Below are 57,671 nucleotides of genomic sequence, written 5' to 3'. Positions count from 1 at the left end.
TGTTTTCCATGGCTGGCTCGTCGTCGCCGGCGCGTTCGCAGTCACACTGATCGGATTCGGCTGTGCCTCACGTTCCGCGTTCCTCACGCCGCTACAGCTTGAGTTCGGCGCCTCGCGCGGCTCGGTCTCGCGAGTATTATCGCTGCCACCGGCAAGAGCTGACACGGCAAGTGGATCGTCGCAGGCAAATCCTGCACGCCTCCCGCCATGCGCATCGATTGCATTTTTGTATTGCGGTTTATGTCGCGTTAACCGCGCTTCCTAACGTCGCCTCCACATCGCTCCCGTAAACCGACGGATGTGATGGGGGTCGTGAATTGACCCTGACGTGTGCACGGCAACGATCGACATGATGACGAGATACGGCAGTCGCCTCCTTGACCAGGCCTTCGTCCGCAGCGGACCGATCCGCTGGCTGGTGGTGGGCGGCACGCTGTTGATCGCTGCGATCGCCGTCGGTGCGGTGCTGATGGCGCAGAATTTCCGCGAGCGCGCACTGCGCAACTCCGGCCGTGAGCTGGAAAACACCGTGCTGCTGCTCGCCCATCATTTCGATCAGCAATTGCAGGATTTCGCGGTCATCCAGAAGGATTTCGTCGGCCATGTGCGCGCGACCGGAATCACGACCGCTGAGGACTATCGCCGGCGCCTCGCCGGCCAGGACGTGCACCAAATGCTGCGTTCGAAGATCGAGGCGCTGCCTTACATGGGCGGCGTCAACGTCATCGACGCCGACGGGAATGTGATCAATTCCTCGACGGCATGGCCGGCCCCGAAGGTCAACGTTGCCGACCGCTCTTATTATCGGACCTTCCGATACGATCCGCAGGCGCCCGACGTGCTGATCGAACCGGTGCATAGCCGCATCTCCGGCGCCTGGACCATCCTGATCGTGCGCAAGATCATGGGATCGCACGGCGAGTTCATGGGCATCATCGGACGGGGCATAGAGCCGGCCAATTTCGAAAAATTCTTCGAGACCGTCATGCTCGGCGACGGCGCCACCATCTCGATGCTGCATCGGGACGGCACCTTGCTTGCCCGCTTCCCGCATTCCAGCGAGATGATGGGACACAATTTCAGGAACGGCTCGTTCGAGCAGCAAAGGATCTTCGCGCTCGATCACTTCGCCGGACGCTTCGTGAGCCCGGTCGACGGCGAGGACCGGCTGGTCTCGGCGCGTGCCCTGCCGCACTTCCCGATCCTGATGATGGCGACGACCACGCGCGCGGCAGCGCTTGCCGACTGGCGCGAGCAGATCGGCATCCTGATTTCGGTCGCTGGCGCGTCTGCGCTTGCGATCGCCGGCGTGCTGATCGCGATCGTGCGCAAGCTCCTGGAACAGCATCGCATGTCCCGGGAAAGGCTGACGCTGGAGAAGCAGCGCCTCGACCGCGCCGTCAACAACATGACCCAGGGCCTGCTGCTGTTCGACGCTTCGCAAAAGCTCGTGGTCTGCAACCAGCGCTACATCGAGATGTACGGCCTGTCGGCCGAGATCGTGAAGCCCGGCTACAGCTTCCTCGACATCATCGCGCACCGCAAGGCTACCGGCTCGTTCCCGGGCGACGTCGACCAGTATGCCGCGCGCGTGCTGCGCGACATCCACGTCCGCAACTCCATGGTCGTCGACACCGGCGACGGCCGCTCGATCCAGATCGTCAACGAGCCGCTCGGCGATGGCGGCTGGGTCGCGACCCATGAGGACATTACCGAACGGCGACGCATCGAGGAGCGCATCACCCATCTCGCGCATTACGACGCACTGACCGATTTGCCGAACCGCGCCATGTTCCACGAACATCTGCGCGGGGAGCTCCTCGCCATCGTCAACGGCGTAGAGCTGGCGGTGCACTACATCGACATCGATGAATTCAAGGGCGTCAACGACGCGCTCGGCCATCTTGTCGGCGACGAGTTGTTGAAGTCGGTGGCGGAGAGCCTCCGCGGCTGCGCCGGCCCCACCGACTTCGTGGCGCGCCTAGGCGGCGACGAATTTGCGATCGTGCAGAGCGCGGTGACATCGCAGGACCAGGTCAACGAGCTTGTCGCGCGGATCTTCGCGGCGATCCGCGCACCGTTCGACTGCATGGGCCATCATCTCACCACCGACGCCAGCATCGGCATCGCGCTGGCGCCGGCACACGGCACCGCGCTGGACCAGATCCTGAAGAACGCGGACATGGCGATGTACGCGGCCAAATCTGCCGGACGCCACACCTACCGCTTCTTCGAGCCGGAGATGGACGCCAAGGTACGCGAGCGGCGCCAGTTGGAGATCGATCTGCGCCACGCCATCGCTCATGGCGACCTCGAGGTCTATTACCAGCCCTGCCTCAGCCTCAAGGACGATCGCATCACCGGCTGCGAGGCGCTGGTGCGCTGGCGCCACCCCGAGCGCGGCATGGTTTCGCCGGCCGAGTTCATCCCGATCGCCGAGGACACCGGGCTGATCAACGAGATCGGCGAATGGGTGCTGGCGACTGCCTGCCGCGACGCGGCCAGCTGGCCCGACGACATCCGCCTCGCCGTCAACGTCTCGCCGGTGCAGTTCAAGAGCGGCACGCTGGCGCTGAAGATCATGGCGGCGCTGGCCGCCTCCAATCTGCCGGCAAGCAGGCTTGAGCTCGAGATCACCGAGGCCGTGCTGATCCGCGACGACGAAACCGCGCTGGCGATCCTGCACCAGCTCCGCGCCATCGGTGTCCGCATCGCGCTCGACGATTTCGGCACCGGCTACTCGTCACTGAGCTATCTGCACCGCTTCCCGTTCGACAAGATCAAGATCGACCGCTGCTTCGTCAACGACATCGCAGGTCCCGACGGCTCCGCGAGCATCGTGCAGGCCGTGGTCAATCTTGCCAGCGCCCGCCGCATGGCGACCACGGCCGAAGGCGTCGAGACCGAAGAACAGCAACGGCTGCTGCGCACGCTCGGCTGCACCGAAATGCAGGGCTATCTGTTCAGCCCCGCAAAGCCGGCCGACAAGGTCATGGAGCTGTTCGCGCTCCATCGCAGCCGCCTCGCCCAGCGCGAGGGCAATGAAGCGCGCCGCCGCGAGGCAGGCTAGGCTGGGACGTGCGACTGGAAAGGTCCCGCTTTTTGCGGCGAAGCGGAATCGCGCAGCTCGGCCATTACGGACGGCGTTTGACCCGAAGCGCCCCTTTGTGAGCGACGTCCGAACTAGAGCGATGACGATTCATCCCAGTCTCATCGCGCTTTGGTGGCGCGAGCCCGACGCGAAAACACAATCCTCGCGGCAACTGGAATCGTCGCCGCACGAATTCGCCCGGGAGTGGCTATCCACTCCCGGGCGATGTCTAAAGGTCGCAAGGACCTTGAGAGCCTAGTTCGGCACCGTCGTCTTCGGCGCCGGCTTTGCGGCCGCCGCGTTCACGGTGACGCCGTGCAGGAAGTCGTAGGCTGCGTGCAGCGCCTTGTCGTCCTTCTCTTCCGGCGGGACATAGGATTGCGATCCGGTCTGCTCGGTGCCGTCGGCAGCGTGCAGATGGCCGCGCATCTGCGACTCCGCAATGGTGTCGACGCGGCCCTTGAGCTCGGCCGGCACGTCCTGGAGGATCTCGATGTCGGGCGCGATGCCCTGGGCCTGGATCGAGCGGCCCGACGGCGTGTAGTAGCGCGCCGTGGTCAGCGCCAGCGCGCCGTTGCCGGCACCGAGCGGAATGATGGTTTGCACCGAGCCCTTGCCGAACGAACGCGTGCCGATGATCGTGGCACGCTTGTGGTCATGGAGCGCGCCGGCCACGATCTCGGAGGCCGAGGCCGAGCCGCCGTTGACCAGCACGATCAGCGGCTTGCCCTTGATGAGGTCGCCGCCATGCGCGGTGAAGCGCTGGGTCTCTTCCGGATTGCGGCCACGGGTCGAGACGACCTCGCCGCGCTGCAGGAATGCGCTGGACACCGACACGGCCTGGTCGAGCAAACCGCCCGGATTGTTGCGCAGATCCATCACGTAACCGACGAGCTTCTCTTGCGGAACGTCCTTGGAGATCGAGGCGATCGCCTTCTTCAGGCCGTCGGTGGTCTGCTCGTTGAACGAGGTGACGCGGATATAGCCGATGTCGCCGTTCTCGACGTGGAAGCGTACCGGGCGAACGTGGATGATCTCACGCTTGATCGCGACATCGAGCGGGGCATCGGCGCCCTTGCGTACGATGGTGAGCTTGGTCTGGGTGTCGACGGGGCCCTTCATCTTGTTGACGGCCTGCTCAAGCGTCATGCCCTGCACGTTCTCGCCGTCGATCTTGCTGATGAGGTCGCCGGACATGATGCCGGCCTTGGACGCCGGCGTTTCATCGATCGGCGAGACGACCTTGACCAGGCCCTCCTCCATCGTGACCTCGATGCCGAGGCCGCCGAACTCGCCGGAGGTGGTCTCCTGCATCTCGGTCCAGGCCTTGTCGTTCATGTAGCGCGAATGCGGATCGAGCGAGGTCACCATGCCCGTGATCGCGCCTTCGATCAGCTTGGAATTGTCGGGCTTCTCGACGTAGCTCGCCTTCACCCGCTCGAAGACTTCCCCGAACAAATTGAGCTGGGAATAGGCATCATCCGCGCTGGCCGCCGCCCGTGCCGCCCATAGTCCGCCCTGCGGACCGGATACGAGGAGGGTCAGGCATGCTCCGGTGAGCGCGCCCAGGGGGAACAGCAGGGTTTTCCGCATGGAATGGGTGGCCTTTTCGCTGAGCGGTTCTTTTGAAGCTTGGCAGCCGCCATGCAAATGGCGATCCAAGCCGGTTCTCACAATATCATTCTGGTTTCTTCAAGGCCGGCCTGCCACGCCGACGGGTACGCGGCAAAAATCCCTTCGCCCTGACCTAAACATTTGGCAACGTTCGGAAGACCGCTCGCTCAGAGCGGGAATCGGTCCGCCGGACGACGCCTTACAGCTATGCGATTTTAGGATGGTTTTGGAGGACCGGACGAGATACCCGATGACATAAGACTTCAAATTCTCGGGAGGATAACAATGAACCAAGCACTCCGGCCGGAACGGAACGTCGAACTCGGCGCCAGCAGCGAGCCGTTCCAGAACCTGCACGAATTCATCCGGAAAGCGCGTTCCAACCTCAACCAGAACGCCTGGGACTACATCGTCGGCGCGGCCGAGACCGAAACCACGATGCGCCGCAACCGCATGGCGCTGGACGAGATCGCTTTCCGCCCGCGTGTGCTGCGCGACGTGCGCAAGGTCGATGGCTCCGTCGAGCAGTTCGGCCGCAAGATGCGCCTGCCCGTGGTGCTCGCCCCCGTCGGCGCACTGGAAATCTTTGACCCCCACGGCGCCGCTAGCGTGGCGCGGGCCTGCGGCTCCTTCGGGGCGGCGCACATGCAGAGCTCGGTCTCCGAGCCCGGGCTGGAAAAGACCGCCGAGGCCGCCCCCGATGCGCTGCGGATGTACCAGCTCTATGTCCGCGGGGATGACGCATTTGTCGCCGACGTCGTCAGCCGCGCCGAGAAGGCCAATTATGCCGCCTTCTGCCTGACCGTCGACACCGCCCATTACAGCCGTCGCGAGCGTGACATTGCCAAGCGCTACGTTCGCGAGAGCCGCCTGCGCGCCACTGGCGGCGACTACCAGAAGGGGCTGGAGTGGCGGACCGTGAAGATGGTCAAGGACAAGTTCAGGATACCCCTGATCCTCAAGGGCATCGCCACCGCCGAGGACGCGCAGATCGCGGTCGATCACGGCGTCGAGTGGATCTACGTTTCCAACCATGGCGGCCGCCAGCTCGATCACGGCCGCGGCGCCATGCATGTGCTGCCCGAGATTGTCGACGCCGTGAAGGGTCGCGCCAAGATCATGGTCGATGGCGGGGTCTGCCGCGGCACCGATATCGTCAAGGCGATCGCGGCGGGCGCCGACCTCGTCGGCATCGGTCGGCTGCAGTGCTGGGCCCTGGCTGCGGCCGGCGAGGCCGGCGTGGCGCGGATGCTGGAGCTGCTGGAGGACGAGGTGCTGCGCTGTCTCGGTCTCCTGGGGGCGACTTCATTCGGCGAGGTCAACAAGTCCTGCCTGCATCAGGCCACCGCAACCAATGCACCGAGCGTGTTCAGCGCGTTCCCGCTGTTCGACCACGAGCCTTATCGGTACTGACGAGAAAAGCACGCAATGACTTCGCTCTCTCCCGGCAGCGCGGATGCGCTTCTGTTCGATCTCGGGCGCGTGGTGCTCGACATCGATTTCTCCAAGGCGATCGCCTGCTGGGCGGGACATGCCGGCTGCACACCTGAGGCCATCGTCGCGCGCTACGTGCGTGACAGCGAAGCCTATCGGCTGCACGAGATGGGCAAGATCAGCAACGAGGATTATTTCGAATCGCTCCGGCGCTCGCTCGGGATCACGATTTCCGACGCAGAATTCCTCGAAGGCTGGAACGCGATCTTCGCCGGCGAGATGCCCGACATTGCGGATCTGCTGCCGCGCGCGGCCAGACACATGCCGCTTTATGCCTTTTCCAACACAAACCGCCCGCATGTGGACCATTTCTCGAAGGAATATGCCGATCTGCTGGGCCATTTCCGCGAGCTGTATCTGTCCTCAAGCATGGGCTTGCGTAAACCGGATGCGGAAGCCTTCGACCATGTCGTTGCCGCGATGGGCGTGCCGGCAGACCGGATCGTGTTCTTCGATGACCTCGCCGAGAATATCGAAGGCGCGAGGGCCCGGGGCCTCACCGCGATCCATGTGACCTCGCCCCACGACGTCGGCAAAGCGCTGAAGGCGCTGGGAATTTAATCCGGCGGTTGCGCAGTCCAACCACCTGCTTCCGGAACCATTTCATCGGGGAACGGGGAACCAAACCGTTCTGTGCAATTTTATACAAAGTTCCGGGAACGAATGGCCCGCTTCCGGACTCATCAGTCCGTTGGGAATTCTACATCGGAAGTATCGACGTGTTGGGCAAAACCTACCTCACCAAGCAGGCCTCCCTGCTGATGAAATTCGCCAGAACCACCTCGGATTCTGAGCTCTCCGCAAAATTGATCAGCAAGGCCGCCGACCTGAAGGCCCTGGCGGATCCGATGCCCGACAGGGATCAGGGGCCTATGGCGCCCGATGTCAGTCCGGACTAGAAGCCAGGAAACAGATCGACGCTCGCCGTGGCTCTCGTATTCCGTCCTGGCCATAACCCGATCCTCGTGCCGGCCTCTTTCGCCTTCCGGATCATGCCGCGGCGTGAGATTGATTGCCCGAATGGCGGAGCGCCACTTCAATCTCGGCATCAAAGCAAATTGCGGATAATCGGCCATTCGAGCCCGGAAGCGCACGCTCCGCGCCAGTATAGCCCTTTTGCGTCCGCCCTCCCGCTCGGCTAGAAACTTGCCGACCGAGTCTTTCGACTTGTAGCGGGAGTTCGCCGTGGCCTTGATGCCCGTTTCCGATGCGCTTGCAGCAGTGCTTGCGGGTGCAGCGCCCATGGCCGAGGAAATGGTCGCGCTTGACGCGGCTTTCCATCGTGTGCTCGCGCGCGACGTCGCGGCGCGGCGGACGCAGCCGCCGCAGGCCATGTCGGCGATGGACGGCTATGCCGTCCGCGCAGCGGATGCGGCCGAGGTCGACGCGCAGCTCATCGTCATTGGCGAAGTCGCGGCCGGCCGGCCGTTTGCAGGAACTGTCGGTGCCGGCGAAGCCGTGCGGATCTTCACCGGTGGCGTCGTGCCCGAGGGCGCGGACGCAGTCGTGATCCAGGAGGACACCCTCGCAGACGGCAACCGCATCACGATCAAGGAGGCAGGCGTCACCGGGCGGCACATCCGCCCCGCCGGCATCGACTTCTCCGAGGGTGACGTGCTCCTGCGCAAGGGCGTCCGGCTCACCGAGCGCGATCTCGCGCTGGCCGCCGGCATGAACCATCCGAGCCTTGCCGTTCGGCGCCGCCCGAAGGTCGCGATCCTCGCCACCGGCGACGAGCTGGTCATGCCGGGCAGCACGCCGGGCCATGGCCAGATCGTCTATTCCAACGGCTACGCCCTCCATGCGCTTGCCCGCAGCGAGGGTGCCGACACCGTCGACCTCGGGGTTGCCGCCGACACGCTTGCGGCGACCACCGCCGGCATTCGCCGCGCCCGCGAAACCGGCGCCGACGTCCTGATCACGACGGGTGGCGCGTCGGTCGGCGACCACGATCTGGTGCAGCAGGCACTAAGAGCCGAAGGCATCTCGATGGCGTTCTGGAAGATCGCCATGCGGCCGGGCAAGCCGATGATGAATGGGCAGCTCGGGGCGATGCGGGTGATCGGCCTGCCCGGCAATCCCGTGTCATCCTACGTTTGTGGGTTCCTGTTCCTGGTGCCGCTGATTCGCGCGCTGTCGGGCCGTTCGGTCGTTCACCATCGCCGCGAACACGCGGTGCTCGGCCGCGACGTCGGCGCCAACGACCAGCGCGAGGACTATCTTCGCGCGCGCCTCGATGTGCGTGATGACGGCACGCTGGTAGCGCATCCCGTCAATCACCAGGACTCCTCGCTGCTTGCGAATCTCGCTGCGGCACAGGCACTTCTCGTGCGCGCGCCGTTCGCGCCGAAAGCCGAAGCCGGCACGCCTTGCGAGGTGCTGCGACTGCCCGTCTGACCGCTGTGTTCGCGTGCGCTCCGCGAACTTAAGCGCGTTCACGGTAAATTAAGCAGTTGCGGAACATGTATCGAACATATAGTGTCCGTTCATGATTTGTTTCGAGCATGTAGCGGCTTATTGCTGAATTCAGCGTCTCGGAATCGGACGACATCAACCGGGGGATTTTGGTCGAGATGTTAACGCGCAAACAATACGAGCTCCTGCGGTTCATCAGCGAGCGGCTGAAGGAAAGCGGCGTGCCGCCCTCCTTCGACGAGATGAAAGATGCGCTCGATCTGCGCTCGAAGTCAGGCATCCATCGTCTGATCACTGCGCTCGAGGAGCGCGGCTTCATCCGCCGCCTGCCCAACCGCGCTCGCGCCATTGAAGTGATCAAGCTGCCTGAGCTCCAGGCCGCCGCCGGCAGCCGCCGCGGCTTCACGCCGAGCGTGATCGAGGGCAATCTCGGCAAGGTGCGAACGACCTCCAGCCTGCCCGCCGACGAAGGCGAGCGTCCCGTCGCGGTGCCCGTGATGGGCCGGATCGCGGCCGGTACACCGATCGAGGCCTTGCAGACCCGGAGCCACACCATCAGCGTCCCGCCGGACATGCTGGGCTCGGGCGAGCACTACGCGCTCGAGGTGCGCGGCGATTCGATGGTGGACGCCGGCATTCTTGACGGCGACATGGCGCTGATCCAGCGCAACGAGAGCTGCGACACCGGCGATATCGTGGTCGCCCTGATCGACGACGAGGAGGCAACCTTGAAGCGCTTCCGCCGCCGAGGCGCCTCTATCGCGCTCGAGCCGGCGAATTCAGCTTACGAGGTCCGCATCCTTCCACCCAACCGGGTGAAGATCCAGGGTAAGCTCATCGGGCTTTATCGCAAATACTGAGGCGGTTGCGCCCTGCCGGCGGCAGGCCGCGCGTCAACAATTCGAGCGGACGATTGTCCGCTCCGGCTGGATAGTCTTTCTGGTTTCGCACAGATTATCCGGCCACCTCTCCGGCGCGACATCCTCGGCACGCCGCAACGAAGCACCGATCGCTTCGCAGGGCTTTGCGAGACCGAGGAGACAACCATGCGCAAGATCATTTTGGGCGCCGTCACAATGGCGCTGATCGCAGCATCAGCGTCACAAGCTTTCGCGTCGCAGCCAAAGCATCACGCCCGCAGGGCGTCGCGGGCCACGTGCGAACAATTCCGCGGTGCCCGCAATGCCGCCGAACAGCAGACGCAGCCGACCTGGCAATATTCAGGCTGGTCGGCACCGGCCGACTGCTGACGGAGAGCCTCGAAGAATGCGCAAGCGCAGGCTTTGTTCCTCCTGCATTTGAAAAAGAAAATGTGATGGCAAGCTGCGGACCCGAGCCGCAGATTTGCCCACAACCAAGCAGACGCTTGCAGGCTTCCACTCTGATAGAGGCCTGCGCCTCCGAGACAGAGGCGCGGGTTGCTATCCTGATTGAGGAGCACCCGATGTGTGACTACAGCCTGCATGCCGTCGCGACGCGTCCCGCAGAAGTCGGCGAGACGATCGTCGCGACAACGTTCCGCGGCACCTCGACGCGCGGCTTCGCTTCCGAAGCCGACATGTCGGTCGCGGTCTGCCTGCTGCCGGGAACGGAGCTCGCCTTCGCCGACAACGTCCGCTACGACAATCGCTGGATCTGGACGCGCACCATCAGCTCCCGCGTCGGCAAGTTCGGCAAGGTCGATCCGCACATTCCGGATCGCCATCACGACGCGATCGAATTCCCCGACGGCAAATACGTGCTGGTGACACAGCTGGTCGAAGGCCAGCGCGCGACCGTGCTGCAGCTGCCCGTGACCCAGCCGCTCGGCGAGCGCGGGCACAAGCCGCAGATCACCGCTGACAGTCGCCCGACGCCGCCGCGTCTGCCAATCGCTTGAAGCGTGGATCTCAATCCTCGGCCTGAAGGTCGGCCTCCGATGGCGTTGCGTCTTTGGAGCGCGGAGCCGCCGATCGTGGCATGAGGGCCAGTCCGGACTCTCCATCGCCGGCAGCTGCCGGCGACCAGGGTCGGCTTGTGCCCTTCGCTCTCACCGCCGCGATCGCAAAGCCGCCGCCACGCCGTGTCAGCGCGAGCGCGCCCTGGCTCACCAGACGCGGCCGATCCACCACCATCGCGGCGCAATCCGGCGGCGCCGGCCGGGCCGTCACGACCAGTGCAGCACGGCTGCAATCATCTGCCAGCGCGTCGATACGCAGTGCCAGCGCAATCATGCGGCCGTCGGGGAGCGGCGTCACGCAGCCGGACTCGTCGCACGACACGCCTTCGCTCAGCGAGGCGCTGCCCGCATCGCGCGGGTCGGCGTCCGCCGCGAGCCACTCCTTGAGCAGGAAATTGTCCTTGCTCGTCCTGATCAGATGCAGCTGCCCGTCCCTGCCCCGCACCGCGACGGCGTGGCCGTCGCCGGCAATGAGAATGTCGGGCTGCCGGACCGACAGACCCCAGATCGTTGCCGCCACCAGCACGCATGCGCCGGCCCAGCGTAGCGGCGTGCGCAACAGGCCCATCAGGATGAGCCCCAGGCTTGCCGCGACCAGCGGCGCAGTGCCGAAGGCGCCGACGTGGCCGATAGCACCCGGCAACGCCGCCACCCAGCGGGTGACCACGATCATCCAGTCGATGCCGATCCCCATCAACCACCAAAACACGCCGTCGAGCCCGAACGGCGCCGCGAGCAATCCCAACAGCCCGGCCGGCATCACCAGCGCCGAGACCACCGGCATCGCCCCGAGATTGGCGAGCACGCCGTAGGGCGTGACGCGATGAAAATGGAAAGCGGCATAGGGCGTCGTTGCAAGCCCCGCGATCATCGAGGCCATGAACAACATCGCGATCTCGCGGCCGCCCCATAGCGCGATCCGCGCAGTCGTCGAATGATCGGGTGATGCGAACAAGTTCGGCATGCCGATCTGCACCAGCGCGACGAGCCCAAGCGTCGCCGCGAACGACATCTGGAAGCTCGGGTGCACCAGCGCTTCCGGCGCGACCGCGAGCACGATCAGCGCTGCCACCGCCAGGGTGCGGAACGTGATGGCGCGGCGATCGACCATCACCGCGATCAGCACCACCGCGGTCATGAAAAACGACCTTTGCGTCGCAACCTCCGCGCCCGAGAGCAGCAAATAGAATGCGGACGCGAGCAGCGCCGCGGCGGCGGACCATTTCTTGATGGGAAAGCCAACCGCCAGTCCCGGGATCAGCGCCAGCAGCGCGCGGACCGCAAAGAAGACAACGCCCGCGACGACGGCCATGTGATAGCCGGAGATCGACAGAACGTGGCCGAGGCCGGAGATGAACATCGCGTCATTGACGGGCGTGGTGATCGCATCCCGACGGCCAGTCAGCAGCGCGGTCGCGATCGCGCGGTTGTCGCCGTCGAGCGTGGCGCGAATGCGCGCGTCGATCGCATCGCGCAAGCCCTGCATGACCGCGGCATAGCGCAACTGCACGCCGCCGGCGTCAGGCGGTGCGATAGAAGTGATGGCCCCCATCGCGAAGCCGGAGGCGCCGATGCCCTGGAAAAACATATCGCGCGAGAAATCGTAGCTGCCCGGCCGCAATGGCGCGAGCGGCGGCATCAGCCGCGCCTTCAGCTGCACGAAGCTGCCGACGTCGGGCGCCGTCCCCTTGCGCACGGAGAGGCGGACGCGCTCCAGCTTCACATCGCTGCGCTGCGCGTCCATGGCGGTGACGCGCAGCACGAAACGGTCGGTGCGTTCGCGGATGTCGCGAGTCTCGACGAAGCCCGACAGCGTCACGGAATAAAGCGGCTTTGCGAGCACCGTGTGCGCGATACGCGCCGTCTTCCAGGTTGCGATGGCAAAACCGGCCGCGACCGCCGCGATCATGATCGCCGGCGCAAACCACCGGCTTCGCCGCAACAGCATGGCGCCGAACGCAAGCACGACCGCCGTCGCGGCAGCGACCCAAAGCACCGGCTCATGGTCAGCTGCGAAGTAGAGCGCGATGCCACAGCCGAAGGCGATGGGTACCCAAGGGAATAGTCGCCCCGCGCCGGCTTCGGCCTTTGCCCATTCGCGGAGCGTTCCAACGATGGCGGGCCAAACGCCAAAGCCTGTCGGCACGAAGCCGCCGGCCGACGCGGTCCGGCCTGTCGTCGGCCAGGTCCCTGCGATCGGCGCGCCGACGACACCCTGCGAGGCACGCGGTGGCCGGCCCTGCTCCGCCATTCCCAACACCCTGCGATACGCGACGAGCGCAGAGGCTACTGGAACGTGCAGGCCGCCGAATAGCGGTACGGATCAGGAACGAACGGGCCGCAGCCTACTTTTCCTCTTCCATCGTCACCGCAACATCCGCCTTGGCCGACAGCCGGACCTTGTTGCCCTCGACACCGGCAACCAGCCCCTTGTCGATGAAATGGTGATGGCCCTTGTGGCTGCCCTCGCCGCTGTCCTTCTTGGTCAGCTTGATGCGGTTGCCCTCGACCTTGTCGACCGTGCCGACATGGACGCCGTCGGCGCCGATGACTTCCATGTGCTCTGCGATGTTCTGCATGGTGGAATCCTCAATTGGGGACCCACACAACGCGCGGGGAGCGCGTTCGTTGCTTCGCCGGGATGACGATGCCGTGTGCCCCGTCAGATCAACGGCGCGCGTGACGAGGCATGGTGGTTGACGATCTTCCAGTCGCCGTCCTCGCGCAAGATGACCCAGCTCATCTTGACGGAGAACTCCGGCCGCTCACCGGCAAGGTCGAACGACACGATCGCGGCCATGTTGATCAGACCCGGACCGGCCTGCGCTGCGTTCACCTCGGAAAACACCGCGCTCGGCTTACGCCAGCGCGGCAGGCCGTTGAAATAGTCGGCAACGCCATCCCTGCCTCGATAAAGCTGCGGGTTGGAGCCGAAGAAGAACGCGTTCCTCGAATAAAAGGAGGACAGTGTGGCCGCATCGAGCGTCGCGAAGCCGGCACACCATTTTGCGATGATGGCGGAAACGATGGTGTCGGCCTCGTTGCTCATATGCCCTGTCAGCCCTTGGCGACTTCCTTCGCGAAGGTATCGCGCAGGCCGATGGTGCGTGAGAACACCGGCTTGCCCGGCCTCGAGTCCTTGTCGCGCACGAAATAGCCCTGGCGCTCGAACTGCATCGGCTCGGTCGAATTGCTCTCCGCAACCGATGCCTCGATCCGCGCGTCGGCCAAAATCTCCAGCGACTGCGGATTGAGATCGGCGGCGAAATTCGAGGCGTCCGGGCTCGGATTGGCGAACAGCTGGTTGTAGATGCGGATTTCCGCCGGCACCGAATTCGCCGCCGGCAGCCAGTGCATCGTCGCCTTGACCTTGCGGCCGTCGGGCGCATTGCCGCCCTTGGTCGCGGGATCGTAGGTGCAGCGCAGCTCCACCACGTCGCCGGCGTCGTTCTTGATCACGCCGGTGCACTTGACGAAATAGGCGTAGCGCAGCCGCACCTCGTTGCCGGGCGACAGACGGAAGAACTTCTTGGGCGGGTTCTCCATGAAGTCGTCCTGCTCGATATAGAGTTCACGGCCGAACGTGACCTTGCGCGTGCCCGCCGACGGATCGTCGGGATGGTTGATCGCCTCGAGCTCTTCGGTCTGCCCTTCCGGATAGTTCTCGATCACGATCTTCAGCGGTCGCAGCACGCCCATGCGCCGCTGCGACGTGCGGTTCAGCTCCTCGCGGATACAGAACTCGAGCATGCCGACATCGACCACGCTGTTGGCCTTGGCCACGCCAATGCGCTTGATGAATTCGCGCAAGGCCGCCGGCGGCACACCGCGGCGACGCATGCCCGCCATGGTGGGCATGCGTGGATCGTCCCAGCCCGCGACATGGCCGTCGCGCACGAGCTGGGTCAGCACGCGCTTGGACAGCAGCGTGTAGGTCAGGTTGAGCCGCGCCATTTCGTACTGGTGCGGCTTGGACGGCACCGGCAGTTTTTCGATGAACCAGTCGTAGAGCGGCCGGTGGTCCTCGAATTCCAGCGTACAGATCGAATGGGTGATGCCTTCAATGGCGTCCGACTGACCGTGGGCGTAGTCGTAGCTCGGATAGATACTCCACTTGGTGCCGGTACGCGGATGGTGCGCGTGCAGGATACGATACAGCACGGGATCGCGCAGGTTGATGTTGCCCGAGGACATGTCGATCTTGGCCCGCAGCACGCGCGCGCCGTTCGGGAATTCGCCGGCCTTCATGCGGCGGAACAGGTCGAGATTCTCGTCCGCGGAGCGGTCGCGGAACGGCGAATTCTTGCCCGGCTCGGTCAGCGTGCCACGGGAGAGGCGGATCTGCTCCTGGGACTGGTCGTCGACATAAGCGAGCCCGTCGCGGATCAGCTTCTCCGCCCATTCATAGAGGCGGTCGAAATAATCCGAGGCGAAGAACAGGTTCTTGCCCCAATCGAAGCCGAGCCAGTGCACGTCGGCTTGGATGGAATCAATATATTCCTGCTCTTCCTTGACCGGGTTGGTGTCGTCGAAACGCAGATGGCAGCGACCCGGAAATTCCTGGGCAATGCCGAAATTCAGTGCAACCGACTTGGCGTGGCCGATATGCAGGTAGCCGTTCGGCTCCGGCGGGAACCGGGTCACGATCTCCTTGTACTTGGCCTGATCGAGGTCGGCCTGGATGATGTCACGAATGAAATCGCGCCCAACCTCAGTCGCCACCGGTTCTGTGCTCATCCGAAAATCCTGTAGGGAAATCAGCGGTCCTTCTGCCAAATTCGCTTGGCTGAGCCAAGGCCTTAAGCGGTCCGCTGCCGGGCTTTAGTTATGCTCCGGTCCTGTTATATACCACCGCTTCCAATGCATAGGCCTTGCCAAGAATGACCGATTCCGTCGTCACCCGCTTTGCTCCCTCGCCGACCGGATTCCTCCATATCGGAGGCGCCCGCACGGCGCTGTTCAACTGGCTCTATGCGAAGAAGCACGGCGGCAAGATGCTGCTCCGAATCGAGGACACCGACCGGGAGCGCTCCACCGAGGCCGCGATCGGCGCGATTTTGGACGGGCTGAAATGGCTCGAACTCGGTTGGGATGGCGACGTCATCTACCAGTTCAGCCGCGCCGCCCGGCACCGCGAGGTCGCCGAGCAGTTGCTGGCCGACGGCAAGGCCTATCGCTGCTACGCCACCGCCGAGGAGCTCACCGCCATGCGCGAGAAGGCGCGCGCGGAGGGCCGCACCCGCCTCTATGACGGCCTGTGGCGCGACCGCGATCCGGCGACCGCGCCGTCCGGCGTCAAGCCGACCATCCGCCTGCGCGCACCGCAGACCGGCGAGACCGTGATCGAGGACCAGGTTCAGGGCCGCGTGGTCTGGCAGAACGAGAACCTCGACGACCTTGTCCTGCTGCGCGGCGACGGCAACCCGACCTACATGCTCGCGGTGGTCGTGGACGACCACGACATGGGCGTCACCCACGTCATTCGCGGCGATGACCATCTGATCAACGCCGCGCGCCAGAAGCAGATCTACGATGCGATGGGCTGGACGCTGCCTAGCATGTCCCATATTCCCCTCATCCACGGCCCGGACGGCTCAAAGCTGTCCAAGCGCCACGGCGCGCTCGGCGTCGATGCCTACCGCGCCATGGGGTACCTCCCGGCCGCGGTCCGCAACTACCTCGTCCGGCTCGGTTGGAGTTATGGCGATCAGGAGATCTTCTCGACCGACGAGATGATCGCCGCCTTCGACCTCGCCAATGTCGGCCGCGCCGCCGCCCGTTTCGACTTCGCCAAGCTGGAAAACCTCAACGGCCATTACATCCGCCACGCCGACGATCAATCGCTCGTGAAGATGTTCGAGGACGTGCTCGACCACGTGGTGCCCAGCCGCGACGAGATTAAAGCCAAGTTAAGCGACACCACGCGCGCCCAGCTTCTCAAGGCCATGCCGGCCCTGAAAGAGCGGGCCAAGACGCTGATCGAGCTGATCGACAGCGCCTATTTTATCTTCGCCGATCGGCCACTGCAGCTTGATCCCAAGGCGGCAGCCCTGCTGACGCCTGAGAACCGCAAGCTGATCGGCCAGCTGCATTCCGCGCTGGAGAATGTCGAGACCTGGAGCGGCGCCACCACGGAGGCCGCGCTGCGCGCATTTGCCGAGGAAAATAGTCTCAAGCTCGGCGCAGTCGCCCAGCCGCTGCGGGCGGCGCTGACCGGCCGCACCACGTCGCCCGGCATATTTGAGGTTTTGGACGTGCTGGGACGCCAGGAGAGCCTGGGCCGGCTGAAGGATCAGTCCAAGGACTTAGCCTAAGACGTAAGTAGGCCATGCCTGCCATGATCTTGCAGCGCACACAGCAATAATATACCCATCTCCCCGTACATTCTGGAACATCCGGCCTGCCCCATCTTCTCCCTTGAGGCACTCCGGCTCCGGCCCGTTTCACCACACATCGGGGACCTCTGATGGACGCAAAATCAAGCGACAAGACCGCCACGCTGACGGTCGGAAACAAGAACTACGATCTCCCGATCCACAGCGGCAGCGTCGGGCCTGACGTCATCGATATCGGCAAGCTCTACGGCCAGTCCGGCCTGTTCACCTACGATCCCGGCTTCACCTCGACCGCGAGCTGCCAGTCCAAGATCACCTATATCGACGGTGACGCAGGCGTTCTGGAATACCGCGGCTACCCGATCGAGCAGCTCGCCGAGAACGGCGACTTCCTCGAGACTTGCTATCTCTTGCTGTTCGGGGAGCTGCCGACCGCCGCGCAGAAAAAGGATTTCGACGACCGCGTGATCCATCACACGATGGTGCACGAGCAGATGGCCCGCTTCTTCCAGGGCTTCCGCCGCGACGCCCATCCGATGGCGGTGATGGTGGCCTCCGTCGGCGCGCTCGCCGCGTTCTATCACGACAGCACCGACATCAACGATCCGAAGCAGCGCATGATCGCTTCCATGCGCATGATCGCGAAGATCCCGACGCTCGCCGCGATGGCCTACAAGTACACGGTCGGCCAGCCCTTCGTGTATCCGAAGAACTCGCTGTCGTTCTCCGAGAACTTCCTCAACATGTGCTTCGCCGTGCCGTGCGAGGAATACAAGATCAACCCGGTGCTCGCTGACGCGCTGGACAAGATCTTCATCCTGCACGCCGACCACGAGCAGAACGCCTCGACCTCGACGGTGCGTATTGCCGGCTCCTCCGGCGCCAACCCGTTCGCCTGCATCGCCGCCGGCATCGCCTGCCTCTGGGGCCCGGCGCATGGCGGGGCCAACGAAGCGGCGCTTGCGATGCTTGCCGAGATCGGCTCCGTGGACAAGATCCCCGAGTTCATCGCCAAGGTGAAGGACAAGAACTCCGAAGTCCGCCTGATGGGCTTCGGTCACCGCGTCTACAAGAACTACGATCCGCGCGCCAAGATCATGCAGAAGATGTGTCACGCCGTTCTCAAGGAGACCGGCCATGGCGACGATCCGATGCTGAAGGTGGCGCTCGAGCTCGAGAAGATCGCGCTCAGTGACCAATACTTCATCGACCGCAAGCTCTATCCGAACGTCGACTTCTATTCGGGTATCACGCTGAAGGCGATGGGCTTCCCGGTCTCGATGTTCACCGTGCTGTTCGCAGTCGCCCGCACCGTCGGCTGGATCAGCCAGTGGAGCGAGATGATCGAGGACCCGCAGCAGAAGATCGGCCGTCCGCGCCAGCTCTACACCGGCGTCACCAAGCGCGACTACGTGGCGATCAAGGATCGCAAGTAAGCCTTAGCGACGATGGCTTTCGAAACGGCGCCCTCTCCGGATGGCGCCGTTTTTGTTTGTGCTACATTCGTAGGGTGGGCAAAGCGCAGCGTGCCCACCACCTCTCCAATACGGCGTCAGAAATGGTGGGCACGCTGCGCTTTGCCCACCTTGCGGCACCCCCATCTTTTGCTGCCGCGCACAACAACAAGTCGGCGCATCGTGCCTGCGAGAGCTTGACAGTTGGAAGGCTCCGCGCGCAAATTCTTACACTAAGTAAGAATGACGACAGGGATGGAAATGCCGGAGCAGCCGAGAAGTCGGCGGCAGACGCGCGCTGCCATTTTGACCCATTTGCTCCAGTCGGGCGGCTCGTTCCGGCCGCCGCTGGCGCGTGCCGTGCGCCTGTCCGAAGCAAGCCTGTCGCGCATCCTGTTTGACCTGAAGGCCGAAGGCCTGATCGAGGAAGTGCGGCGCCCTGCCCCTTACGTCGGCGGCCCGACCGGTCTGGTATCGCTCGACCGCAAGGTCGCGCTTGCGGCCCTCGAGCTGACCGGCGAATGGCTCAGCGTCGGCGTTGGCGGCCTGTCCGGCGAGCTGCATTACACCGAGCGTGTGCCGCTGCCGAAGAAGCCGACCGTGGAATCCGTCGGCCGGGTGTTTCGCGAGGCACTGGAATTGCTGCGCGACTGGACGCGCCGGCGCCGCATCGCCCTCGCTCAGGTCGGCGTTACCGTTCCGGGCCTCGGCCGCCTGAGCGTATCACGCAACCCGATCATTCCGTGCGACGTCGGACGTATTGGCGACATGTTCGGCGAACTGTTCGCGGGCGTGCCGGTCGCGTTCACCAATTCAGTGGTGGCACACGCAACCTTTCATCGTCGCCACACGGAGCATTATCCGTTCAGCGACCCGCATCTGTTCGTCTTTGTGGGCCAGGGCGTCGCGGGAGCCTGGGTGGATGATCCGATCGAGGACGAGGCGCTCCAGCCAGTCGAGCTCGGGCACATGGTGTTCGGAACCGACGGCCCTCGCTGCCGCTGCGGTCATCGCGGCTGCGTCGAAGCCTATACGTCGCAGCCCGCACTGGCTGAGATTCTGCGAATGACCGAAGCAGAATTGCTCCAGCTCGGCAGCGAATGGGTGACCACGATCCCCCTCACATCGCGGGTCCGCCAGGAATTGCGCCAGCGCCTCTTCAGGCTTGGCCTTGCCATCGGTAACACATTGAACGTCAAGCCCCGCCGCGGCGTTGTCGTCAGCGGCTGGCCATCGCTGCTCGCCGAGGAGGATCGAAAGGCCGTCATCGACGGAATCGACGCCTGCCTGCTGGGAGGCCGGAAACTGGCGCAGGTGTCGCTCGCCTTTGTCCCGCCCTCGGTGGGCAACGATCCGCAGGCCGCGCTCGCCTTTGCCGCGTTCTGCCTGGCCAGATGTGGCGGCATGCCGGCCGTATCAACGGAGGCCGCCTGAATTAGCCTGACGTCGCGCGGCTCTCGCGCAAAACAGTTCACACCCGGGAGGAACTTGCCATGCCGATCACAACAACAAGGCGCCGTCTGCTCGCTGGATCTGCTGCCGCGCTCGCATTGCCCGCCTTTGCCCGCGCGCAAGGTGCAGTCAAGCCGCGCCTGACCGCAATTTCGCAATGGTCCGCAGGCAGCGATGGAGCTGCGATCACAGCCCTCGGCAAGAAGTTCGAGGAGAAGGGCGGCATCTGGCAGCACTCGCCCGTCCCCGGCTTCACCACCGAGATGATGAACAAGCTGCGCGCCCAGATCATCGCCGGCGATCCGCCGGCGTGTTCGCAACTCAAAGGCCCCGAGATTGCGGCGTGGTCGAAGATTGCGCCGACCGTCGATCTCGACGCCGTGGTCGCTGCTGCCGGCTACGAAAAAGTCGTCGCTCCCGACCTTGCAAAATTGCACAAGCCGGGAGGCAAGTGGATTGCGCTACCGTTGCAGATCTACAGCACCAACATGCAGTTTCTCTCCAAGCGCGGGATGGACAAGGCCAAGGCCGACAAAATCCCTGTCACCTGGGCTGACTTCAACGCGCTTGCCGAGAAGATGAAGTCGGCCGGAATGACTTATCCCCTCGCCAACGGCGGCACCCGCCCCGACGACGGGCAAAAGTTCGAGGCCTCCCTCGCCGGCATTAGTCCGACGGCATACCGCGCCGCCATGATGAATCTCGACAAGAAGGCGCTGGAGGGCCCCGAGATCAAGGCAGCCTTCGCTCAAACGCGGAAAATCGCCGACTGGTGTGATCCCAATGTCGGTGCCCAACCCTATGCCACCAATCTGAAGCGCTTTGTCGACGGCGACATGGGCATGTTGATCATGGGCGGCTGGGCGCAGGGCGTGTTGAAGAATGCCGGCTTCAAGTTCGACGACTACACCATCACGCCCGGCCCCAGCGACAATAGCAAGCCGGTGTTCCTGTTGAACGCCGATGCCTTCATTTTCTGGCAGCGGAAAGAGGCCGACCTGCAGGCCGGCCAGACATTGATGGCGCAGCTCGTCATGGATCCCGCGATCCAGACCATGTATTCGCAAATCACAGGATCGATCCCCGTGCGCACCGACGTCGATCTGTCCGGTGAAGGCTGGTCGGACGGTCAACGGCGAACCGCTGCAGCCCTGAAAGATGCCGTCGCCAGCAATCAGGCCGTCCTCAGTCTCGCGCACAACATGGCGCAGGAAAACGGCCTGACCGCCGCGATGATCGACGTCATCACCGAGTATGTGAAGAACAAGACGATCAAGCCGGAGGAGGCCGTCACGCGCCTCGCCGAGGCCGTCGAGGGCGCGCGTTGACCGACGCCGTCGCGACAGCAACACGACCGGGCCGGCCGGCGACCTCCGACTTGGTACGCCGGCTGCCCGAATATCTGATGATCTGGGTGCCGCTGCTGCTCTCCGCAGCGCACCTCATTTCGTTTTCGCTGTGGACGATCTGGATTTCGTTCACGCCGTCTACGCTTATTCCGGTCTCGGGCTGGGTGGGTTTGCGCAACTACTCATCAGTCCTGGCGTCGCGGAACTGGCAGATTGCCTTTGACAATCTCCTGCTCTTCGGCATCGCTTTTGTGCTGCTCAGTTTGATGGCCGGCCTCCTGCTTGCGATCCTGCTGGATCAGCGCATTCGCGGCGAGAACGTACTGCGGACCATCTTCCTCTATCCCCTGGCGGTGTCGTTCGTCGTCACCGGCACGGTCTGGAGCTGGCTGCTCAATCCCGGTATCGGGATCGAGAAGCTCGTCCATGATCTCGGCTGGACCGCCTTCCACTTCGACTGGCTGGTCAACCGCGACATGGCGATCTGGACGATTGTCATTGCTGCGATTTGGCAATCCTCGGGCTTCGCCATGGCCCTCTTCCTGGCCGGGCTGCGCTCCGTCGACGCGGACATTATCAAGGCCGCGCAGATCGACGGCGCCGGGCCGATCCGAACCTATTGGCGCGTCATCTTGCCGACGCTGTGGCCGATCACCATCACCGTCGTCGTCATCCAGCTGCAATTTGCGATTTCGGCCTTCGACCTCGTCCGTGCACTCACCAACGGTGGCCCCGGTATAGCGACCCAGCTGCCGGCTCTTGTCGTGTACGACCTCATGTTCCAGCGCAGCCAGCTCGGCCGCGGTGCGGCGGCGGCGGTGCTGATGTTGCTCATCCTTCTCGCCGTGTTGCTGCCCTATGCAGCGTGGCGCTACGTCCAGCGACGGCAGGCCACCCATGCGTGACCGAAGCTTCGCGCCGAGCCGAATTCTGATCTATCTCGTCGTGATATTGTTCGCGGCAGCCTATCTCGCGCCGCTAGTTGTCGTCGTGCTGAACTCGCTCCGGACCAACGAGGAGATCGCGCAGGGGTCGATGATCGGCTGGCCGCAACATCTGGCCTGGAGCAACTACGCCCTCGCCTGGAGCGGCTTCTGCGTCGCCGAGACCTGTTCCGGCATCCGGCCCTACATGCTGAACTCCGCACTCATCACGATCCCCGCGACGATCTTCTCGACCTTGCTCGGTGCTGTCGCCGGCTACGCCGTCTCGCTCTGGCGTTTTCGCGGCGACAACTGGATCTACGGGATCGTCACCCTTGGCCTCTTCCTGCCCCAGCAGATGCGCCTGCTGCCCTGGACCTTCGTGTTGAGGGACATCGGGCTCATCAACACCCTGTCGGGTCTCGTGCTGATTCACACGATTCAGGGGCTTTCCTTCACCGTGCTGTTCTGCCGCAACTACTATATCGCCATTCCACATGAATTGATCAGGGCTGCGCGCATCGATGGCGCCGGATTCTTTCGCATCTTCTGGCGCATCATCCTGCCGCTCTCGTCTCCCATCCTGATCGTCACCGTGATCTGGCAGTTCACGCACATCTGGAACGAGTTCCTCTATGGCGTGACATTCACGACGGGCCAGCAGCAGCCCGTGACGGCCGCGCTCATCGCTCTGTCTGCCGCGGTCGCCGATATCCCGCAGCATGGCGTGCAGAGCGCTGCGGTGATCATCGCGGCGCTACCCACTTTGCTGATCTATCTCTTCGGCGGCAGGTATTTCGTACGCGGCCTCACTGCCGGGGCCGTGAAATGATGGATATGTCATGGCAGCACTAAGCATTCGCGCCCTGTCGAAGCGCTACGCCAATCTGGAGGTGCTGAAGGGCATCGACCTCGACATCGAGAGCGGCGAATTCACCGTGCTGGTCGGACCGTCCGGCTGCGGTAAGTCCACACTGCTCAACATCGTCGCGGGGCTCGATCGCGCGAGCGACGGCACGATCGAGATCGGCGGGCGCGTCGTCAACGACGTCCCGCCGAAGGACCGCGACATCGCCATGGTGTTCCAGTCCTATGCGCTCTACCCGTCGATGACGGTGCGCCAGAACATCACTTTCGGCATGGAATGCCGACACGTCGCCAAGGCGGAGCAGGAAAAGGCGCTGGCGAACGTGGCCAAGCTGCTCCAGATCGAGCCTCTGCTCGGCCGCAAGCCGTCGCAACTGTCCGGCGGCCAGCGCCAGCGCGTGGCGATGGGACGCGCGTTGGTGCGCGATCCCCTGCTCTTCCTGTTCGACGAGCCGCTCTCCAATCTCGACGCCAAACTGCGCGTCGAGATGCGGATGGAGATCAAGCGGCTGCACCAGCGCATCGGTGCCACCATCATCTACGTCACCCACGACCAGATCGAGGCGATGACGATGGCAACCCGGATTGCCGTGATGCACCGAGGCGTGGTGCAGCAGTTCGCCGACCCGGACACGGTCTATCGCTATCCGGCCAATCTGTTCGTCGCGCGCTTCATGGGCTCGCCACCGATGAACACAATGCCGGCACGGCTCGAGGCCGACGCCGGCGGACCTGTGGTGGTGATCGGCGCAGGCCGGCCGGACGAGGTCCGTCTCCGCCTGCAGGGGTATGAGGCGGCCCTGTCCTATGTCGGCCGCGAGGTGGTGCTCGGAATCAGGCCGGAGTGCATCGCCGAGGGAGACCGCGCGTTCTCCGGTGCGACGGGCGCCCCGGTCATCGTCACGGCGCCAGTCGAGCTGGTCGAGCCCACTGGCGCGGAGACCATCGTTCTGCTGCGGCTTGGCGGCGAGTCCGCGCAGGCGCGTATCTCGCCGGACATCCGCCCAACGCCGGGCGAGAGCGCCTCCTTCGCCCTCGACACCCGCCGCATTTGCCTGTTCGACGCTGAGACGGAGCGACTGATCGCATGACCAAGACGAGCTATGCCGACCTCGCGGATCGCGTGGTGCTGATCACCGGGGGCGCCAGCGGCATCGGCGCCGCGTTCGTGCGCGCTTTCGCCGCCCAGGGGTCCCGCGTCGCCTTCCTCGATATCGATGCGCAGGCGGGCGAAGCGCTGGCGCACGAGGTGGCGAAGACATCCGGCACCGCGCCGCTCTTCGTGCCCTGCGACCTCCTCGACATCGACGCCCTGCGCGCGGCGCTGGCGAAGGTGCAGGGATCGCTGGGCGATGCCGCAGTCCTCGTCAACAACGCCGCCAATGACCAGCGCCAGGTGCTGGCAGACGTGACGCCGGCCGAATTCGACTGGACGATCGGCGTCAATCTCAAGCACGTCTTCTTTGCCGCACAAGCCGTGGTGCCGCAGATGCAGGCGCGTGGCGGCGGCTCGATCATCAACATGTCGTCGGTGGCCTGGATGCGCGGCGCACCGGCGCTGCCGGTCTATGCCGCGGCGAAGGCTGCGATCGTCGGCTTCACCAATTCGCTCGGCCGCCGGTTCGGCGCGGAGCGCATCCGCGTCAACGCGATTGCGCCGGGAATGGTGATCACCGAGCGGCAACGTCGGCTGTGGTTTCCGAACGAGCAGGCCATCACCGAGCTGCGTACGCGCCAGGCCATTCCCGATGCAGTGACGCCCGACGATATCGCCGACATGGCGCTATACCTCGCCTCCGACGCGAGCCGGCGCATCACATGCCAGTGTTTCCGGGTGGATGGCGGCTTGGCCTAGTCTAGAACGGTGCCGTAGGGTGGGCAAACAAAGCGAATACGTGGGCACGCTTCGCTTTGTTTGCCCACCCACAAAACCTTCAGCGCCGCACCTTCCGCATCGTCGCGAGCACGATGTCGGCGGCGAGCACGCTCGGTGATTTATTGCCTGTCGACATGATGGTGTCGAGTTGGGCAAAGGCTTCGACCTGTTGCTTGCGCATCGGCGAGTCCGTCAGCACCTCGGACAGGGCGGCCGCGAGCTTCTCCGGCGTGCAGTCCTCCTGCAAATACTCGGGGATCACGTCCTTGCCGATCACGAGATTGGCGAGGATCACCGAAGAGACCTGGATCGCGCGGCGCAGGATGAAGGCCTCCATTGCGCCGACGCGATAAGCGGTCACCATCGGAATGCCCGATAGCGCGAGCTCCAGCGTCACCGTGCCGGATTTCGCCAGCGCCGCGCGCGCGATCCGGAATGCGGCGCGCCTCTCGGTTTCACCGACCACGATCTGCGGCTTGACCGGCCAGGTCGCCACGCCCGCGCGGACTGTGGCTTCGAGATGCGGCATCGTCGGCAGCATCAATTCGAACGCGCGGCCCTCGGCCTGCAATCGCCCCAGCGCAGCACCGAACAGGCCGAGATGATGTCGGATCTCGCTGCGGCGGCTGCCCGGCAGCACCAGCAGCACCGGCGGCTCGCTGTCGCGGCGCTTTTGCTCGTCAGGGTTCGGTCGCAGCGACGGCAATTGCTCGATCAGGGGATGGCCGACATAGCTGCAGGGCGGCCCTTTCAGCTTGCGGTACTCCTCCGGCTCGAACGGCAGCAAACCCAGCACGTGATCGACATAACCGAGCATCGCGCGCGCGCGGCCCGGCCGCCAGGCCCAGACCGAGGGCGAGACGTAGTCGACGACGGGAATCGTCGGTGTCTTCGCGCGCACGCGGCGGGCAACGCGATGGGTGAAATCGGGACTGTCGATGATGACCAGCGCGTCGGGCGCGGACTCGGTCACGGCATCCGCGGTCTCGCGGATCAGTCGCAGGATCTTCGGCAGTTGCTGCAACACCGCGGCAAAGCCGACGATCGACAGCTCCTCGATCGGAAACAGCGTATCGAGCCCTTCGCGCGCCATGGTGAGACCGCCGACGCCTTCAAACTGTACGCCGTCGCCGAGGCGCTGGCGCAGCACCTTCATCAGCGCCGAGCCAAGCCGGTCGCCGGATTCCTCCGTCGCGATCAGGAAAATCTTGCGCTTGGGATCGCGTGTCTGCATCACGCGGACAGGCCAATGATGAAAAGGTACTTTGCGTCGGCAAGCCCGATCATCGCCTGCGGCTCGGCGGCGATGGTGTTGCCGGCGATGACGGCCACACCGGCAAGGCCGGCCTTGGCGACGCCCTCGATCGTGCGCGCGCCGATGGTCGGCAGGTCGAAGCGCAGATCCTGGCCGCTCTTCGGCGCCTTCACCAGCACGCCACGTCCCGTGGCCGCGCGGATGCGGCCCTCCTCGCGCAGCCGCGCCACGCGCGCCAGCAGCGCGTCGGTGCCCTCGATGTCCTCGACAGCCACCACATGCCCATCAATCACCACGGCGGCCTGACCGATATCGAACGGCCCGAGCGCGGTGAGCACCGCGCGCCCGCGCTCGATGTCACCCTTGGCATTGTCGGCCGGCCACGCGCGGGTGATGCAGCCCTCGGGCATCAGCAAGTCAGGCGCGACGTCCTTGATGCCGACCATGCGAAAGCCGCCTCGCTCGATGATGCGTCCAACGCCGGACAAGAGATGATCGTCGCCACCGCGGAAAGCGCGGATGACGTTGCCGAGCAGCCGCAACGTCGTGAAGTCGAAGCGGATCTCCGTGAGCGAGGGCCGCACCAGCGTGCCGATGAAGATCAGATCGCGGCAGCCTTCCTCGCGGAACAGCCGCATGGCGCGGCCGAGCTGACCGACCGAGATCCAGCGGTGGCGGAATTTCTCCACCTGCACCGGATCGCAGGCGCCTCGCAGCGGAAACAGCACTGGCGTGATACCGCGCGCGGCGAGCGACTCCGCAACCGCGAACGGCATCGCGCCGCCGCCCGCGACCACGCCGACCGGTGAGGAAATCTCCGAAGCCGCCGATGTCATGTCCGCGGCCATCCCAACGTCACTTCCCGATGCTGGGAAGACAGAGCGGACGCTTGCCCTTGCCGATGAAGCCGAGAATTTCGGCGATCGCAGGATCTTCGCTCGCAAGCGGCCGCACCGCCTCCAGCCGCTCGGCGAACGTGCCGGGACCATGGAAGAGTTTTTGGTAGAACGCACGCACGTTGGCAAGCCGCTGCCTGGTAAACTTGCGCCGCTTCATGCCAATGAGATTGAGGCTCTCCAGCACCGCATATTGGCCGTTGGCGAGCCCGTACGGAATGATGTCGTCGCGCACGCCCGAGAGGCCGCCGACCATCACATACGAGCCGATGCGCGTGAACTGGTGCACCGCTGACAGCCCGCCGATATAGACGGCGTCGCCGATCTCGCAATGGCCGCCAAGCGTCGCCGAGGTCGCGAAGATCGCGTTGTTGCCGACCATGCAGTCATGGCCGACATGGCTGTTGTTCATGAAATAGCCGTCGTTGCCGACGCGCGTCTTCCCGCCACCCTTGACGGTGCCGACATTCATCGTCGCGCCTTCGCGGATGATGCAGCCGGAACCGATATCGAGCGTGGTCGGCTCGCCCTTGTAGCTGAGATCCTGCGGCGCGCCGCCGAGCACCGCGAACGGCGAGATCACGCAATTGTCTCCGACCGAGGTATGGCCAATGACGGTGACCTGTCCGATCAGCTTGCAATTGGCCCCGATCCGGGCGTTGCGACCAATGATGCAAAATGGCCCGATCTCGGTGCCTTCGCCGATCACGGCGCCGTCTTCCACCCGTGCGGTGGGATCGATCTTACTCATCAAGAAGGTCTGACTATGTGTTGAACTTGCTCGGCTTTCCGGTGGTTAGCGCGACTGCGCCCGCTCTGTCCAGTGACGTATGATCTCGGCGTGTTTCGGTTTGGAAGCGAATGGCGAATAGGGAATGAAGGAAACGCAGTCCTGTTCGCCACCCACCATTCGCCATTCGCCGCTACAGATCAGTCCGTCAGCATGGCCCCGACATCGGCCTCGGCGACAATTTTGCCGTTGACCTTGGCGTCACCGTGAAACCACCACATGCTCTTGCGGCGGCCGACCGAGCGCATGTGATACTCGATGGTGTCGCCGGGAAGCACGGGCTTGCGGAACTTGCACTTGTCGATGGTGAGGAAATAAACCGCCCGCGGCTTCTCGGTGCCCTCGACCGATTTGATACCGATCACGCCGGCGGTCTGCGCCATCGCCTCGATCATCATGACACCCGGATAGACCGGACGCTCGGGGAAATGGCCCTGGAAGGCCGGCTCGTTGAAGGTCACGTTCTTGATGCCGATGCCGCTGTAATCGGCCCGGATGTTGATCACCCGGTCGATCAGGAGCATTGGAAAGCGGTGTGGCAGAGTCTGGAGGATCGCATTGATATCCACCAGCTCGAATTTAACAGGTGATTCCGCCGTCATTCCCGTCCCTCGTCCTTCGGATCGGCCTTGTTGTCGCGTACCAGGCGCTCCACCGCGATAATTTCCTTGAACCACTGTTTGGTTGGCTTGGCAAAAAAGCCGCCCCAGCGTCCGTTCGGCGGGATGTCATCCTTGACGCCGCTCATCGCGGTAACCTGAGCTCCGTCACCGATCTTGAGGTGATTGTTGATGCCGACCTTGGCCCCCAGCGCCACGTTGTCGCCGATCGTCAGGCTGCCCGCGAGCCCGATCTGGGCTGCTAGCAGGCAATTCCGGCCGATCGTCACATTGTGGCCGATCTGGACCTGATTGTCGATTTTGGTGCCCTCCCCGATCACGGTGTCGCGCAAGGAGCCGCGATCGATGGTGGTGCCGGCGCCGACTTCCACATTGTTCTGGATCAGCACACGGCCGGTCTGGGGCACCTTCAGATGGCCTTCGGGGCCGAAGAAAATGAAGCCGTAGCCGTCCTGGCCGATCGAGCAACCGGGGTGGATCAGCACGTTGTTGCCGATCAGTGCGCACTGGATAGCGGTGCGGGCGCCGACATTGCAATCCCGGCCGATCTTGACGCCCGGCCCAAGGACCACACCAGCGCCGATCACGGTGCCGCTGCCGATCTCGACATCCGGACCGATGACTGTCAGCGGCTCGACGATGACGTCGTCCTCCAGCCGCGCCGACGGGTCGATGATGGCCGACGGCGCAATACCGTCATTGCCGAACCACGACTGTGGACGCAACGCATCGCCGTGCCATTCCCGGGCGATCCCGACAAACGCGCGGAACGGCTGCGCGACCCGCAGTACGGCCACATGCGCGGGCAACTGGGCCTCGAAGCGCGGACTCACCAGACAGGCGCCCGCCTTCGTCGCCTTGAGCTCATCAGCGTATTTGAGGTTGTCGAAGAATGTCAGATGCATCGGGCCGGCTTCGTCGAGCGAAGCGAGGCCAGTGATGACATGGCCGCCCCGGGAAGGGTCGACCAGTTGCGCCTTGGTCAGCGCGGCGATGTCAGCCAGCGTTGAAGCCGGCGGCTTTTTGAAGAAGGTCGGCTGCGCCATTCCACCCCGTCGCGGTCCGGCTTCGGCATGAAGCGAACAGGCCGCATCATGCCTTATCTCTTGGATTGAGCACGATCTTTTTGGAGACCGGCCTCGGGGAACTCCCAAAGGAATTCCCAGGCGGCCAGATCATGCCCTGTTGATCGAATTAGAACGAGGTGCCGCCGCCGAACCGGAATTCCTGCGTGCGATCATTCTTGCCCTTGGTGAGCGGCACTGCGTAGTCGAAGCGCAACGGACCGAACGGCGAGGCCCAGATCAGGCCGACACCGACCGACGACCGGACCACATTGCCGTTGTCATACACCAGGCCCGTACAAGTTCCAGCCGAGACCGGGTTGGTGGTCGATGGCGTACAGCCCGAGTTCCTGGTCGTGGTCATTTCGTTGGTCAGCGACCACGTCGTCGGGCCCTGATAGTCGAAGAGACCGCCGGCGTCGGCGTAAACCGCGCCCTTCAGACCCACTTCCTTCGGAAGGAACCAGAACGGCATCTGCAATTCCAGCGAAGCGCCCCAATATTTGGTACCGCCAAGCGCGTCCTGCGTACCAAAGGGGTTCAAATCGCGCGGGCCGATACCGTTCGGCGCGAAGCCGCGGACGAGGTTCGGACCCATCTGGAAGTGATCCAGCATGCGCAGATCGTTGCTGCCGATCTTGTTCAGGATACCGCCCTGCAGATGGACGAGGCCGACGAGGTCAGACACCAGCGACTGATAGTACTTCGCGTCGGCCACGGTCTTCAGGTAGGAGACATCGCCGCCGACGCCGGCGAAGTCCTGCTTGAAGTCGATGATCAGGCCGTCGGTCGGGTTCTTGTTGTTGTCGAGCGTGTTGTAGGTCAGCGAGTAGCCAAGCGCCGAGGTCAGCGTCTTGCCGCCAGCCAGCTCCTTGCGGACCGGCAGAGACGCTTCGCCATCGTTGTAACAGCCGAGGCCATTGGTTGCCGGGTCCAAGGCGATGCCAGACGCATTGGCAAAGGCCGGGCTCGGGTTGAATGCGGGATTCGGTGTCACACCGTCAGCAAGGAACTGATTGTTGTTACAGTTCGCCAGATAGGACGGCAGCGTGATTTCCTGCTGATAGATCGAATAGCGCAGTTGGAGCGCCAGATCTTCACGCAGGGAGAAGCCGAGTCGCGGCGAGAAGCCGAGCGTCTTGGTGCCGTAGGAGATGTAGCTGTTGGACAGCTGGGTGCGCTGATAGACGTCCAGGCCCAACGCGACGCGGTAATCGAGCAGATAGGGCTCGACGAACGACAGCGAATAGCCGCGGGCGTACTGGCCGTAGGTGACGGAAGCCTTGGCGAACAGGCCGCGGCCGAGCAAGTTACGCTCGGAGACTGAGACTTCGGCCAGCGCACCGTCGGTCGTGGAGTAGCCGCCCGAGACCGAGAAGTCGCCGGTCGACTTCTCTTCGAGATCGACGATCAAAACCACGCGATCGCTGGAAGAGCCCGGCTCCGTCGTGATCTTCACGGTCTTGAAGTAGTCGAGGTTCTTCAGGCGGCGCTCGGCGCGGTCGACCAGCGCACGATTGTAGGCATCGCCCTCGGAGATGTCGAACTCGCGGCGGATCACGTAGTCACGGGTACGGGTGTTGCCCCGGATGTTGATGCGCTCGATATAAGTGCGCGGCCCCTCGTCGACGTTGAAGACGACGGAGACGGTGTGCGCATCGAAATTGCGATCGCCGCCTGGACGCACCACCGCAAAGGCGTAGCCGCGGCGTGAGGCTTCGATCTGCATCTCCTCGACCGACTTCTCGACCGCTTCGACGTTGTAGAGCGAGCCGACATTGACGCGCGAAAAGGCGCGCAGCGAGCTCGGGTCGAAATTCGGGATGCTGCTGCGGAAATCGAGACTTCCGACGCGGTACTGCTGGCCTTCCTCGATCTTGAAGGTGACGTTGAAGCCCTTCTTTTCCGGATCGTATTCCGTGAGTGCAGCCACGACCTGAACGTCGGCGAAGCCGTTCTTCAGGTAGAAGCGGCGAATCAGGTCGCGGTCGGCCTCGACGCGGTCCGGATCGTAAATGTCACCGCTCGAGAGGAAACTCAGCAGATTCGATTCATGCGTCTTGATGATGTCCCGGAGGCGGTAGGACGAGAACGCAGTGTTACCGACGAACTCGATCGACTTCACCGAGGTCTTGGCGCCTTCGTTGACCGTGAAGATGAGATCGACGCGGTTGTTCGGCTGCTCGATGATCTCGGGCGTGACGGCCACGTCATAACGACCGGAGCGGCGATAGATTTCGGCGATTCGCAGCGTGTCGGACTGCACCATGGCGCGGGAGAACGTACCGCGGGCCTTGGACTGCACTTCGGCGGTGAGCTGCTCGTCCTTGATCTTCTTGTTGCCCTCGAACGCGATGCGCCCGATCACCGGGTTTTCCACCACGGAGACGATGATCTGGCCACCGGCACCGCGGTTGATCTTCACGTCCTGGAACAGGCCGGTCTCGATCAGCGCCTTGAGGCCGTCATCGATCGCGCCCTGATCCAGGCGACCACCGGGGCCGGGCTTGAAATAGGAGCGGATCGTCTCCACCTCGACGCGGCGATTCCCTTCAACGGAAATCGACTGCACGGTCTGAGCGAGCGCAGACGAAGACACAAAGACAGCCCCAATCGGGGCAACCACCGGCGCGCCGAACATGATCAGGGTTGCGAGCAAGCCCCCCCGGAGTCGCAGTCCAAACTTCATGCGCAACGCGCCCTTATCAACGTACCAGACCCAACCCCAAAGCCGGTCTGGGAGATTCCCCAAGTCGAAGCCGCTTGTAGCCAATTTCCCCAGTGTCGCAAACGGCAGCTGACACCGTGATTTCAATTTCATTCCAAGACGTTGCCGAAGAGCAACGCCACAAAAAAGCCCCTATCAGGAAGCGGCCATCCGAAGGATGTCGTTGTAGGTCGCGAACACCATCAGCATCAGCACCAGACCGAGCCCGATTCGGAACCCCACTTCCTGAGTTCGCTCGGACAGCGGACGGCCCCGCACCACTTCGGCCGTGTAGAACAGAAGGTGGCCGCCATCGAGCAGCGGAATCGGGAACAGATTGAGGAGGCCGATCGACACCGACAGCACGGCGCACAGATTGATCACGAACTGGAACCCGGCGCTGGCCGCCTGCCCCGACATCTTGGCGATGCCGAGAACGCCGCTGACCTCGTTCGGATTGCCCTGGCCGATGAACAGCGAGCCAAGGAACTTGAAGGTGCTGGTGATGATGAACCAGACCTGCTCGACCCCAATTTTGAGCGCCTCGCTGACACCGACCGGCGAAGTCGAGGCCTCACCGGCCTGGGACTTGTGCTCGACGCCGAGCACGCCGACGCGGTGGCTGTTGCCGAACGGATCCTTGCGCTCGAGTAGCGCCGGCGTCGCCGTCAGCGACACCACCGAACCATCCCGCTTCACCTGGAAAGCCAGCGCCGAACCGGCGCTCGTCGCAACGATCCGCTGCATGTCGGCGAAGCTCTCGATCGGCTTGCCGTCGATCTGCACGACGACGTCGCCGATCTTGAAGCCGGCGGCAGCCGCCGCACCGTCGGCGACAACGCCGTCCACGCGCGCGATCGTGCTCGGCTTGCCGTAGTAAAGAGCCATCCCTGCGAAAATCAGGGCGCCGAGGATGAAATTGGCGATCGGACCGGCCGCGACAATGGCGGCACGCGGGCCGACCTTCTTGTGGTGGAAGCTACCAGCGCGCTCCTCAGCCGTCATGGCCGCGAGGGCCTCAGCCGACGGGGTCGAAGCCTCGCTCTCGTCGCCGAAGAACTTGACGTAGCCGCCGAGCGGGATCGCCGAGATCTTCCAGCGGGTGCCGTGGCGGTCGTTGAAACCGACCAGCTCAGGTCCGAAACCGAGCGAGAAGGTCAACACCCGAACGCCGGCCCAGCGCGCGACCAGGAAATGGCCGAGTTCATGGAAGAACACGACGATGGTCAGGACGAACAGGAAGGGGACCGCGTAACCGAGGAGCCCATGGCTCAACGCATTGAAACTATGGACAAAAAAGTCGATCATCGAATTCCCTCATCCAGCGCCGCAAGGCCCTGGCACCGAACTAGCTAGGATGCCTTTAAGGCAATTTGAGGCAATAGGGCGGCAGCTTTATTTCGCGAAACATGGTCAACGGATATGGCATCGTCCGCTGAGGTCATGGGGCCCTGGTTCCCGCCCCGGATCCAGTCCTCCAGCGTCGCCTCGACCAGCCGGGCAATGGCGCCGAACCGGATCTCGCCGGCGATAAAGGCCGCGACCGCGACCTCGTTGGCGGCGTTGTAGACAGTGGTCGCCCCCTTCCCGTGCCGGAGCGCATCGAAGGCCAGGCGAAGCCCGGGGAACCGTTCGAAATCCGGTGCCTCGAAGGTCAGCTGGCCGATCTTGGCCAGATCGAGCTTCGCCGCCGGCCCCTTGATCCGGTCGGGCCAGCCGAGGCAATGGGCAATCGGGGTGCGCATGTCCGGCGAGCCGAGCTGAGCCATCACCGAGCGGTCGGAGAACTCGACCATGCCGTGGATGATCGACTGCGGATGCACCAGGACGTCGATCTCGTCAGGCGTCAGCGCGAAAAGATAGGACGCCTCGATCACCTCGAGCCCCTTGTTCATCATCGAGGCGGAATCGATCGTGATCTTCTGGCCCATGCTCCAGTTCGGATGCTTCAGGGCCTGTTCGAGGGTCGCCTGCTCGATGTCAGCCGGCTTCCAGGTGCGAAACGGGCCGCCCGAGGCGGTGATGATGACGCGAACCAGCTCGTCGCGATTGCCCGATGCCAGCGCCTGGAATAGGGCGTTGTGCTCGGAATCGGCCGGCAAAATACAGGCGCCCGCTTTGGCCGCGCGCTGCATGAAGAAATCGCCGGCGCAAACCAGGCATTCCTTGTTGGCGAGCGCGACATGCGCGCCGCGATCGACCGCAGCCAGAGCCGGCTTCAGTCCGGCCGCGCCACTGACGGCGGCCATCACCCAATCCGCCGGACGCGCGCCGGCCTCGATCACCGCGCTTTCGCCGGCACCGCATTCCGTGCTGGTGCCCGCGAGTGCGGACTTGAGCTCGGCGAGCTTGGAGGTGTCTGCGATCGCCACGAAGCGCGCGGAGAATTCCTTCGCGAGCTTGGCCAGCGCATCGACATTGCTGTTCGCAGTCAGGGCTTCGACGCGATAGCGCTCGGGCGAAGCGCGCAGCAAATCCATCGTGCTGTCGCCGATCGAGCCGGTGGCACCGAGCACCGTGACGCTGCGGATGTCGGCCGCAGCAGACTTGTTGTTACGCAAAGGGACTGCGCTCATATCCTCACCAAACCATAAGACCGCTTCCGGCGCTATGCACACCGTGGCGGAGAAAGCCGATAATCCATGCCACCAGGATGGCGGCGACAAAGCCGTCCAGGCGGTCCAGAAGTCCGCCATGGCCGGGAATTAAGTGACTGGAATCCTTGACGCCAAAACGTCTTTTCACCGCGGATTCGAACAGATCGCCTGCCTGCGAAACCACCGTGAGGACCGCACTGAGGACCAAGAGTGGAACCGCTTCGCCGAAGCCGGAGGCGGCAAAACCGCCCGCGACCGCCAAGCTTGCCACGACACTGCCGAGCGCACCGGCCCAGGTTTTCTTCGGGCTGACGCGCGGCCACAGCTTCGGTCCGCCAATGCTACGGCCGGCAAAATAACCTCCGATATCGGTCGCCCACACCACGAGCAGCACGAACATCAGCGCAGCGAAGCCGTGCGCGAGATCCTGCCGCACCAGGATCGAGGCCAGCAGCGCTGCGGAGGCATAGGCGAATCCGGTCGCAGCCCAAATGAACTTGCCGCGCGCGATCAGCGCGATGATCGCGCCGCCGACGCAGCCGGTGATCACGGCAGTCTTGAGCGCGCCAAAAGCGACGCCGGCCCCCATCATGGCGATGACGATCGTCCCCGCCCCGGTCAGCACGGCAGACCCCGCCCCTACCACCATCAGCCATTCCGCGAACAGTCCGATCGACACCAGGGTGACGAGAAGCGCCCACAGCCAGCCGCCGGCATAGGCGAGCGCGATCGCGAATGGAGCCAGCACCAGCGCTGCGAGAACTCGCATCACGAGATTGCTCGAGGCGGGCGTCGCGCCCGCCGGTGTGGCGTCGGGTTCGCTCACGAGGCGGTTTTCGCGACCAGGCCGCCGAAACGGCGCTCGCGTCTGGCGAATTCGGCGATCGCGCTTTCGAGCGCCGCCTTGTCGAAATCGGGCCAGTGGACCGGCACGAACACAAGCTCGCTATAGGCGGCCTGCCACATCAGGAAATTGGACAGGCGCTGCTCGCCGCTGGTGCGGATGATGAGATCGGGATCGGGAATGTCGGGCGCGTCGAGATGGGCGCCGAGAGCATCGGCGTCGATCGAGGCAGGATCGCGCGTGCCGTCTGCGACTTCGCGCGCGAGCTTTTGCGCCGCTTTCGCGATCTCCTGCCGCGAGCCGTAGTTGAAGGCGACGACGAGCGTGAGGCGCGTGTTGTCGCGCGTCAATTCTTCGGCCTCGTTCAGCAGCGCGCAGATGTCACCCTCGAGCCCGTCGCGCTCGCCGATGATGCGAACTTTGACGCCGTCGCGATGCAGGCTCGCGAGATCGTTGCGGATGAAGCGCTTGAGCAGACCGAAGAGATCGCCGATCTCGCTCGCCGGGCGCGACCAATTCTCCGAAGAAAACGAGAAGATGGTGAGATAGCGGATGCCGAGCTCGTGCGAGGCGCGCACGACGCGGCGCAGCGCCTCGACGCCGCGGCGATGCCCCTCTGCCCGCGGCAGACCGCGCGCGGCCGCCCAACGCCCGTTGCCATCCATGATGATGGCGACATGCGCAGGCGCGTCGGACCGATCGGGTCCTTCCGTTGCAGGCGCGGCGGCGTTGGACATGGAAGCGGCCTTAAAGCATGATCCGGAAGAGTGCGAAGCGGTTTTCCGACAAGATCATGCGCGAACAATACTCTAAAGCGCGATGACGATTCTCATCGCGCTTTAGACGGTGAGGATTTCTTTTTCCTTGGTGGCCAGCAGCTGATCGATCTCGGTGATCGTGCCATCGGTCGCCTTCTGCACCTCGTCGGAGTGACGCTTCTGATCATCCTCCGACATTTCGTGATTCTTTTCGAGCTTCTTCAGAACGTCGAGGCCGTCGCGGCGGACGTGGCGCGCGGCGACCTTGGCGGCTTCGGCGTATTTGTGCGCGACCTTGACGAGCTCCTTGCGGCGCTCCTCGTTGAGCTCGGGAATGCGCAACCGCAGCACCTGGCCTTCGGTCGCCGGCGACAAGCCGAGATTGGAATCGACGATCGCCTTCTCGACCGGCTTCACCATCGATTTGTCCCAGACCTGCACCGAGATCATGCGCGGCTCGGGCACGCTGACGGTCGCGAGCTGGTTCAGGGGCATGTGGCTGCCATAAGCCTCGACCTGCACCGGATCGAGCATCGAGGCCGACGCGCGGCCGGTCCGCAGGCCGCCGAGCTCGTGCTTGAGGGACGCGACGGCGCCCTGCATGCGGCGCTTCACTTCGTTAATGTCGAAATTACCCGTGGCCATCCCGTTTCTCCTTCAATATCCCGGCGACCTCACCGCGCCCTTCCCTCGGGGCACTGCCGATGAGCCGTCAGCCGGCGACAATCGTCCCGTGGCCGGCGCCACGCAGAATCGCGCCGATCGAACCGGGCTCCGCGATCGAAAATACGATGATAGGCAGCAACGTCTCGCGGGCAAGTGCGAAGGCGGTCGCATCCATCACCTTGTAGCCGCCCTCGATGGCCTGCGAATGCGTCAGCCGATCGAAGCGCGTGGCGGACGGGTCCTTCTTCGGGTCGGCCGAGTAGACGCCGTCGACATTCGTCGCTTTCAGCACTGCCTGGGCGCCGATCTCGGCGGCACGCAGCACCGCCGTCGTGTCCGTGGTGAAGAACGGATTGCCGGTTCCACCGCCAAGCAGCAAGATCCGGCCTTCGGCGAGGTATTTGTGCGCCGCGGTGCGAGTGAACAGCTCGGAAACCTCGGGCATCACGAAGGCGGACAGCGCCCTCGCCGGCGTGCCCTTGCGCTCGATCGTAGCTTCAAGCGCGAGGCAGTTCATCATGGTGGCAAGCATGCCCATTGTGTCGCCGGTCGGGCGCGACACCCCGCGGGAGGACACCTCGACGCCGCGAAAGATGTTGCCGCCGCCGATCACGACTGCAACCTCGCATCCGAGCTGACGGGCGGCGATCAGATCGTCCGCAACCCGGTCCATGGTCGATTGATCGATGCCGAAGCCCTGCTGTCCCGCGAGATATTCGCCGGACAGCTTGATCACAACGCGACGATAGACCGGATCAGTCATGAGCAGTTTCCTTGTCCGGGCGCCGCTTCCGGCGGCCGCCGGAAGGAACGTTCCGGCGCTTACTTCTTGCCGCTGGCCGCCGCGACCTCGGCCGCGAAGTCCGATTCCTGCTTCTCGATGCCCTCACCGAGAGCATAGCGCACGAAGCCGGCAATCTTGATGGCGCCGCCGACCTTGCCCTCGGCTTCCTTCACCGCCTGTGCCACCGACTTGCCGGTGTCGTGAATGAAGGCCTGCTCGAGCAGGCAGACTTCCTTGTAATAGGTCTTCAGGCCGGACTCGACGATCTTCTCGATCACGTTCTCCGGTTTTCCCTGCTGACGATATTTGTCGGCGAGCACGTCCTTCTCGCGCTTGACGACTGCCGGGTCGAGACCGGACGGCTCGAGCGCGAGCGGGTTGGTGGCCGCGACATGCATCGCGATCTGGCGGCCGAGTGCAGCGAGCTCGTCGGCCTTGCCAGGCGATTCCAGCGCCACGATCACGCCCATCTTGCCGGCGCCCTCAACGACCGCGCCGTGAACGTAGCTTGACACCACGCCCTGGCTCACTTCGAGCGAGGCGGCACGGCGCAGCGTCATGTTCTCGCCGATGGTGGCGATCGCGTCATTGATCGCGGCTTCCACCGTGACGTCACCGACCTTGGCGGCCTTGATCTTCTCGACATCGGCGCCAACGTCGAAGGCAACCTGGGCGACCATCTTGACCAGCCCCTGGAACTGGCCGTTACGCGCGACGAAGTCGGTCTCGGAGTTGACCTCGACCACCACGCCCTTGTTGCCCTTGGTGAGCGCGCCGATCAGGCCCTCGGCCGCGACGCGGCCGGACTTCTTGGCGGCCTTCGACAGGCCTTTCTTGCGCAGCCAGTCCTGCGCCGCTTCCAAATTGCCGTCGTTTTCCGTCAGCGCGGCCTTGCAGTCCATCATACCTGCGCCGGTCGACTCGCGCAGGTCCTTGACCATCGCAGCTGTGATCGTTGCCATCGTTGAAAATCCTTTTGCCTGCTGATTTGCCGCGGCGCGGCCCGATCGCCCCGCCGCGGTCCATCTCAGGGATTCGCGTCAACTGAATGAAATGGTGGCCGGAGTTGATCCGGCCAACCCATCGCTCTTTTTGACTATTCCGCTTCCGCGGTCAGCGCCTTGGCCTTGGCCACCCACGCGTCGGCACGGCTGGGGAGACCAACCTCTTCGCCGATCTTGTGCGCGGTGGTGTGATCGAGTTCGGCGAGCTGCCAGAAGTGGAAAATACCGAGGTCGTTGAACTTCTTCTCGATCTCGCCCGACACGCCCGGGAGCTTCTTGAGATCGTCGGCGGTGCCACGCGGACCGGCAAGGCCCTGGAAGCCGCTTGCGGCGGGCAGCTCTTCTGCGACCGGCCGAACCGAAGCACCGACGTCGACGCCGGAATCGCCCTGGGCGCGCGAAATGCCGTCAATCGCTGCGCGCGCGATCAGGTCGCAATACAGCGCGATCGCGCGGCCGGCGTCGTCATTGCCCGGCACCACATAGGTGATGCCCTTCGGGTCCGAATTGGTGTCGACGATCGCAGCGACCGGGATATTGAGCCGCTGGGCTTCCTGGATCGCGATGTCTTCCTTGTTGGTGTCGATCACGAAGATCAGGTCGGGCAGACCGCCCATGTCCTTGATGCCGCCGAGCGAGCGGTCGAGCTTGTCGCGCTCGCGCTGAAGCGTCAGGCGCTCTTTCTTGGTGTAGGAGGAGGCATCGCCGCCCGAGAGCACGTCGTCGAGATGACGCAAGCGCTTGATCGAACCCGAGATCGTCTTCCAGTTGGTCAGCGTGCCGCCGAGCCAGCGCGAATTGACGAAGTACTGCGCACAGCGCTTGGCCGCGTCGGCAACGCCGTCCTGCGCCTGGCGCTTGGTGCCGACGAACAGGATGCGGCCGCCCTTGGCGACGGTATCGCTGACCGCCTGCAAGGCCGTGTGCAGCAGCGGCACGGTCTGGGCGAGGTCGACGATGTGGATGTTGTTGCGAGCACCGAAAATGAACGGCGCCATTTTCGGATTCCAGCGGTGAGACTGGTGACCAAAGTGCACGCCAGCTTCGAGCAGCTGACGCATAGTGAAATCGGGTACTGCCATCGTTCTAATTCTCCGGTTGGTTCCTCCGGAAGCGTGTGAGCAAGACGGAGCGTTGTCGCCCCGGCTGCCACCGGACGGCCTTGTGAGCCATGCTTCCGTGTGAGATGGCGCGCTGTATAGCGCCATTTCGGCCAGAAGCAAGGAAATAAGGGCCTTTCGGGGCTTCTACCGCCCGCAAAAAGGCCCATTCCGGCAATTCCGCCCTGCCCGCTAGCATTTTGGCTGATTGGGCGGGCATTTTCTCGGGGCCGCCGCAGGAGGACGTGGCGGCGGCGGGGCCGGCCGTGGCGGCGCGACAGCCACCCGGGGAGGCGGCGGAGGTGGCGCCACCCGGGGTGGCGGAGGTGGCGCCGGGCGGGCCACCGGCGGCGGCGGAGGCCGTACGGCGGCGACTGGCGGCCGCGGCGGTGGTGCGGCCATCCGTGGGGGAGGTGCAGCCACCCGCGGCGGCGGCGCTGCCACTCGTGGCGGTGGCGGCGTCGGTCTTGCGACCGCCTGCGGACGCGGCGGTGCCGGCGCCGGCCTTACGGCTTGCACAGGCGGCGGCGCGGCCCGCTGATTCTGCGGCCGGATCGGCTCCCGCGCCGCGACTGGTGGCGGCGAAGGCGGCGTCGGCTTCGCGTTGGTCACGGCGGGCTTGCCGGCCGGGGGCGTTGTCGGCGGAGTGACCGCCGGCTCATGTACCAGCGATTTCGCGTGCGGCTGCGGCCCGCCGATTGGCGGCGTTTGTGCCACGGGCGGCTTGGAGGTCGGTGCGGTCGCAGCGTTGGCCGGAGCGGCCGCATTGGCAGGCGCCGTCGCCGCATTGGGATGCCCCTGCGGCAGACCGTTGGCCGGTGCCGTTGCCGTCGGCGCCAGCCGGTTCGGGGCCGCACCAGCCGGTGCGGGTGGCGTATTCTGGGCGCCCGGAATCGGGAGCGCGTGGCCCGCCGCCGGTGGGGTCGTCTGCGGCGCAACTGCCGTCGGCGTGGCGTTGACCGGCTTCACCATCATCGCCGCCGGCTTTGCCGTCGGGTTGCTGACAAGCGCGGCCTGGCTCGGCTTGAGCTGCCGGGTCGGATTGGCCTGGATCGCCTGCGCCTGGAGCTTCACCGCCGTCGGCACCTGTGTCATCCCGCCTGCGCGCCCCGGTCCGTTCGCCGCAATGGCTGCGGCCGCAGCGGCATTTCCCGCCGGCAGCGCGGCCGGAGGCTGGTTGATCACGGTGTTGATGACCGTGGTGTTGTGGATGTTCTGAAACACTATGTTGTTCGGCGGCGGCGCGACATAGACCGGCGGCCTGACGAACACCGGGATCGGTACGAACACCGGTTGCGGCAGCACGAACAGGCCGACGACGGCGAGCGGCGGTGCCAGCACGACGAAATCCGGCGGTGGCGGCGGGCAGAAATAGACTGGCGGCGGCGGTGGCGGCGCGAAGCCAAAATCAGGGTCGCTGAAATACAGCACCGGACGGTCGACATAGACCACCTCCTCCGGCGGCGGTGGCGGCACGTCATAATCCATCATCGCGAAGGTCGGCGGCGGCTCGAGCGGCGCGGTCAGGATCGCAAGCCTGCGCCGGGCGTCGCCCGCATGCGGCCCGCGCGGATAACGGCGCAGATACGACCAATAGGCGTCCGGCGTATCGGCGCGATAGCTCCGCCGCCAGGTGATCGCCTCGCGGCGCGCCGCCACGATCGCCATCACGCGCTTCGCCATGGGATCACCGGGATAGGCGGCGAGAAATTCCTCGTAGGCCGGCAGAGTGTCGCGCTCGAGCGCGGCCGCATAGGCGTCCTGCACGCCGAGATCACGGATCGGCTTGTCGCGCAGCGCGGCGACCTGGTCGGGCGCAGCCTGCGGCGGCGGCGCGTCGGGGGCGCGCTCGAAGAAGGCAAATTGCGCGCTGACCTTCTGGTCGTCCCACGGCACCTGCGCGCCCTTGGAGGCCTCGTTGACGCGCAGGCGAACGCGGTCGAACACCTCCGGCAACGACAGGCCGCCGGTGCGGATCATCTCGGCGAGCGATTGCGCATAGATGCCGTACGGCCCCGGCTCTTCCGGCGCCACCGTGCCCGGCGCGGCGTTGAAGGCGACCAGCATGTTCGGATCGGGCTCGACCAGCGCCAGGCCACTCGCGATCGGCTGCTGGCCGCCCTCGATGAAGGGCTGCGCGCGCGCCGCGTCGAGCACGACGATGCTGGCCTTGAGCGGGATCGAGGCGAGCTGCCGGGCATAGTCGCTGATGCGCAGTGCTTCGGTTGGAATGTCGGTATCGCGCGCGATGTTGGAATCGACCGGGATGAAATAGTTCTCGCCGGCCAGCTGCACGCCATAGCCGGCCAGATAGATCATCGCGACGGTGCCGGGTCCCGAGGCCTGCGCCTTCTGGATGAAATCGCGCAAGCTCTTGCGCAGCGTGTCGCCGTCGAGATCGCGTGCGCCGACCACATCGAACCCCGCCGCCTGCAGCGTCTGCGCGATCAGGCCGGCATCGTTCGCGGTGGTTGCCAGCGGCGACTTCGAATAGGCGCCATTGCCGACCACGAGCGCAATGCGCTTTTCCTGCTGCTGCGCCCGCACTGGGCCAAGCCCGCCCGCAACGAACAGGATCGGCAGAAGGAGACAGATGAAGACCTTGTGTGTCCCGCGCATGTGCTCGCCCGTTATTGTTGTTGAGATGCTACCGCGCATGAGACGCGCGGCCAGCTGAACGGCACTTGAACGAAAGGCTCGGATTGAGGCGGCCGCATGGCGCCAGCCGGGCTCGACGTCTTGCGTAAGCTCAGCGTCAGCTTCACGCTTTTGCGTAAGCTTCAGCCTTGATCTTTGCCTTGCGCGATCAGATCCACCGTACCCGTCGTGAGCCGGTAGATGCCGCCGGCGATCTTCAGCTTGCCCTGTTCCACGGCGGCACTGAGGATCGGCGCGGCCGATTTCAGCTTCGCGACATTGTCGACCACGTTCTGCCGGATCGCCTTGTCGAGCACCTCCCCGCCCTGCTGCATCGCAGCTTTTGCGGCGGGCGCGATCGCATCGACCAGCGAGGGAATGTGTCCCGGCGGCGGCTTGTCGTCCTTGATCGCCTTCAGCGTCGCATCGACCGCGCCGCATGCATCATGGCCGAGCACGAGGATCAGCGGCGTGTTGAGCACGGCGACCGCGTATTCCAGGCTGGCGATGGTTTCGGTGCCGGCAAAATTCCCGGCGACGCGGCAAACGAAGAGATCGCCGCGGCCGGTGTCGAAGGCATATTCCGGCGCGATGCGCGAGTCCGCGCAGCTCAGCACCGCCGCGAACGGGTTCTGCCCGCCGGCCAGCGCCTCGCGCTCATGCTTGAAATCGTGGCGCCGCGCCACGCCGTCGACGTAGCGCGCATTGCCCTCCATCAGCCGCTTCAACGCCGCGTCCGGCGACAGAACGTTCTGCGGTTTGGGCGGCGGCTTGCTGCCCTTGGCGAAGGCTCCGCCGCCGAAGGCGGTGCCAAGTGCGGCAGCAGTCAGCAGCATCGCGGACCGCCGCGACGGCGTCAGCCTGTCAGTCATGGTTTCAGAGCACTGATCACACATGTCCCGCTCCCTCCCGGCGCCACGGACGCGCCCTCATCGACGAGCACCATCGCGGCCGATCATAGCCGCGATCACATGACGAAACCACTACACCCGCGACGCGCCTTCGCGGCAACAGGCTAGATCTGCTGCACGTCCACGACACCGGCCACCGCCTTGATGGCGCCTGCGATCTGCGGCGAGACCTTGAAGCGGCCGGGCAGCTTCATCTCCACCTCGGTCTCGAGGTCGAGCATCATCACCAGCGAGACCTCGCCGTCGCCGTTCGAGCGTGGCGCGATGCCGGGACTGCCGATCTTTGGCGCGGCACCGTTCGTGCCCGCGGCCTCGGGGCCCGCCAGACGCCTGGCGATCGAGTCCAGCGACTTGGTATCGCGCACGAAGATGCGCAGGCCCTTCTGTGTCTTGGCGGCGGCATCATCCAGCGGCTCGGCATGCAGCACGCGGGCGCGGACGTCTTCGCCCTGCAATTCGGCGCCGAGCTGGAGCAGCACCGCGGCGCCCGGCTCCAGCACGTCGCGATAGAGCGCGAGGCCTTCGGAGAACAGCACAGCCTCGAAGTGGCCCGTGGGATCAGAGAGCCCCATGATGCCCATCTTGTTGCCGGTCTTGGTGCGCCGCTCCATGCGCGAGACCACGGTCGCCGCGACCTTGCCGGCGGTGGCGCCGGTCTTCACCGCGCGCGAGAATTCCGCCCAGCTCTGCACCCGCAGCCGCTTCAGCACGGTGGCGTAATCGTCGAGCGGATGGCCCGACAAAAAGAAGCCGATCGCGTCATATTCGCGGCGCAGCCGCTCGGCCGGCAGCCACGGCTCGATCTGCGGCAGCATGATGGTCGGCGCGTCCGCCGACATGCCGAACATATCGTTCTGGCCGATGGTTTCGGCCTGATGCGCACGCTGGCAGGCGGCCAGGATCGAGTCCGCACCGGCGAAGACGCGGGCGCGGTTCGGCTCCAGCGTGTCGAACGCGCCAGCGGCGGCGAGACTTTCGATGATGCGCTTGTTGATCGCACGCGGATTGACGCGTGCCGCGAAGTCGGCGAGCGAGGTGAACAGCCCCCGCTTGGTCCGCTCCTCGATGATCTGGTCGATCGCATGGATGCCGACGCCCTTGAGCGCGGCGAGCGCGTAGTAGATGACCTTGTCGCCGACCTCGAAGGACGCGCCGGAGCGATTGATGTTCGGCGGCTCGACCTTGATGCCGAGGCGCTGCGCCTCGGAGCGGAATTCGGAGAGCTTGTCCGTGTTGTTGAGATCGAGCGTCATCGACGCCGCGATGAACTCCACGGGATAATGCGCCTTCATGTAGGCGGTGTGGTAGGACACCAGCGCGTAAGCCGCAGCGTGGCTCTTGTTGAAGCCGTAGTCGGCGAACTTCGCCAGCAATTCGAAGATGGTCTCGGCCTGCGCTTTCGGCACGCCGTTCTTCACTGCGCCGGCGACGAAGATGTCGCGCTGCTTGTCCATCTCGGCGCGGATCTTCTTGCCCATGGCGCGGCGCAACAGGTCGGCGTCGCCGAGCGAATAGCCCGACATCACCTGCGCGATCTGCATCACCTGTTCCTGGTAGATGATGACGCCGAAGGTTTCCTTCAGGATCGGCTCCAGCACGGGGTGGAGATATTCGGACTCCTCGTCGCCGTGCTTGCGCGAGCAATAGGTCGGGATGTTCGCCATCGGGCCCGGGCGATACAGCGCGACCAGCGCGATGATGTCCTCGAAACGGTCGGGACGCATGTCGACCAGCGCGCGCCGCATGCCCTGGCTTTCCACCTGGAACACGCCGACCACCTCGCCGCGCGCCAGCATCTGGTAGCTCTCGGCATCGTCGATCGGCAGTGTCGCGAGATCGACATGGATGTCGCGCGGCTTGAGCAGTTTGCACGCGACGTCGAGCACGGTCAGCGTCTTCAGGCCGAGGAAGTCGAACTTCACCAGGCCCGCCGGTTCGACCCATTTCATGTTGAACTGGGTCACCGGCATGTCCGACTTCGGATCGCGATACATCGGCACGAGTTCGCTCAGCGGGCGATCGCCGATCACGATGCCGGCCGCGTGGGTCGAGGCGTGGCGGGTCAGGCCTTCGAGGCGCTGTGCGATGTCGAAGGCGCGAGCCACCACCGGGTCTTCATCGCGAAAGGCCTGAAGCTTCGGCTCGCTCTCGATCGCAGCCGCCAGCGTCACCGGCGCGGCCGGATTTTGCGGCACCAGTTTGGTGAGCTTGTCGACCTGGCCATACGGCATTTGCAGCACGCGGCCGACGTCGCGCAGCACGCCGCGCGCCTGCAGCGTACCGAAGGTGATGATCTGCGCGACCTGGTCGCGACCGTAGCGCTCCTGGACGTACTTGATCACCTCGCCGCGGCGGTCCTGGCAGAAATCGATGTCGAAGTCCGGCATCGACACGCGCTCGGGATTGAGGAAGCGCTCGAACAGCAGGCCGAACTTGATCGGATCGAGATCGGTGATGGTCAGCGCCCACGCCACCAGCGAGCCTGCGCCGGAGCCGCGGCCCGGTCCGACCGGAATGCCCTGACCTTTGGCCCATTTGATGAAGTCGGACACGATCAGGAAGTAGCCCGCGTATTTCATGCGCATGATGACGTCGAGCTCGAACGCCAGGCGTGCGCTGTAATCCTCGTCCGTGGTGCCCTGCGACACGCCGTGGACGCTGAGCCGATTGGCGAGCCCCTCCTCCGCCTGCCGCTTCAATTCGGCCGCCTCGACCGCAGCCGCATCGGAGCTGCCTGCGGCGCCGACCGTGAAGAACGGCAGGATCGGCTTGCGCGTCATCGGGCGGAACGAGCAGCGCTCGGCGATCTCCACCGTGGACGCGAGCGCCTCCGGAATGTCGGCGAACAGCACCGCCATTTCGGCGCGGGTCTTGAACCGGTGATCGGGCGTGAGCTGCTCGCGCTCGGTCTCCGCGATCAGCCGGCCACCGGCGATGCAGAGCAGCGCATCATGCGCTTCGTAGTCGTCGGTCGCGGCGAAATACGGCTCGTTGGTCGCCACCAGCGGCAGGCCTTTGGCATAGGCGATGTCGATCAGCCCGCTCTCGACGCGCCGTTCCTTGTCGAGATTGTGGCGCTGCAATTCGACATAGAGACGATCGCCGAACAGGCCGGCAAGTCGCTCGCAACGCGCGGCGGCAACCTCAGTCTGGCCGCTCGCAAGCGCCAGCGAGATTGGCCCGTCGGGGCCGCCGGTCAGGACGATCAGGCCTTCGGTCTCGCCGTCGAACCAATCGAACTTGATGAACGGTGCGTGGCTGTCGGGCGATTCGAGGAACGCGCGCGAGTTCAGCCGCATCAGGCTGCGATAGCCACGCTCTTGCGCGGCCAGCAGCACCACGCGCGAGGGCGGCAGCGCGTTGCGCGCGGTGGGATCCTGGTCGCCGAAATCGATCGCGAGCTCACAGCCGACGATTGGCTGGATGCCGGAACCCGCCATCTTGTCCGAGAATTCGAGCGCACCGAACAGATTGTCGGTGTCAGTCAGTGCCAGGGCCGGCTGGTGGTCCTTCTTCGCCAGCTCCGCGAGCTTGGCGATCTTGATCGAGCCCTTGAGCAGCGAATAGGCCGAGTGAACGTGAAGGTGGACAAATCCGGCGCTCGGCATGGTCGCGTGACGGCCTCTTGCAGATGAGATGGGGCGCTCGCCGGCAGTGGAGGCATCTGCACGCACCCGGCCGACTCGCCTCACAATGGTGGGGGCTCGTCGCGCCAGAGTCCACGCCGGAGCGGCCGATCGGCCGCCTCATCCCGCTTTTCCCCAAGGAGGCCGACAAGGGCCGGCTAGGCTAGAGCTGCGGTATGACCTGGGCCCAGATCGCGACCATCCCGACGAACAGCGCGATCGACGTCAGTGCAGCGGCTTCTTCCACGAAAATCCTGAACATGGCTTGCTCCATCACTAGAACGTATGAAGAACATTGTTCTCATTTCGTTCTCGGGAGTCAAGCGATCTCAGCCGCTTCAAAATGAAATGGTTAACCTGCTGAATTCACGCAATAAAAAAGCCCCGGCGCAAGGCCGGGGCTTTCGACAACCGCGTCTTGCGAAGCGGCTGGTCTCAGTACCTGGCGATCATCGGGCCGCCGAACTTGTAGTTCAGGCGGACGAGGCCCATGTCGACGTCCTGCTTGACGTGGTCGGTCTGGATACCGGCGAAGGTGACGTCCTTGCCCGACAGGAAAATGTGGTTGTACTCGACGCCAACCGACCAGTTCGGAGCGAAGCCGAACTCGAGGCCCGCACCGATGGTGCCGCCCCAACGGGTGTCGCTGACGGACGCAACGGTCGCGCCGGCAAAACGGAGTTCGTTCTTCGTGCCAACCACAGCCGCACCGCCCTTCGCGTAGAGCAGGACGTTGTTCCAGGCATAGCCGATCTGACCGGTGATCAGACCAAACGAATCGATCTTCGAGCGATCGTTGAAGCCGGTGAGCGCGCTCAGGTTGTCGCCGGAGAAGTCAGCCCAGTTGCCCTGGCCTTCCAAGCCGAACACCCATTGCGCCGACTGCCAGCGGTAACCGACCTGGCCACCGACCGTGCCGCCCGTCGCGTTGTGCGAGCCTTCGCCGCCAACCACCGGAGCAAGCTGATCCCAGGTCGTGTGAGCCGAAGCGCCACCGCCGTTGATACCGATGTAGAAGCCGCTCCAGTCATAGACGGTCGCGATCATCGCGGGCGCCTTGGTGTAAGGCCGCGCAGCCAGGTCAGCAGCCAGCGCCGGCGCGGTCGCGCCGATCGCGACGAGGCTCACAGCAGCAAGCAACATGTTCTTGTTCATTTGAATGAATCCCGTTCCAGTTTCGTCGTTAGGCCCCCGGGCCATGTCGACGTCATAACAGCGGTGGATGAAATTGCTGTAACCTCGACGCCACAGTTCGCACCAAAGGGCAGCGCTTCATTAATGAAAGTTTAGCGAAGCGTGCACGGAAACCCTTTGAAACAAGAGTTCCCAGCAGTTCCAATGGCATCGATACGACATACAGCGCGATCGCGTGTAACGACGTCGCGCGCACGATCCTGTGATCGAACACGCGAAGACGCGCTCACAGTTCCCCTACCCAATTGTCGCCACATTTTCGCTCGCCACAATTACGTTCATGTCGGGGTGAGCGCCGCGCGTATTTGGCACGCGTCATGTGAACACCTACTTCCCGAACAAGAAGCGGCGCCCTCGCCGCTCGGAGCACGTTGATTGCGGCCGTTGATCTGGGTGCCTCGGGTGAGGCAGTTCGATCTGCCACCAAAAGTTGTGATCGCGTCGATCCTCATATAGCGTCGGCTCGTCTCCTTCATTGCGTCTGGTCTCCGCATTTCATGATTGCCCGCATTTTGCTCCTCGTGCTCTCGCTGGCGATCGCCGGCGCGTTGCGTGCAGAACAGACTCCGGCCGAGAAAGCCGGATTTGCCTCCAGGCTGACGATCTATCTTGCCAAGGGGGCACCCGACGCCTGCGGGCCGGGCTGCGACCGCTGGATCGCAATCGAGGGCGAGGTTGATGGCGATGCTGCGTCGCGCATTCGCCGCTTCCTCGCCGGCGTCAAGGACACGCAGCGTCCGATCTACCTTCATTCGCCCGGCGGCAACGTGGAGCAGTCCTATGTCATCGGGAGGCTGTTGCGCAGCCGCAAGGCGGTCGCGCGGGTCGGCCAGACCCTTGCGACGGCATGTGCCGCGGGCACGCAGGTGGACGCCGCATGCCTGAAGGCGAAGAACGCAGGCGGCGAGGTCGAGGCCGAGCTCACCACGTATCATGCGATGTGCAACTCTGCCTGCGGTTACCTGTTTCTCGGCGCGACGTCGCGCGAGGTGGCACCGGACGCGGCGCTGGCGGTCCATAATTCCAGGCTCGTCTTCGCGGTTCACGGCCATCCGCCTGCAGCGTTGCTCGCAGAATTCAGGCAACGTCGCACGGCAGCCTCCGACCGCGACCGCACCGCCTACATTGCGGCGATGGGGATCAGCCGCGAGCTGGATGAACTGATCCACACCGTGAAGTTCGAAAACCTGCACGTGCTGACGCGCGCCGAGATCGACAGGTTCGGCATCGATACGCGACCGCTTGCCGAGACGATGTGGCGGCTGGAGAAAGGAGCCCGGCCATACATCAGCAAGTTCGCAACGCTGAAGAACGAAAACGGCCCGTCGTTCCGAACGATGGAATGGCGCCTGTACTGCGACATCAAAAATCGCGTGCCGCTGATGTTCGCGGCCGAGATCGACGAGGCGGCCGTCGGCAAACGCACGATCATGATGACGGCGGACGCTGACCCCAACGAGCAGGCCGGAGGATTTCCGGTGCGGGCCGGCAAATATGAAATGTGGAGCGGCTCGCTCGACTTCGGCACGTTCAGGGCGATCATGGCGTCGCGCTCCCTGCATGTCCGGGAGATCACGCGAAAGCCGGACGACACCGCAGACTCGACAAAGTTCGACATCGACGCCACGGGCCTGCGGTCGGCATGGACGCAGCTTGGGGCGACGTGCCCACCGGCGACGGCCGCACCGAAGAGCCCCTGGCCATCGGTTCCTCTGCAGGGTCGCGGCAGCTAGGACCGCCGGAGCGTCGCGTTCAGTCCGGAGACGGGATCCCCTGCAAGACGTCCCTGAGCACGCCGTACTGCAATCGAAAGGCTTCTGGGCTGTACTCTTGATAGCATCCCGCGGTCGCCGCGACGACCAAGGGGAGCGGCTTTATCGTCACGGCGGCGTGCTCGCTCGCCATGTCGGCGGCATCTTGTTCCGCGCAGCGTTAGCTACGACGGCGAACCAATCATCGTGCAGGGTCAGGCTGAGAGAAGTTGCGATCCAACATTGCGGTGGTGCCGATCTCTCGGTTCACGTGCAGCCTTGATCTGTTTTTCGCCACCTTTGAATTCGCTGCGTAGGCGCTCCTCAGTGCATACGACCTAACTCTCGACCCACGTCTGGCAATCCTCTCGAAGGAATCGCCACCGATCGTCTGCCCTGGCGCAGCCGCTACCAATGGGTTTACTCCGCGGCGGTATCGCGTTGGGCAATCGCTCACTTCTGGCGGCATCGACAGCGGCTGACCCCATTCGTTCGATGTCTTGACGATTCCATAGGCAAAGAAACCTGTTCCCCGGATGCCGTGCTGAGAAACGAGCCCGCGTCCCTTGTTGACGTCGAACCTGACAGTCCGCACGAGCGGGAAACAATGCTCCCGGAGTGGAAACTGCTGGTCATATTCGCGCACCTGTTCAAGAATTTCGCCAGGGTGATAGACAATATCGACCTCCAGCGCGTTGCTTTCACCCTTTCCGACGTTCCTATCCAGCGTGACCTGGTCGATCAGCCTGGCGCCTGTCTCCGGCGAGGGGTTGAAGGCAAACACTTTTGCAATGCGCGGACCTGGCCGAGGAGCAAAAGCAGAAAATTCGGCCAAGCCGGCCCCTAACGAATGCCCGACAGAAACGATTTGTGTTGATGCGTTCCTATAGCAGGGAAGGCTCGTTACTCTTCCGATGATGGCGTCGATGTTGCGCTGTAGTTGATGATAACCTTCGTCGGCCGCCCAATCGGTGAAACCGCGAAAATTGGAAAGAAAATCGCCCGGCTTCTCCGTGCCACGAAACACAATACTCACTTCGTTACATCGGGCGGATCTTCTCCCGTGGGCCCAAACGTTGAACGCGGGCCCCGTATATGAACCGATGAATCGCTTCAACCTGCCCGGCAGCGCTTTCTTGCAAGCGTCGTCTTGCGGAAAGGCTGCATCTTTGTCGTGGAGGCATTGGATGTAGCCTTCGCTCCCAAATCGATAGCTCCATCCCCGCATAAGCGTCTTGGCGTAATCCGTAATCTCATCCCGCGCTCCCAGGCCGATCACTGCCACTTCGGCGCCGGATCTCCCCGCGGCTCGCTCCTTTTCATAATCACTAACGGAAGCATAGGCACCCGCGGCCATGATCGCGTAAGGCGCGTAATAGCGGGCGCAAGGCGCTGAGTATTCTGCACTGATGAGACGGCCCTGCTCTTGCGGAATGCCAAAGCCGCATGGCAAGTTTCGCGCCGATTGCGCAGCCGCCTGATGCGGCAAGGTCAGCGCGCACAATCCGACAATGAAAAAAAGACGAGAAAAGAAATTTGAGGAATCTGGAAACATCGATGGCCCCCAGGTTAAACTTCTACATTGCGCCATAATCGGCCGCGGTTGGCAAGCTTTTTTGCGACCTTAGGTGGTATTTTTGTAGTCGCGTTATCATCCAATCGGGGAAGCCGTTTTCTTTCCAGGGATCGAAAATACGACGATGATCGCATAGATGCCGAAAATTCCGAATGCGAGCGGAATGCCATACGAAGCGAGCCAGCCTATGCGGACGGTGTCGTGCGCGTTCCAGACGTAACCGCCAAGCGCTACGCAGGTCCCGAAGCCTGCTTCATTTGTCCTGCAATTCTCGTCAGCAACGCTCGCCAAGGCCAGCCATGGTCCAAAGTAGGGCAGGAATGCCAAGACACTGGCCACAGCGAAGCCGAGAAGGAGACGACTGAGCCTGGACGCCCAACCCAGGCTTACCAGAATCAGACAGAGACAAAGCCACGTGGTTAAGGCGATGTAGAACACAATGAGCCATTTGAGCTGATTGCCAACAGCGACCACGATCCAGCTTACCGAGACCTTCAATACAAAATCGATGATGCTCGAGGCACGCTCCGACGCAAAGGTACACAAGCCCCTCTGATCCCAGCCCATAAAGGCTGCACTGGCTCCTGTTGCGAGGATGACGAATTCCGGGAGAAATGGAATGATCATCAGGAGCAGCAATGCCAGCCGATAACGACGCGACGAGTAAATGGATTGCGCGTTCATTGCCGAAAACCCGCCGATTGGATTATCAGAACGCCCACTTGAGGTAGCAGAACCTTTATCTCTTGTTGCGTTGTCCTGCCAGAAGTTTCCGCTGGCTCGCACGCCGTTTGGCCGCCAGCGGCGTCGTTCAAATCGATCGCGGCATCGACTACGGCTCTCGGATTCTGACGCTCGACCGCCATTGGTCCTTGGCCCTCACACCGGCGTATAAATCACGAGCTTCAGCGCCGGATCGTCATTGGCCTGAAAGCTGGTGTGCTCGAAATGCAGCACGCCCTTGGTGGGATGGGTCATGGTCTTGCGGCCCGACAAGGTGCCATGCACCTCGTGCGCGCCCCACCATTTAACGAATTCGGGACTCCCATCGCGCAGCCGCGTCAGCAATTCCGCAAAGGCTGGATCTCCGGCCCAGACATCGTGGGTGGCGCGAAACATCGCGACCATGCGCTTGGCCACGTCAGCCCAGCCCGCGCCGTAGGATTTTCGCGTGCGCTTGTTGGTCATCATCAGCAGCAGCGTGTTGCGATCCTCCTCCGGCAATCGGCCGAACGCAAAGATCTCCTCGGCGGCTTCGTTCCAGGCCAGCACATCCCAGCGCCGCCCGGTGATGTAGGCCGGGTGCGGCAGGCTCTCGACCAGCCGCAGGATGGGCGGCGTCACGATCTCGCGGGCGAATGCACGCCTGTCGCCGTTGCGCGCCAGCGCCTTCAGATGCGAATGCTCGGTCTTGCTGAGGCGCAGCGCACGCGCCAGCGCATCGACGGTCGTGACCGACGGGCTGACGGTACGGCCCTGCTCGAGCCGGATGTACCAATCGACGCCGATGCCGGCGAGCTGGGCGACCTCCTCGCGGCGGAGCCCCGCGGTGCGCCGCCGCTGGCCCGCGGGAAGGCCCACGGTCTTCGGCGACAGCTTTTCGCGGCGGGAGCGGAGGAAATCGCCGAATTCAACGCGGCGTGGGTCGGCCATCGCACGTTCCCGTGACAGAGGGTTTTGGAAATACTAGGATAATACCAGGCCCGCGCCTGTCCGCAAGATGTGCGCATCACCGTTTGCTGATGTTTCGTTCAGTGACGCCAACGATGTGATGGCGCTGATCGTGACGCCCGGCGATGGGCAGGCGGCGGTCGCCGACCATGTAGACCGTTGTCGGGGTGAAGCACGATCGTATCAGGGTCATTGCGCGGAAAAGGTCGCTTTGTTCAATCAAAGGCGCGGATGCTGCTCGATCCCGACGGCCGCGTCCGCTCCCTTCAGGGTTGTGGCGTCGCACAACAGGATTATCTGGCAACTTCCACGAATCAGCATCAATCTGATCTTGCAATGCACGGGGGTGCCGCGTGAGTGCTGATGCGCTGCTGATTAGTTTGGCGTTGTGGGGAATGATCGCGTGCGCAGCGATGAAGCTGGCGGTATTAATCGCTTAAGCCTGCCTGTTTATCCGAACAGCCACGCGATCAGATAGCGGATGGGATGCCGGACAAGCCAGGCAAGCACTGCGAGCCAAACAACGGTGGCCACGCCCGCCACGCCGAAATACGCCAGTGGCAAAAGCCAATCTAGCAGCTTTCGTGGATTGGCTGGCTCCATGTTTTGCTCGGCTGTGCCGTCGGGCATCGATCATCTCTGTTGGATCAATGACTACCGGCCTCGGCCGCGATGAACAAACGCAGATTGGAATTAACCTCACCAGTCAACGTTAAGGTCGTAGGCCCTTCTGGTCGACCGCTCGCTCCCGTCAAAAGGGGCCGGAGAGCGCCTCCAAAGGTGCCCTTCAAGCAAAGAAGTCCAGCACAGTGCTCAAATCGCGACGGCTCGCGGGCCTGCCGGAATAGATTGCGTCCAGCACGCGGCGGCAAGCTTCGACGACTTCAAAGTCTCGAAGATCGAAGGCAGCATCGAGCGCGGTCCATGCTGTGACCATCAGCGCGCTGTGAGGCCCGGCGCAGGCCAAGTGAGGCGATCGGTGCATCGAAATTGTCTCCCGTTCGGCTGCGCCAGTCTGGCAGAAAAATTTGAAGGATTGCGCCTCAAGCCGACGTGCAAATTAATCGGAGCCGTTAACGGAGCCTATACGCTGTCGCGTCCCTTCAGGGCGATCCTCGCCCCGGCGCCACGTCATGCTGGGCCCACTGAATACTAGGATAATACCAGGCCTTCTTGTCCCTGCGAAGGCGGCGCATATGAGCTTCACCCGACTTCGAGGTGAACATCATGAAAGCTGCCGTACTTAAATCCCTGGGATCACCGCTGGTGGTCGAGACCGCCCCGGATCCGGTGCTCGGCACCGGCGAGGTCATCGTCGATGTCGTCGCCACGCGCGTCCTGTCCTACATGAACGAGGTCTTCAGCGGCGAACGCAACTATGCGCTCGACCTGCCGATCATCCCCGGCCCCGGCGGCATCGGCCGGGTGCGCGCGATCGGCCCGGACGCAACCAAGCTCAGCGTTGGCGACTGGGTGTTCTGCGACCCGACGGTGCGCTCGCGCGACGACATCGTTGCGCCCGATATCGCACTGCAAGGGCTCACGGCCGCCGGCCCCGGCGGCATGCGCCTGCAGCAGCATTTTCGCCACGGCTCCTATGCCGAGCAGATGCGCGTGCCGACCGAGAATGTGAAGAAGCTTGGCCAGATCACGTCCGAGGAAGCCTCGCAATGGTGCGCGCTGGGAACGGCGCTGGTGCCCTATGGCGGCTTTCTCGCCGCAAACCTGCAAGCGGGAGAGACCGTGCTGGTGAGCGGGGCCACCGGCAATTTCGGCAGCGCAGCCGTCTCCGTCGCGCTGGCGATGGGCGCGGCCTGCGTGGTGACCCCCGGCCGCAACGAAGCGATCCTGGCCGACCTCGTCCGCCGCTTCGGGGCGCGGGTGAAGCCGGTCAGGCTCACCGGCAACGAGGACGACGACCGCGAGGGGATGAAGCGCGCCGCAGGAGGCCCGATCGATTGCGTGTTCGACATCATGCCGCCTTCGGTCAGCACGAACGTGGTGCGGGCGGCGGTCATGACGGTGCGCGCCTACGGCCGCGTCGTGCTGATGGGCGGCGTCGGCATGGCGGGCGGCGCAGGGCTCGAGCTGCCCTACCCCTGGATCATGCGCAATTGCGTCTCCATCCACGGCGTCTGGATGTATCCGCCGGATGCAGCGAGCCGTCTCATTGCCCTGGTGCGCGCGGGATTGTTGCGGCTGGACGAATACAAGACGACGAACTTCGACCTCGACCACGTCAATGAGGCCGTCGCCCACGCCGCGGCCAACGGCGGACCATTTAAATTGACGGTGGTCAGGCCGTAACCGGCCGGCCCGCTGCGGCGCTGCGCTGCTGCGGCGGGTTTGCCTGCTCTGTCAAATGGATGGCAGACGTCACCCCGACCGTCACCGGCTGCGGCCGTCTACTGTGCATGGGGTTGTTTTCGCAGTTTTATTCGAGCTCGATGACCTGACCGTTCGCCAGCGACACGCGCCGGTCCATGCGGCCGGCAAGCTCCATGTTGTGGGTCGCGATCAGCATCGACACCTTGGTGGCCTTGACCAGCTGCATCAGGGCCTGGAACACGTGGTCGGCGGTGTGCGGATCGAGATTGCCGGTCGGCTCGTCCGCAAACAGCACCCGCGGCGCATTGGCCACCGCCCGCGCGATCGCGACACGCTGCTGCTCGCCGCCCGACAGCTCCGCAGGACGGTGCGTGATGCGGTCGCCGAGGCCGAGATAGCCCAGGATCTCCTTGGCGCGCTTGACGCTCTCGGACTTCTTCAGGCCGCGGATCATCTGCGGCATCATCACGTTCTCAAGCGCCGAGAACTCCGGCAGCAGCCGGTGCGACTGGTAGACGAAGCCGATATCGGTGCGGCGAAGCTGGGTGCGCTCGATGTCGGGCAATTGCGAGGTCGGCGCGCCATTGACGTAGACCTCGCCGGAATCGGGCGCTTCGAGCAGGCCCGCAATGTGCAACAGCGTCGACTTGCCCGAGCCCGACGGCGCCACCAGCGCGACGGATTGTCCGGCCCACAGCGCGAGCTTCGCGTTGTCGAGGATTGTCAGCGCCGCCTCGCCCTGAAGGTACTGCCGCTTTATCTCGTGGAGATAAATGACCGGCACATCCTCGGCCCCCTGCTGCTGCTCCATCACCCCTCACTCGTACCGCAGCGCTTCGACGGGATCGAGGCGCGCGGCGCGCCACGACGGGTAGAGCGTCGCCAGGAACGACAGCGTCAGCGCCATGATGACGACGGCCGTGGTCTCGCCGACGTCGATCTCGGCGGGCAGTTTCGACAGGAAATACAGCTCCGGCGAAAACAATTCGGTGCTGGTCAGCCAGGACAGGAATTGCCGGATCGATTCGATGTTAAGGCAGATCACCAGCCCAACGAAGAAGCCGACCAGCGTGCCGACCACGCCGATCGACGCGCCCGTGATCAGGAAGATCCGCATGATCGAGCCCTGCGATGCGCCCATCGTGCGCAGGATCGCGATGTCGCTGCCCTTGTCCTTTACCAGCATGATCAGGCCGGAGACGATGTTGAGGGCGGCGACCAGCACGATCATGGTCAGGATCAGGAACATCACATTGCGCTCGACCTGGAGCGCGTTGAAGAAGGTCGAGTTGCGCTGGCGCCAATCGACCAGGAACACCGGCCGGCCCGCGGCCTCCGTCACCGACTTGCGGAAGGAGTCGATCTTGTCCGGATTGGTCGTGAACACCTCGATCGAGGTGACGTCGCTGCTGCGATTGAAATAGGCCTGCGCTTCGGCGAGCGGCATGAAGACGAAGCCGAGGTCGTATTCGGACATGCCGATCTCGAACACGGCGACGATCTTGTAGGGTTTTATGCGCGGCGTCGTGCCCATCGGGGTCACCGCGCCCTTCGGCGCCACCAGGGTCACGCTGTCGCCGGCATGCAGCGACAGCTGGTCGGCGAGCCGCCGGCCGATCGCGACGCCCTGCCCGTCGTCAAATCCCTCGAGCGAGCCCTGCTTGATGTTCTTGGCGATCGAGGTGAGGTTGTTGAGGTCGTCGGAGCGGATGCCGCGCACCAGCACGCCCGAGGCGTTCCAAGGCGAGGACGCCAGCGCCTGGCCGTCGACCACGGGGGCAGCTAACCGGACACCCTGGACCTGACTGATCCGCTCGGCGACGTCCTTCCAGTCGGTCAGCGGCGATTCCAGCGGCTGGACCAGGATGTGCCCATTCAGCCCCAGGATCTTGTCGAGCAGCTCTTTGCGGAAGCCGTTCATCACGGCCATCACGATGATCAGCGTCGCCACACCAAGCATGATGCCGAGGAAGGAGAACCCGGCGATGACCGAGATGAATCCCTCCTTGCGGCGCGCCCGCAGGTAGCGGGCCGACAGCATCCACTCGAAGGGCGCGAAAGGTGCGGTTTGTACGGTTTGGGT

The 57,671-nt window shown here is 64.1% G+C and carries 47 protein-coding genes (1 of these 47 running past the window's edge); 18 read left to right on the top strand and 29 right to left on the bottom strand.

Going from position 1 to position 57,671, the window contains the following annotated elements:
* Nucleotides 1-349 precede the first annotated feature (349 nt).
* The gene (locus tag ABIA96_RS15860; RefSeq protein WP_354137976.1) at nt 350-3,070 is read left to right on the top strand and encodes a bifunctional diguanylate cyclase/phosphodiesterase; all 2,721 of its coding nucleotides are present in this window, start codon (nt 350-352) and stop codon (nt 3,068-3,070) included.
* Between the two features lie 276 nt (nt 3,071-3,346).
* On the opposite strand, the gene ABIA96_RS15855 is transcribed toward ABIA96_RS15860, so the two are convergent.
* Nucleotides 3,347-4,684: a S41 family peptidase gene (locus tag ABIA96_RS15855; protein WP_354137975.1), complete on the bottom strand. Its 1,338-nt coding sequence runs from the start codon at nt 4,682-4,684 to the stop codon at nt 3,347-3,349.
* A gap of 306 nt (nt 4,685-4,990) precedes the next feature.
* Between ABIA96_RS15855 and ABIA96_RS15850 the strand changes: the two genes are divergently transcribed.
* The 7 genes from ABIA96_RS15850 to ABIA96_RS15820 all read left to right on the top strand — a co-directional run bounded on the left by ABIA96_RS15850 (nt 4,991) and on the right by ABIA96_RS15820 (nt 10,493).
* Nucleotides 4,991-6,118, top strand: a complete 1,128-nt coding sequence (locus tag ABIA96_RS15850; protein ID WP_354137974.1) for an alpha-hydroxy acid oxidase — start codon at nt 4,991-4,993, stop codon at nt 6,116-6,118.
* Nucleotides 6,119-6,133: 15 nt separating this feature from the next.
* Nucleotides 6,134-6,760 (top strand): HAD family hydrolase, encoded by a 627-nt coding sequence (locus tag ABIA96_RS15845; RefSeq protein ID WP_354137973.1) that lies wholly within the window; start codon nt 6,134-6,136, stop codon nt 6,758-6,760.
* A gap of 158 nt (nt 6,761-6,918) precedes the next feature.
* Entirely contained in the window at nt 6,919-7,098 is a 180-nt protein-coding gene (locus ABIA96_RS15840) for a hypothetical protein (RefSeq protein WP_354137972.1), read from the top strand.
* A gap of 286 nt (nt 7,099-7,384) precedes the next feature.
* Nucleotides 7,385-8,596, top strand: a complete 1,212-nt coding sequence (locus tag ABIA96_RS15835) for a molybdopterin molybdotransferase MoeA (RefSeq protein WP_354137971.1) — start codon at nt 7,385-7,387, stop codon at nt 8,594-8,596.
* 176 nt (nt 8,597-8,772) lie between these two features.
* Entirely contained in the window at nt 8,773-9,474 is a 702-nt protein-coding gene (gene lexA / locus ABIA96_RS15830) for a transcriptional repressor LexA (RefSeq protein ID WP_354137970.1), read from the top strand.
* 186 nt (nt 9,475-9,660) lie between these two features.
* Nucleotides 9,661-9,864: a hypothetical protein gene (locus ABIA96_RS15825; RefSeq protein WP_354137969.1), complete on the top strand. Its 204-nt coding sequence runs from the start codon at nt 9,661-9,663 to the stop codon at nt 9,862-9,864.
* A 194-nt stretch (nt 9,865-10,058) separates the two neighbouring features.
* Nucleotides 10,059-10,493, top strand: coding sequence for a hypothetical protein (locus ABIA96_RS15820; RefSeq protein WP_354137968.1), 435 nt, complete (start codon nt 10,059-10,061; stop codon nt 10,491-10,493).
* A 10-nt stretch (nt 10,494-10,503) separates the two neighbouring features.
* On the opposite strand, the gene ABIA96_RS15815 is transcribed toward ABIA96_RS15820, so the two are convergent.
* The 4 genes from ABIA96_RS15815 to ABIA96_RS15800 all read right to left on the bottom strand — a co-directional run bounded on the left by ABIA96_RS15815 (nt 10,504) and on the right by ABIA96_RS15800 (nt 15,290).
* Nucleotides 10,504-12,804 (bottom strand): ComEC/Rec2 family competence protein, encoded by a 2,301-nt coding sequence (locus ABIA96_RS15815; RefSeq protein WP_354137967.1) that lies wholly within the window; start codon nt 12,802-12,804, stop codon nt 10,504-10,506.
* 94 nt (nt 12,805-12,898) lie between these two features.
* The gene (locus ABIA96_RS15810) at nt 12,899-13,132 is read right to left on the bottom strand and encodes a DUF2171 domain-containing protein (protein WP_015685840.1); all 234 of its coding nucleotides are present in this window, start codon (nt 13,130-13,132) and stop codon (nt 12,899-12,901) included.
* Nucleotides 13,133-13,215: 83 nt separating this feature from the next.
* A complete protein-coding gene (locus tag ABIA96_RS15805) occupies nt 13,216-13,602 on the bottom strand; it encodes a nuclear transport factor 2 family protein (RefSeq protein WP_354137966.1) in 387 nt (128 codons plus the stop codon).
* 8 nt (nt 13,603-13,610) lie between these two features.
* The gene (locus ABIA96_RS15800) at nt 13,611-15,290 is read right to left on the bottom strand and encodes a glutamine--tRNA ligase/YqeY domain fusion protein (protein WP_354137965.1); all 1,680 of its coding nucleotides are present in this window, start codon (nt 15,288-15,290) and stop codon (nt 13,611-13,613) included.
* Nucleotides 15,291-15,433: 143 nt separating this feature from the next.
* Here ABIA96_RS15800 and gltX point away from each other — a divergent pair, with 143 nt between their 5' ends.
* The 8 genes from gltX to ABIA96_RS15760 all read left to right on the top strand — a co-directional run bounded on the left by gltX (nt 15,434) and on the right by ABIA96_RS15760 (nt 24,788).
* Complete coding sequence (gene gltX, locus ABIA96_RS15795; RefSeq protein ID WP_354137964.1) at nt 15,434-16,867, top strand: glutamate--tRNA ligase; 1,434 nt, start codon at nt 15,434-15,436, stop codon at nt 16,865-16,867.
* A 152-nt stretch (nt 16,868-17,019) separates the two neighbouring features.
* On the top strand, nt 17,020-18,324 hold the full coding sequence (gltA, locus tag ABIA96_RS15790) for a citrate synthase (RefSeq protein ID WP_354137963.1): 1,305 nt from the start codon (nt 17,020-17,022) through the stop codon (nt 18,322-18,324).
* 273 nt (nt 18,325-18,597) lie between these two features.
* Complete coding sequence (locus ABIA96_RS15785) at nt 18,598-19,776, top strand: ROK family transcriptional regulator (protein WP_354138188.1); 1,179 nt, start codon at nt 18,598-18,600, stop codon at nt 19,774-19,776.
* 59 nt (nt 19,777-19,835) lie between these two features.
* Nucleotides 19,836-21,122: an ABC transporter substrate-binding protein gene (locus tag ABIA96_RS15780; RefSeq protein WP_354137962.1), complete on the top strand. Its 1,287-nt coding sequence runs from the start codon at nt 19,836-19,838 to the stop codon at nt 21,120-21,122.
* Nucleotides 21,119-22,048, top strand: coding sequence for a carbohydrate ABC transporter permease (locus tag ABIA96_RS15775; RefSeq protein ID WP_354137961.1), 930 nt, complete (start codon nt 21,119-21,121; stop codon nt 22,046-22,048). Before ABIA96_RS15780 ends, ABIA96_RS15775 begins: the two co-directional genes overlap by 4 nt.
* Nucleotides 22,041-22,898, top strand: coding sequence for a carbohydrate ABC transporter permease (locus tag ABIA96_RS15770; RefSeq protein ID WP_354137960.1), 858 nt, complete (start codon nt 22,041-22,043; stop codon nt 22,896-22,898). The genes ABIA96_RS15775 and ABIA96_RS15770 overlap by 8 nt, the downstream gene beginning before the upstream one ends.
* 10 nt (nt 22,899-22,908) lie before the next feature.
* Nucleotides 22,909-24,024: an ABC transporter ATP-binding protein gene (locus ABIA96_RS15765; RefSeq protein ID WP_354137959.1), complete on the top strand. Its 1,116-nt coding sequence runs from the start codon at nt 22,909-22,911 to the stop codon at nt 24,022-24,024.
* Nucleotides 24,021-24,788, top strand: coding sequence for an SDR family NAD(P)-dependent oxidoreductase (locus ABIA96_RS15760; protein WP_354137958.1), 768 nt, complete (start codon nt 24,021-24,023; stop codon nt 24,786-24,788). Before ABIA96_RS15765 ends, ABIA96_RS15760 begins: the two co-directional genes overlap by 4 nt.
* Nucleotides 24,789-24,867: 79 nt before the next feature.
* Here ABIA96_RS15760 and lpxB read toward each other — a convergent pair whose 3' ends face one another.
* The 18 genes from lpxB to ABIA96_RS15670 form a co-directional block, all read right to left on the bottom strand.
* Nucleotides 24,868-26,046: a lipid-A-disaccharide synthase gene (gene lpxB / locus ABIA96_RS15755; RefSeq protein WP_354137957.1), complete on the bottom strand. Its 1,179-nt coding sequence runs from the start codon at nt 26,044-26,046 to the stop codon at nt 24,868-24,870.
* Nucleotides 26,043-26,900 carry an LpxI family protein gene (locus tag ABIA96_RS15750; protein ID WP_354137956.1) on the bottom strand — a complete coding sequence of 286 codons (858 nt, stop codon included), beginning with the start codon at nt 26,898-26,900 and terminating at the stop codon, nt 26,043-26,045. The genes lpxB and ABIA96_RS15750 overlap by 4 nt, the downstream gene beginning before the upstream one ends.
* Before the next feature lie 19 nt (nt 26,901-26,919).
* A complete protein-coding gene (lpxA, locus tag ABIA96_RS15745) occupies nt 26,920-27,711 on the bottom strand; it encodes an acyl-ACP--UDP-N-acetylglucosamine O-acyltransferase (protein ID WP_354137955.1) in 792 nt (263 codons plus the stop codon).
* Nucleotides 27,712-27,890: 179 nt separating this feature from the next.
* Entirely contained in the window at nt 27,891-28,352 is a 462-nt protein-coding gene (fabZ, locus tag ABIA96_RS15740) for a 3-hydroxyacyl-ACP dehydratase FabZ (protein WP_354137954.1), read from the bottom strand.
* On the bottom strand, nt 28,349-29,416 hold the full coding sequence (gene lpxD / locus ABIA96_RS15735) for a UDP-3-O-(3-hydroxymyristoyl)glucosamine N-acyltransferase (RefSeq protein ID WP_354137953.1): 1,068 nt from the start codon (nt 29,414-29,416) through the stop codon (nt 28,349-28,351). Before lpxD ends, fabZ begins: the two co-directional genes overlap by 4 nt.
* Nucleotides 29,417-29,564: 148 nt before the next feature.
* A complete protein-coding gene (gene bamA, locus ABIA96_RS15730; RefSeq protein WP_354137952.1) occupies nt 29,565-32,123 on the bottom strand; it encodes an outer membrane protein assembly factor BamA in 2,559 nt (852 codons plus the stop codon).
* A 174-nt stretch (nt 32,124-32,297) separates the two neighbouring features.
* On the bottom strand, nt 32,298-33,449 hold the full coding sequence (gene rseP / locus ABIA96_RS15725) for an RIP metalloprotease RseP (protein WP_354137951.1): 1,152 nt from the start codon (nt 33,447-33,449) through the stop codon (nt 32,298-32,300).
* 44 nt (nt 33,450-33,493) lie between these two features.
* Nucleotides 33,494-34,717: a 1-deoxy-D-xylulose-5-phosphate reductoisomerase gene (dxr, locus tag ABIA96_RS15720; RefSeq protein ID WP_354137950.1), complete on the bottom strand. Its 1,224-nt coding sequence runs from the start codon at nt 34,715-34,717 to the stop codon at nt 33,494-33,496.
* A 4-nt stretch (nt 34,718-34,721) separates the two neighbouring features.
* Nucleotides 34,722-35,564, bottom strand: coding sequence for a phosphatidate cytidylyltransferase (locus tag ABIA96_RS15715; RefSeq protein ID WP_354137949.1), 843 nt, complete (start codon nt 35,562-35,564; stop codon nt 34,722-34,724).
* Nucleotides 35,561-36,319, bottom strand: coding sequence for an isoprenyl transferase (locus ABIA96_RS15710; RefSeq protein ID WP_354137948.1), 759 nt, complete (start codon nt 36,317-36,319; stop codon nt 35,561-35,563). The genes ABIA96_RS15715 and ABIA96_RS15710 overlap by 4 nt, the downstream gene beginning before the upstream one ends.
* A 102-nt stretch (nt 36,320-36,421) precedes the next feature.
* The gene (gene frr, locus ABIA96_RS15705; protein WP_354137947.1) at nt 36,422-36,985 is read right to left on the bottom strand and encodes a ribosome recycling factor; all 564 of its coding nucleotides are present in this window, start codon (nt 36,983-36,985) and stop codon (nt 36,422-36,424) included.
* A gap of 67 nt (nt 36,986-37,052) precedes the next feature.
* Entirely contained in the window at nt 37,053-37,769 is a 717-nt protein-coding gene (pyrH, locus tag ABIA96_RS15700) for a UMP kinase (protein WP_354137946.1), read from the bottom strand.
* 59 nt (nt 37,770-37,828) lie between these two features.
* Nucleotides 37,829-38,752, bottom strand: a complete 924-nt coding sequence (gene tsf, locus ABIA96_RS15695; RefSeq protein ID WP_354137945.1) for a translation elongation factor Ts — start codon at nt 38,750-38,752, stop codon at nt 37,829-37,831.
* Nucleotides 38,753-38,886: 134 nt separating this feature from the next.
* Entirely contained in the window at nt 38,887-39,876 is a 990-nt protein-coding gene (locus ABIA96_RS15690) for a 30S ribosomal protein S2 (protein ID WP_354137944.1), read from the bottom strand.
* A gap of 210 nt (nt 39,877-40,086) precedes the next feature.
* Nucleotides 40,087-42,513 (bottom strand): caspase family protein, encoded by a 2,427-nt coding sequence (locus tag ABIA96_RS15685; protein WP_354137943.1) that lies wholly within the window; start codon nt 42,511-42,513, stop codon nt 40,087-40,089.
* Between the two features lie 161 nt (nt 42,514-42,674).
* Complete coding sequence (locus tag ABIA96_RS15680) at nt 42,675-43,427, bottom strand: carbonic anhydrase (protein ID WP_354137942.1); 753 nt, start codon at nt 43,425-43,427, stop codon at nt 42,675-42,677.
* Nucleotides 43,428-43,546: 119 nt separating this feature from the next.
* Nucleotides 43,547-47,050 (bottom strand): DNA polymerase III subunit alpha, encoded by a 3,504-nt coding sequence (dnaE, locus tag ABIA96_RS15675; protein ID WP_354137941.1) that lies wholly within the window; start codon nt 47,048-47,050, stop codon nt 43,547-43,549.
* Nucleotides 47,051-47,503: 453 nt separating this feature from the next.
* The gene (locus ABIA96_RS15670) at nt 47,504-48,223 is read right to left on the bottom strand and encodes an outer membrane protein (RefSeq protein ID WP_354137940.1); all 720 of its coding nucleotides are present in this window, start codon (nt 48,221-48,223) and stop codon (nt 47,504-47,506) included.
* Nucleotides 48,224-48,759: 536 nt separating this feature from the next.
* On the opposite strand from ABIA96_RS15670, the gene ABIA96_RS15665 reads away from it, so the two are divergent.
* A complete protein-coding gene (locus ABIA96_RS15665) occupies nt 48,760-49,995 on the top strand; it encodes a hypothetical protein (RefSeq protein ID WP_354137939.1) in 1,236 nt (411 codons plus the stop codon).
* 220 nt (nt 49,996-50,215) lie between these two features.
* Here the strand turns inward: ABIA96_RS15665 and ABIA96_RS15660 are convergent, their stop codons facing one another.
* The 4 genes from ABIA96_RS15660 to ABIA96_RS15645 form a co-directional block, all read right to left on the bottom strand.
* A complete protein-coding gene (locus ABIA96_RS15660) occupies nt 50,216-51,568 on the bottom strand; it encodes an alpha/beta hydrolase family protein (protein WP_354137938.1) in 1,353 nt (450 codons plus the stop codon).
* 96 nt (nt 51,569-51,664) lie between these two features.
* Nucleotides 51,665-52,273 carry a hypothetical protein gene (locus ABIA96_RS15655; RefSeq protein WP_354137937.1) on the bottom strand — a complete coding sequence of 203 codons (609 nt, stop codon included), beginning with the start codon at nt 52,271-52,273 and terminating at the stop codon, nt 51,665-51,667.
* A 195-nt stretch (nt 52,274-52,468) separates the two neighbouring features.
* On the bottom strand, nt 52,469-53,242 hold the full coding sequence (locus tag ABIA96_RS15650; protein ID WP_354137936.1) for a helix-turn-helix transcriptional regulator: 774 nt from the start codon (nt 53,240-53,242) through the stop codon (nt 52,469-52,471).
* 468 nt (nt 53,243-53,710) lie between these two features.
* Nucleotides 53,711-53,890, bottom strand: a complete 180-nt coding sequence (locus tag ABIA96_RS15645; RefSeq protein WP_354137935.1) for a hypothetical protein — start codon at nt 53,888-53,890, stop codon at nt 53,711-53,713.
* Between the two features lie 597 nt (nt 53,891-54,487).
* Here ABIA96_RS15645 and ABIA96_RS15640 point away from each other — a divergent pair.
* Nucleotides 54,488-55,567, top strand: a complete 1,080-nt coding sequence (locus ABIA96_RS15640) for a zinc-binding dehydrogenase (RefSeq protein WP_354137934.1) — start codon at nt 54,488-54,490, stop codon at nt 55,565-55,567.
* 127 nt (nt 55,568-55,694) lie between these two features.
* On the opposite strand, the gene ABIA96_RS15635 is transcribed toward ABIA96_RS15640, so the two are convergent.
* Both ABIA96_RS15635 and ABIA96_RS15630 read right to left on the bottom strand, forming a co-directional pair.
* Nucleotides 55,695-56,399 carry an ABC transporter ATP-binding protein gene (locus ABIA96_RS15635; protein ID WP_354138187.1) on the bottom strand — a complete coding sequence of 235 codons (705 nt, stop codon included), beginning with the start codon at nt 56,397-56,399 and terminating at the stop codon, nt 55,695-55,697.
* A gap of 6 nt (nt 56,400-56,405) precedes the next feature.
* A protein-coding gene (locus ABIA96_RS15630; protein ID WP_502918820.1) for a lipoprotein-releasing ABC transporter permease subunit crosses the window boundary here: on the bottom strand, nt 56,406-57,671 show its 3' portion. 3 nt of this gene lie beyond the right edge of the window; 1,266 of the gene's 1,269 nt are visible here — the last part of the coding sequence; its start codon lies off the right edge, out of view — the gene reads right to left on this strand; the stop codon is at nt 56,406-56,408.

This window comes from Bradyrhizobium sp. LB11.1 (assembly GCF_040549385.1).
In the GTDB taxonomy this organism is placed as follows: domain Bacteria; phylum Pseudomonadota; class Alphaproteobacteria; order Rhizobiales; family Xanthobacteraceae; genus Bradyrhizobium.
This window is presented reverse-complemented; position numbering and strand designations above follow the sequence as displayed.

Excerpts from the sequence above, each read along its gene's own strand:
- ABIA96_RS15860 (WP_354137976.1), top strand. The coding sequence starts at position 350 with ATGATGACGAGATACGGCAGTCGCCTCCTTGACCAGGCCTTCGTCCGC.
- ABIA96_RS15855 (WP_354137975.1), bottom strand. The coding sequence starts at position 4,684 with ATGCGGAAAACCCTGCTGTTCCCCCTGGGCGCGCTCACCGGAGCATGC.
- ABIA96_RS15850 (WP_354137974.1), top strand. The coding sequence starts at position 4,991 with ATGAACCAAGCACTCCGGCCGGAACGGAACGTCGAACTCGGCGCCAGC.
- ABIA96_RS15845 (WP_354137973.1), top strand. The coding sequence starts at position 6,134 with ATGACTTCGCTCTCTCCCGGCAGCGCGGATGCGCTTCTGTTCGATCTC.
- lexA (WP_354137970.1), top strand. The coding sequence starts at position 8,773 with ATGTTAACGCGCAAACAATACGAGCTCCTGCGGTTCATCAGCGAGCGG.
- ABIA96_RS15825 (WP_354137969.1), top strand. The coding sequence starts at position 9,661 with ATGCGCAAGATCATTTTGGGCGCCGTCACAATGGCGCTGATCGCAGCA.
- ABIA96_RS15820 (WP_354137968.1), top strand. The coding sequence starts at position 10,059 with ATGTGTGACTACAGCCTGCATGCCGTCGCGACGCGTCCCGCAGAAGTC.
- ABIA96_RS15815 (WP_354137967.1), bottom strand. The coding sequence starts at position 12,804 with ATGGCGGAGCAGGGCCGGCCACCGCGTGCCTCGCAGGGTGTCGTCGGC.
- ABIA96_RS15810 (WP_015685840.1), bottom strand. The coding sequence starts at position 13,132 with ATGCAGAACATCGCAGAGCACATGGAAGTCATCGGCGCCGACGGCGTC.
- ABIA96_RS15805 (WP_354137966.1), bottom strand. The coding sequence starts at position 13,602 with ATGAGCAACGAGGCCGACACCATCGTTTCCGCCATCATCGCAAAATGG.
- ABIA96_RS15800 (WP_354137965.1), bottom strand. The coding sequence starts at position 15,290 with ATGAGCACAGAACCGGTGGCGACTGAGGTTGGGCGCGATTTCATTCGT.
- gltX (WP_354137964.1), top strand. The coding sequence starts at position 15,434 with ATGACCGATTCCGTCGTCACCCGCTTTGCTCCCTCGCCGACCGGATTC.
- gltA (WP_354137963.1), top strand. The coding sequence starts at position 17,020 with ATGGACGCAAAATCAAGCGACAAGACCGCCACGCTGACGGTCGGAAAC.
- ABIA96_RS15785 (WP_354138188.1), top strand. The coding sequence starts at position 18,598 with ATGGAAATGCCGGAGCAGCCGAGAAGTCGGCGGCAGACGCGCGCTGCC.
- ABIA96_RS15780 (WP_354137962.1), top strand. The coding sequence starts at position 19,836 with ATGCCGATCACAACAACAAGGCGCCGTCTGCTCGCTGGATCTGCTGCC.
- ABIA96_RS15770 (WP_354137960.1), top strand. The coding sequence starts at position 22,041 with ATGCGTGACCGAAGCTTCGCGCCGAGCCGAATTCTGATCTATCTCGTC.
- ABIA96_RS15765 (WP_354137959.1), top strand. The coding sequence starts at position 22,909 with ATGGCAGCACTAAGCATTCGCGCCCTGTCGAAGCGCTACGCCAATCTG.
- ABIA96_RS15760 (WP_354137958.1), top strand. The coding sequence starts at position 24,021 with ATGACCAAGACGAGCTATGCCGACCTCGCGGATCGCGTGGTGCTGATC.
- ABIA96_RS15750 (WP_354137956.1), bottom strand. The coding sequence starts at position 26,900 with ATGACATCGGCGGCTTCGGAGATTTCCTCACCGGTCGGCGTGGTCGCG.
- lpxA (WP_354137955.1), bottom strand. The coding sequence starts at position 27,711 with ATGAGTAAGATCGATCCCACCGCACGGGTGGAAGACGGCGCCGTGATC.
- fabZ (WP_354137954.1), bottom strand. The coding sequence starts at position 28,352 with ATGACGGCGGAATCACCTGTTAAATTCGAGCTGGTGGATATCAATGCG.
- lpxD (WP_354137953.1), bottom strand. The coding sequence starts at position 29,416 with ATGGCGCAGCCGACCTTCTTCAAAAAGCCGCCGGCTTCAACGCTGGCT.
- bamA (WP_354137952.1), bottom strand. The coding sequence starts at position 32,123 with ATGAAGTTTGGACTGCGACTCCGGGGGGGCTTGCTCGCAACCCTGATC.
- rseP (WP_354137951.1), bottom strand. The coding sequence starts at position 33,449 with ATGATCGACTTTTTTGTCCATAGTTTCAATGCGTTGAGCCATGGGCTC.
- dxr (WP_354137950.1), bottom strand. The coding sequence starts at position 34,717 with ATGAGCGCAGTCCCTTTGCGTAACAACAAGTCTGCTGCGGCCGACATC.
- ABIA96_RS15710 (WP_354137948.1), bottom strand. The coding sequence starts at position 36,319 with ATGTCCAACGCCGCCGCGCCTGCAACGGAAGGACCCGATCGGTCCGAC.
- frr (WP_354137947.1), bottom strand. The coding sequence starts at position 36,985 with ATGGCCACGGGTAATTTCGACATTAACGAAGTGAAGCGCCGCATGCAG.
- pyrH (WP_354137946.1), bottom strand. The coding sequence starts at position 37,769 with ATGACTGATCCGGTCTATCGTCGCGTTGTGATCAAGCTGTCCGGCGAA.
- tsf (WP_354137945.1), bottom strand. The coding sequence starts at position 38,752 with ATGGCAACGATCACAGCTGCGATGGTCAAGGACCTGCGCGAGTCGACC.
- ABIA96_RS15690 (WP_354137944.1), bottom strand. The coding sequence starts at position 39,876 with ATGGCAGTACCCGATTTCACTATGCGTCAGCTGCTCGAAGCTGGCGTG.
- ABIA96_RS15685 (WP_354137943.1), bottom strand. The coding sequence starts at position 42,513 with ATGCGCGGGACACACAAGGTCTTCATCTGTCTCCTTCTGCCGATCCTG.
- ABIA96_RS15680 (WP_354137942.1), bottom strand. The coding sequence starts at position 43,427 with ATGTGTGATCAGTGCTCTGAAACCATGACTGACAGGCTGACGCCGTCG.
- dnaE (WP_354137941.1), bottom strand. The coding sequence starts at position 47,050 with ATGCCGAGCGCCGGATTTGTCCACCTTCACGTTCACTCGGCCTATTCG.
- ABIA96_RS15670 (WP_354137940.1), bottom strand. The coding sequence starts at position 48,223 with ATGAACAAGAACATGTTGCTTGCTGCTGTGAGCCTCGTCGCGATCGGC.
- ABIA96_RS15665 (WP_354137939.1), top strand. The coding sequence starts at position 48,760 with ATGATTGCCCGCATTTTGCTCCTCGTGCTCTCGCTGGCGATCGCCGGC.
- ABIA96_RS15660 (WP_354137938.1), bottom strand. The coding sequence starts at position 51,568 with ATGTTTCCAGATTCCTCAAATTTCTTTTCTCGTCTTTTTTTCATTGTC.
- ABIA96_RS15655 (WP_354137937.1), bottom strand. The coding sequence starts at position 52,273 with ATGAACGCGCAATCCATTTACTCGTCGCGTCGTTATCGGCTGGCATTG.
- ABIA96_RS15650 (WP_354137936.1), bottom strand. The coding sequence starts at position 53,242 with ATGGCCGACCCACGCCGCGTTGAATTCGGCGATTTCCTCCGCTCCCGC.
- ABIA96_RS15645 (WP_354137935.1), bottom strand. The coding sequence starts at position 53,890 with ATGCCCGACGGCACAGCCGAGCAAAACATGGAGCCAGCCAATCCACGA.
- ABIA96_RS15640 (WP_354137934.1), top strand. The coding sequence starts at position 54,488 with ATGAAAGCTGCCGTACTTAAATCCCTGGGATCACCGCTGGTGGTCGAG.
- ABIA96_RS15635 (WP_354138187.1), bottom strand. The coding sequence starts at position 56,399 with ATGGAGCAGCAGCAGGGGGCCGAGGATGTGCCGGTCATTTATCTCCAC.